The following is a 57,277-nucleotide window of genomic DNA, read 5'->3' on the forward strand; positions in this document are numbered from 1 at the left end:
CCCGTGCGGCGCATCCTTTGGATTCGCATCAAGCCCCATCACCTCGCCGACTTCGAGCGAGAACGGATTGCCCCGGCCGCGATAGCTGATCTGCGTGGCCAGATGCTCCTCGTGACGCCGACGGGCGATCTCGCGCCCCTCTTCCAGCGTCTCGTAATGCTCGCCCCAGTGGTTATCGACGCCATCCGTCGTTTTGTCGCCCGGCGCGGCGTTCTGCTCGATCAGCAGCGACACATCCGCCTGACGATGGTTGTAGTCGTTCAACTGAATCGCTTCGGGCACGCGCTGCGTGATGGTCCTCAAAGACCGAACGGACTCCACACCCGCGCTCTCCAGACTGGAGTGCGATCGTAGAGGCAAAACACGCTGCTTGCGCGCGTACGCATCCAGATCATCGCCAAAGATGATGATGGTGCGATCGCTCTTCTGCTCGAAACGGAACCAGATTCCCGCTTCGGCGCAGAGCCTTTGAATAAAGGAAAACGTGGTCTCGTGAAATTGAGTAACGTACTCGAACCGCTTGTATTTTCCGCGCAGACTCTTGAAATCGAAATCGACGCCCAGGCGATAACCGTAGTGGCGCAACGTATCAGTGATGATCTCGACAACGGATTGCTTTTGGAATAGCCGGCTCTTCCTTACCCTGGCGAGGTCCGCAATTTTCGGAACAAGCGTGACGCGATAGTGCGTCTCATCGGCCGATGATCCAAGGTTCTCGAAGCGCTGAATAATCCCGTGCGTCGAATACTTCAACGGCATCTTGCTGAAGTCTTTCCAGCGCGACCCGAACATTTGTTCCAGATAACCTTGCGCCGGATCAACAGGCTCAATGGAAAACGTCGCCGCCCTGCCTACGACCTGGTCCATCGAAATGTCGGCAAGCGCACTTGTGAATTCGATGCGATATTCATACAGCGCGCTAATGTCTGCGCGGCCATTGAATCGAAGAACCGAGATCGGCGCCGGTTGCGGCTTGAGAGTCAGGCTGTAGGCCTGATTGGGTATCACCATCGACATGCGAAAGAAGCTCCCTGAAGTGGCGCCGTCCGACTGACGGGCACGCTGAGGCGATATGATTCGAACCCCAGCGCACTCCGTTTCGATTGCTTGTCATCTGCAATTCGAATGGGCGCAGGCAATTATTACCCAAAAACCGCCTTCATGGATGTACCTATAACTCGCAGTCCGAAGGTTTTGTGAAGGATTACATAGGATTCAAAAGCTTAGAAAAAACGGAACACACACTTTTCGGATTATTCCGAATACAGAGCACTTCGCTAACAACCAAGCCCTCAACCTCGAAACAACACCGCCGCCCCAGCAAACCCCATCGCCCCACCCTCCTCGATCCGAATGCCTTCATTCCACTTCGCCATCCGCTCGGACCGCGAGAACGACCCGACCTTCAACTGCCCTGCATTCCACCCCGTCGCAAGATGAACGATCGACACATCCTCGGTTTCCCCCGATCTCGCCGACACAATCGACGCATAACCATGCTTCCTGGCCGCCCGAAGCGCCGCGAGCGTCTCCGTCACGGTACCTGCCTGATTGAGCTTGATGAGCGCCGCATTGCAAGCCCCTTTCGCCGCACGATCCTCGATAAGCCCAGCGCGCGTAACGAAAAAGTCATCGCCCACGATCTGCACCTTGCTTCCCGCCGCTCGCGTGAACGCGATCATCCCCGCCTCATCGTCTTCCGATAGCGGGTCTTCGATCGACACAATCGGGTATCGCTCAATCCACCCCAGCAACTTCTCGATCATCGCGTCGGTATCGAGCCGCACATTGTCCAGCCCGAGCGTGTACTGTCCGCCCTTGCCGAATTCCGACGCGGCGATGTCCAGCGCAATGCCCATATCCGTGCCCGGAACGAAACCCGCCGCTTCGATCGATGCGACCAGCACGTCCATCGCCTCCTCGTTGCTGGAGAACGCGGGCCACCATCCGCCTTCGTCCGCCACGCCCTGCGCTGCGCCGCGTTTGCGCATCAGCACGCCGGCGTGCCGATAGACCTCGGCGGTCATTTCGAGCGCCTGCGCGAAACTCGTGGCCGATGTCGCGATCACCATGAAATCCTGCACATCGACGCGCCGTTCCGCATGCGCGCCGCCGCCGAAAATCTGGATTTGCGGAAGCGGCAACGTCACCTCCTCGTCGCCCGCGACGTAACGCCAGAGCGGCAAGCCTCGCTCGTTCGCGGCAGCGTGCAAGGCGGCAAGCGATGTCGCGATCAGCGCGTTGCCGCCGAGCCGCGACTTGTCCGGCGTGCCATCGAGCGCGATGAGCATCGCATCGATCGCCGCCTGTTCCGCGACCTCGTGGCCTCGCAACGCGGGCGCAATCTCGCGCGCGATGCCGGCGATGGCCGTTTTGACGTCCTTGCCATCGAACGCCGTGCCGCCATCGCGGAGTTCCATCGCTTCTCGCGAACCGCGAGACGCACCGGCCGGCGCGATGCCGCGTCCCCGCGCCCCGGTTTCAGTGACGATTTCCACTTCGACAGTCGGCCGTCCGCGCGAATCCCAGATACGCCGCGCTCGCACTTCTTCGATTCGACTCATACGGAAAACTCCCTTTGCCAGAGCGTTGTGATGTCGGAGAGCGTGCTGTCCGGCCGCCCGATCAGTTCGATCGCGGCGGCGCGCACGCGGGCGCGGCGGTCTTCGTCGAGATACTCCACCGGCGATTTGCCGTCCACGCGCGCCAGCAGCAGCGCCGGGAGCAGCGACGCGACGCGGTCGAGCAACGCGTCCGGTTTCGTCCACGCGATATGCGGCACGTAACGCGCGACCAGCTTCGCAAACGACAGCAATAACGCGGCAAGCGCACCCGGCGAGCGCGCCGACTTGAGCAGGAAATGATTGAGGCAGAAGGCCACATCGAAGGCAGGATCGCCGTACCACGCGCATTCCGCATCCAGGATCACCGGCCCCGCCCGTCCCAACAGGATGTTCTTCGGGCTGACATCGCCATGAACGAGCGCTTCTCGCGTGCCCGACGTCCGCTCGATCAGCGAGCGCAGCGCCGCCGCCACTCGCGGATTCTGTCGAGCGGCTTCTTCCAGATACGGTTCGAGACGGATCGCGTGAAAGGTATCGTCATTCGCGAAACGGGCGGCGATGTCCGCGTCGCCTGCCGTCGCCGCATGAATCCGGCCCAGCACGTCGCCCAGTTGCGCCCCGATCTCCGGATCGACGCGGCCATCCATCAACTCGCGTTTCCAGTTCGCGTATGTCGGCGGGAGAAACGCCATGACGAAGCTCTTGGTTTCGTGATCGACGCCGAGCACATCAGGCACATGACCCGGCACGATCCGGCCAGCCGTCCGAAGCCAGCCGATCTCCGCATAGACGCGCTCGACCGGCACGATCCAGTCTTTCGCGACCTTGAGCTTGGGCAGAGCCTGCTTCAGGCAGTAGGTCTCATCGCCGATATCGAGCCGGAAAATATTCGAGGACACGCCGCCGGTTAGCGGCGTGAGCGTCGCGGAGGCGACGTCATCAGCAAGGTGCAGTCGTCGCAGCAGATGCGCGAGTGCGGAAGGATCGCCTGCAAGATCGATGTAGTGGTCCACCCCTGGCGTCCTCGCAGCAGTGATTCGAACGAGCCGTCGTCGGCCAATGGTAGCCGATTCGCCACGGGAAACACGCGAGGCGCATCTTTCTTGCTTACCGATGTTCCAGACAGCCACTCACGCGCGGCCGACGACCAACCGCCATCGCGGGCAATCCCGCCCCGGCCGGGGCTGGCACGGAGGAATGATGCGTCATACCCGAATCACCCCCGGCATTCGCCACGCAATTTCTGCCATCCTGATTGCACTGCTTACCTCATGCGGCGGCAGCAGCGGCGACTCGGGCGGAAGCAGTTCTTCGGCGCCCGCGGGCGGCGTCAAGTTGCAGGTCGTGGCGTTCGGAGACAGTCTGTCGGACGTCGGGACGTATCAGCCGATCGCGGGCGTGGTCGGCGGCGGACGATTCACGACGAATCCCGGACAGGTATGGTCCCAGGACGTCGCGCAGTATTACGGCGACACGCTCACCGCGGCTTTCACGATCGACCTCGGGCACGAACTGAAGGCCCAAAGCGGATTGGGCTACGCACAAGGCGGCGCTACGGTCGCCACGCCGGCCGATCAGAATCAGTTCCTGACGGACGTGATCGGCAATGTCGAGATGCCGGTCACGCAGCAGATTTCGAGCTATCTGGCGTCGCACGGCAGTTTCAATTCGAGCCAGCTCGTGCTCGTCTGGGCCGGTGCCAACGACGTGCTGCGCGCCGGCAGTCCGCCCGCCGCGAACACGACCGTGCAGACCGCGGCAACCACGCTCGCGCAACAAGTCGCGCAGATCGTGCAGAGCGGGGGCGTGCATGTCGTGGTGGTCAACGTACCGAACATCGGACTTTCGCCCGATGGCATCAAGTCGTCGGATGGCGGCGGCAACTTCACCCAACTGTCGCAGCTCTTCAACGCGACGCTGAACTCCGCCCTGCAATCGAACGGTCTGCAGGGCAAGGTCATCGTCGTCGACTCCTACGCCTGGACGACGCAGACCATCGCGAACTTTCAGGCCAATGGCTTCACCGTGTCCAACACGGGTCAGGCATGCGATCCGTCGAAAACACCGCACGACACGTCGCTGCTCTGCTCACGAGCGACTTACGTCTCGTCGAACGCGGACCAGACTTACATGTTCGCCGACGATCTCCATCCGACGACGCGCATGCACGCTCTCTTCGCGCAATACGTCGAGCAGCAGATCGCGGCGAGCGGGCTGGGGCACTGATCGCGACGGCGCCCGTTCGCCTACGCGCCGAAACCGAAAATCCGGCGCGGCGTCTCCCATTGAATCTGTCGACGCACTTGCGCATCGGGCACGATCTGCCCGAAGAGCGTCAGCAGCGGCCCATAATCGAGCCGCTCAGGCGCCCGAAGGAACGGCCAGTCCGAACCCCAGACGCAGTTTTGCGGCCCGAACGCGCGTAGCAGCGCCTGCGCATACGGCCACGCGTCTTCGTACGGATGCGCGCGCGCCGAGTACTTCTGCCAGCCCGACAGCTTGACGCTCGCGCGGCCGCTGTCCGCGAGCCGCAGCAGCGCCTGAAAGCCGGCCTGCGCGATGCCCGCGCCGATGTCGGGCCGCCCGCCGTGGTCGATCACGATCGGCGCCGCCTGCCGCGACAGCCAGGATTCGAGCGCGACCATCTGGTCACCGGTTACCTGAATCTGCGCGACCATCCCGAGGTCCGCAAGCGACGCGAAGAGCGCGCCCGCGCCGAGCACGGCATCGACGCCTTCCATCGCCGGGTTGAACGCGACACCGGCGACGCCCGCGCGATGCAGCGCCGCAAGCTCGTTGCGCGATATGTCGTCATCGACCACGGCGATGCCGCGCAGGCGTCCTTCGTATGTCTCCAGTGCATCGAGCAGGCAGCGGTTGTCGGTCCGGTAGCCGCTCGTCGGACCGACGAGCAGTGCATGCCGCACGCCATACGCATCCATCACCCGGACGAACTGCGCAGCCGTGCCGATTTCCTGCTGCGCCGGCCGATACGGCGTGTCCTCCCGATACGGAAAGCGCGCGGGATCGAACACGTGGCAGTGGCAGTCGATCTTGTCTTCTTCGAATACGCTCATCTCTGTTCCCCATTCAGACCGACACGACGCCGAGCCCGTCGAACACTCGCCGCGCCGCGCCGTACGCAAGCTCAAGCCGCGCGTCGGCGGGCAGCGACGGATACGGCATCTCGACGCTCAGCGCCACATCCGCAGGCAACGCGCGCAGCAGCGCGTCGAGCGGCAGCGCGCCGTCGCCCGGCGGCAGGCGATCGGTGCGCGCTTCACGGATCGCATCGTCGTCGCTGGCGGGAAGCGCGGCGCGCGCATCGCACAGTTGCGCGGAACCGATCCAGCCGGGCGGCATCCTCGCGATATCGTCCGGTGTGCCGCCCGAGCGCGACAGATGCAGCGCGTCGACGAGCACCGCGAGATTCGGATGACCGACCCGCGCGATCATCTCACGAGCTTGCGCGAGCGAGCCGACATGCCGCCAGCGCATGAATTCCAGATCGATGCGCAAGCCGAACGGACGGCCGAGTTCGGCCAGCGCGGCGAGATTGGCGGCAAGCCGGCCCTCGTCCGGATCATCGCCCGATACGTTCACGCAACGCGCGCCGAGCGACGCCGCCGCTTCGAAGAGCGGCGCAAACGAAGCGGGATCGAGCGCCGGCACGACGGGAATGAATTCGACGTCATGTACCGCGATGCCTTCGCCCGCGAGCGCGTCCCGCAATTCATGAAGCGCCGCGGAGCCGGACGCCAGCGGATACGCGACGCCGCCCGGCACCGCCGGATGCATGCGCAGACCGACCGCGTCGAAACCCGCACGCGCGGCGAGACGGACCCACGGCACGGGCGCGATGTCCAGCGCGGTCAGATGCGCGACCGCGAGAGGCCGCGCCGGGAGCGGAGCGGCCTTCAATACGTGGCCCTCCCGCCCGTCAGATCGAAGGTGAAGCCCGTCGTGAAGCTGCACGCGGGACTCGCGATCCAGCTCACCATCGAGCCGACTTCGTCGATCTGCAGGAAGCGGCCCATCGGAATCTTCGCCTTGCTCGCCTCGATGTGCTGTTCCGACATCTCGTTGAACAGCTCCGTCTCGACCATCGCGGGCGCGACGCAGTTGATCAGCACGTTGTCGCGCGCCAGTTCCTTCGCGGCCGACTTCGTGAACGCGATCACGCCCGCTTTCGCAGCGGAGTACGCGGAGATGTACTGCACGCCCTCCTTCCCGGCGATCGACGCGATATTGACGATACGCCCGCCGCCCCTCGCGCGCATATGCGGGATGGCGGCGCGGCAGCAGTAGAACACGCTGTTCAGATCGACGTTGAGCACACGCTGCCACGCATCGACCGGATATTCCCAGCTCGGCGCGACCGGCCCGTTGATGCCCGCGTTGTTGACGAGAATGTCGATATGTCCGAGCGCCGCGACGGTCGCCTCGAACGCGCGTCCGACCGATTCGTGCGATGCGACATCGACCTGCTGCAGATGATCGGCTTCGAAGCCAAGACGCCGCGCATCGCAGCCGGCGACATCGAGGTCCCAGATCGCGACGCGCGCGCCGTCGGCCTTGAGCTTCTGGGCGATGCCGAGGCCGATCCCGCGCGCGGCGCCCGTCACGATGGCGATGCGGCCGTCGAGAGAGTGACTCATTGCAATGATTTCCTTGAGGTCTTCAGATGGAGGAGGAAGCGGAGCCCGCGAATTCGATCCGCTTGATATCGCCGACGACGAACACATACGAGAGCGCGCCGAGCAGCGTCACGGCCGAGATGAAGGCGAGCGCATACACGAACGAGCCTGTCGCGTTGACGATCAGCCCGACCACGAGCGGCGTGACGATGCCGGCCGCATTCGCGAACAGGTTGAAGATGCCGCCGCTCAGGCCCAGCAGGCCCTTCGGCGCGATATCGGAGACGATCATCCAGGCGAGCGCCGACATCCCCTGCGCGAAGTACGCAACGCACAGGATCGCGATCACCACGGTGATCGAATCGACGTAATTCGCCAGCACGATGCTCGATGCGGCGACGAGCCCGGCGATCACCGGCAGCTTGCGCGACCAGTTCAGCGAGATGCCGCGACGCAGCATGGCATCGGAAATCCAGCCGCCCGCGAGCGTCCCGACCGACGCGGCGATGAACGGCAGCACCGCGACCATGCCGACCTTCAGCCACGGCATGTGGCGTTCGGTGACGAGATAGGTCGGAAACCAGGTCAGGAAGAACACGTTGGTCGAATTGCACGCGAACTGGCCGATGCAGATGCCGAGCATGCTGCGGCGGCGCAGGAGCGCGGCGATATCGGACCAGCGAAAACGCGTCGCCTGCTGGCTGCCGTCGACCACGCCGCCGCCGCTCGCGATGTAGTCGAGCTCGGCGCGATTCGCCCGTTTCGACTCGTGCGGTTCGCGAAAGCGCATGAGCCAGATCGCGCCGAACACGATGCCGACCGCGCCGACGATGCCGAACAGCGCACGCCATCCATAGCGATGATCGATCCAGAAAAGCAGCGGGCTCAGAAACGCGAGACCGACATACTCCGCGAACGTGTAGACGCCCGTCGCGCGGGCGCGCTCGCTCTGCGGAAACCATATCGCGACGACGCGGCTGTTGGTCGGAAAGCACGGCGCCTCTGCAATGCCGATCAGGAGCCGCATGATCAAAAGCGAGACGAAGCCCGTCGCGAGTCCTTGCAGACCGGTGAACAGCGACCACAGCGTCAGCGCGAAGAAATAGGTCCAGCGCGTGCCGATGCGGTCGAGCATCACGCCGCCCGGAATCTGCGACGCGGTGTAGGTCCACGAAAATGCGGAGAAGATCACGCCCATCAGCGCCGGCGTCAGACCCAGTTCGTGGCTCATGCCGGGCGCCGCGATCCCGGCGACGCTGCGATCGAGGTAGTTGATCATCGTGCCGATCGCGAGCAGCGCTAGGATGCCGAAGCGCGCGCGGGTGCGCGTCGCGGCCGGCGCCGCCGCGGCGGGTTGCGCGCCGATCGCGCGAGGCGAGTGGGTCTGGTTCATCGTGTCTCCGTCCAATGTTTTCCGGTCTGCGCGCCGCCGTGGCAAAGGCCCGACGCGTCCTGGAAATACTAGAGAGTTGGCCGTGGGCTGTCGTATGCCGAGTTTCGGCTACCCTATAACCTTTGGTTAATCGCCCTCGATGGGCAGCCGGAGAAACGATGCGCTTCAAGCTGCGGCAAATGGAGGTGTTTCGCGCGGTCATGCTGACGGGCTCGATCAATGCCGCGTCGAAGATGCTGTATGTGTCGCAACCGGCTGTCAGCAAGCTCGTCGCGCATACCGAGACCACGCTGGGACTGCGCCTCTTCGAGCGCGCGAAGGGCCGCCTCATTCCGACCGCCGAGGCGCAGGCCCTGTTTCGCGAAGTCGAGCAGGTTTATCAGTCGGCGCTGCGCGTCGATGAATTCGCGCGGGCGCTCGCGCTCGGCCCGGCAAGCCTGTTGCGTATCGCGTGCAGCCCGTCGCTCGCGCCGGCCGTCGTCGCGCCCGCCATCGTCGAACTGAAGCGGCAGTTGCCGGGGCTCAGAGTCGACTGGCATACGACGCTCATGGCCGACATGCCGCTGGAAGTGCTGAGCAAGAGCGTCGAAGTGGCGGTGACCTCGCTGCCGATCGAGCACGAGCATCTCGAAGTCGTGCCGTTCATGCGCGGGCGGATGGTATGCGTGCTGCCGCCGGATCATCCGTTCGCCGCGCGCGAGAGAATCGCGCTCGCGGACCTCAAAGACGAACCGATGATCCTGTTCAGGCGCGACATTCCGTTCGGCACGATGATCGCGCGGGCGTGCCAGCAGGCCGATGTCGAACTGACGTCGGCGGTCGACGTGACACGCGCCGATCAGGCGCTCGCGCTCGTGCGCGGCGGCCTCGGGCTCGCCATCGTCGATGAATACGCGACCGGCGGCATCGACTGCATCGTGCGGCCGCTCGTCGAAGATCTGGAGATGGTATCGACGTTCGTCTATTCGAAGTTCTCGCCGCCCTCGAGAAGCGCGATGGTGCTGATGCAGGCCGTCTGGCGGCGCGCCGATGAACTGGGTCGGCGGATTGGCAACATGCCGGGCGAAACGAGTTGAGCGGCACTCGTTTTGTAGCGCATGAGCATTGTCGATTTACCCGCGACTCGCTCGTCGTCTAGATGGACCGATCGAGTCCGTCGACATGGAGAACATTTATGCGCAAGCTCATCGTTTCGGCTTTCATCAGTCTGGACGGCGTGATTCAGGCCCCCGGCGGCCCGACCGAAGATACCAGCGGCGAATTCCGTCTGGGTGGCTGGATCGTGCCTTATGCCGACGAAGCCATCGGCCAGCACGTGCAGAGCCTGATCGCGCAGCCCTTCGATCTGCTGCTCGGGCGCCGTACTTACGACATCTTCGCGTCGCACTGGCCGCACGTTCCGGCCGATTCGAAGAGCCGCGCCATCGCCGACGTGTTCAACCGTGTCGCCAAGCACGTCGCCACGCATCGGCCCGATGATCTCGACTGGCAGAACAGTCACGCGCTGCAAGGCAGTCTCGCCGACGCGGTGCGCGGGCTTAAACAAGCGAACGGCGCCGATCTGCTGACGTTCGGAAGCGGCGACATGGTGCGCCAACTGCTCGCGGCCGGCCTCGTCGACGAACTTTGTCTTCTGATTTACCCCGTCATGCTGGGACGCGGCAAGCGCCTGTTCAGCGACGACGCGCTGGTGTCCGCTTTCACGCTTGCGCATTCGACGCAGACGCCTGGCGGCGTGATCGTCACGCGCTATATCCGCGACGGCGAAGTGCGCACCGGCGCGTTCGAATAGGGCGCACCGCTAAACCAATCTCGCTTGTGCTTAAATGTGCTTTCGGTTCAGCCACGGAGCACGTCCCGATGACGAGTACCTGGTTGCATAACCTTCCGTTATGGGAAATGACGCTCGTCGTTTTCGGCGTGGTCGGCATCGCGGGAGCGGCGATCCATTTCGTGGCGGGCCGGCTTGCGGCAAGCGCGCATCGGCGGTCGTTCATCGCGCTTTCTCCCGGCCTGCTCTCGCCGATCGGCGTCATCTTCGGCCTGCTCATCGCCTTCACCGCCGCCCAAGTTTGGAACGATACGTCGCAGGCCAACGCCGCGGTCGATACGGAAGCAGGCGCGCTTCGTTCCGTCGTCGTCCTGTCCGCGGTTTTCCCGGAAGACGCGCAAGCGCAACTGCGCAAACTGGTGCGCGAATACATCGAATACACGGCGACGACCGAATGGACTTCGATGGCGCAAGGCGTGGTCACGCTGAAGATCAGCCCGCCCACGCTGAACCAAGCGATGCAGTTCGCGCTCTCGTTGCCGGCGAACACGCCCGGACAACAGACCGCGCAGCATCAGGTCGCGGTGTCTCTCGAACAGGCGCTCGAAGCACGTCGTCAGCGCATTCTGGTGAGCCGCTCCGAAGTCAGCGGCATCAAGTGGCTATGCCTGGGCATTCTCGCCGCCTGCCTCGTCTTCGCGATCGCGCTGATTCATGGCGAAAACCGGCTGACGTCCGCCATCGCGATCGGCTTGTTTTGCGCGTGCCTCGCGACCACCGTGTTGCTGATCCTTTCGCATGATCGGCCATTCTCGGGCGCGATCGCCGTGTCGCCCGAACCGCTGTTGCAGGTCATCCCCGAGGATCGATGATTCCACCGGCATCTTTCGCACGTTCGTTCGATCGACTATTTACTTGACATCTAAACTATCTAAACCTAAATTATCGATGTGAGAAGACAACGGTCGGAGAGCGAGCATGCGCATCGTCTGCATTGGCGGAGGCCCGGCGGGCCTGTATTTCGGGCTTTTGATGAAGCACCGCCACCCTGGCTACGACATCACCGTCGTCGAGCGCAACCGGCCGTATGACACGTTCGGCTGGGGCGTCGTGTTCTCCGACCAGACGCTCGGCAACCTGCGCGCGGCGGACCCGCAAAGCGCCGACGCCATCCTCGATGCGTTCAATCACTGGGACGATATCGAAGTGCATATCGGCGGCCGCACGATCCGCTCGTCGGGTCACGGCTTCTGCGGCATCGGCCGCAAGCGTCTGCTGAACATTCTGCAAGCGCGTTGCGAAGAACTCGACGTGAAGCTCGTGTTCGAAACGCATGTCGTGAACGACGACGACTACGACGCCGACCTCATCATCGCGAGCGACGGCGCGAATAGCGCGGTCCGGCAGAAATACGCATCGACCTATCAGCCCGACATCGATATGCGCGATTGCCGCTTCGTGTGGCTCGGCACGAACAAGTGCTTCGAGGCCTTCACGTTCGCTTTCGAAAAGACCGAATGGGGCTGGTTCCAGGCGCATGCCTATCGTTTCGACGACAACACGTCGACGTTCATCGTCGAAGCGCCCGAGCGCGTATGGCGCGCGGCCGGCCTCGCCGACATGAGCAAGGAAGACGGCATCGCGTTCTGCGAAAAGCTCTTCGCAAAGTACCTCGACGGCCACGCGCTGATGTCGAACGCCACGCACTTGCGCGGCTCGGCGCAATGGATTCGCTTTCCGCGCGTCGTGAATCGCGAATGGGTGCATTGGCGCGATGGCGCGAACGGCAAGCGCACGCCTGTCGTGCTGATGGGCGATGCGGCGCATACCGCGCACTTCTCGATCGGTTCCGGCACGAAGCTCGCGCTCGAAGACGCGATCGAACTCGCGAACAGCATCGACACCGCGTTTGCAAAACAGAACGGCGATCTCGAAGGCGCGCTCGCGCATTACACGCAGGTGCGCAGCGTCGATGTGCTGCGCATTCAGAACGCCGCGCGCAATTCGACGGAATGGTTCGAGCATGTGGACCGTTACGCGGCCTTCGAACCGGAGCAGTTCGCGTATTCGCTGCTCACGCGCTCACAGCGCATCTCGCATGAAAACCTGCGCGAACGCGATGCGCGCTATCTCGCCGCATTCGAAGACTGGCTCGCCGCGCGTGCGGGTATCGAACGCGATGCACAGCAACGTTCCGTGCCACCGATGTTCACGCCGTTCAAGCTGCGCGGCGTCACGCTGAAGAATCGCGTGGTCGTGTCGCCGATGGCGCAGTATTCCGCCGTCGATGGCATCGCGGGCGACTATCACCTGATGCATCTCGGCGCGCGCGCGATGGGCGGCGCCGCGCTCGTGATGACGGAGATGACGTGCGTGTCGCCCGAAGCGCGCATCACGCCGGGATGCCCCGGCATGTATGCGCCGGAGCATCTTGCCGCGTGGACGCGCATCGTCGATTTCGTGCACGCGCAATCGGATGCGAAGATCGGCATGCAGATCGGACATGCGGGCGCGAAGGCATCGACGCGCGTGAGCTGGGAAGGCATCGATCAGCCGCTTGACGATGGCAACTGGCCGCTCGTGTCCGCTTCGCCGCAACAGTATTTGCAAGGCGTGAGCCAATGGTCGCGCGAGGCGTCGCATGAAGAACTGCGCGAGATCGAAGCGCAATTCGTGCGCGCCACCGAGATGGCGGCGCAAGCGGGCTTCGACTGGCTCGAATTGCACTGCGCGCACGGCTATTTCCTGTCGAGCTTCCTCTCGCCGCTCACGAATCAGCGCACCGATCAATACGGCGGCTCGCTCGAAAATCGTCTGCGCTATCCGCTCGAAGTATTCGCCGCGATGCGCGCGGCATGGCCGCAAGACAAGCCGATGTCCGTCCGGATTTCCGCGCACGACTGGGTCGATGGCGGCACGACGCCCGACGATGCAGTCGAGATCGCTCGTGCGTTCAAGGCAGCGGGCGCGGACATGATCGACGTGTCATCGGGACAGGTCAGCAAGCAGGAAAAGCCCGTGTACGGCCGCATGTTCCAGACGCCGTTCGCCGATCGCATCCGCAACGAAGCGGGCATCGCGACGATCGCCGTCGGTGCGATATCGGAAGCGGATCACGTGAACAGCATCATCGCGGCGGGACGCGCGGATCTCTGCGCGGTGGCGCGTCCGCATCTCGCGAATCCATCGTGGACGTTGAACGAAGCCGCGAAGATCGGTTACTTCGATGTCGCGTGGCCGAAGCAGTATGCCGCCGCCAAATCGCAACTCGAACGCAATCTGGAACGCGAACGCGCGCTCGCCGCCGACAACGCGCGCCTCACGCCGCAAGAACGGGCGCAACGCGCCGAAGGAACGGTCTGATCATGACGGCTATCGCTGATAAACACGCGGTCATCACGGGCGGCGGCAGCGGCATCGGTGCATCGTGCGCCCAGGCGCTCGCACGGGCGGGCGCGCGCATCACGCTGATGGGCCGCGATCTCGCGCGCCTCGAAGCACAACGCGACGCGATGCGCGCTCATCGCGATGTCGCGTGCGTGAGCGTCGATGTCACGAACGAAGCCGCCGTCGCAGAAGCGTTCTCTCGCGTCGGTGCCGTCGACATCCTCGTCAACAACGCGGGCCATGCGCATGCCGCGCCCTTCACGCATACCGACGCCGCGCTCTGGCAACGCATGCTCGACGTGAACCTCACGGGCGTGTTTCTCTGCACGCGCGCCGTGCTGCCTTCGATGCTCGAACGCGGCTATGGCCGCATCGTGAATGTCGCGAGCACGGCGGGGCAAGTCGGCTATGCGTATGTCGCCGCGTATTGCGCGGCGAAGCACGGCGTCATCGGTCTCACTCGCGCGCTCGCGCTCGAAGTCGCGACCAAAGGCGTCACCGTCAACGCAGTGTGCCCCGGCTATACCGAAACCGAACTGCTGCGCGCGTCGCTCGATCAGATCATGTCGAAGACCTCGCGCAGCGAACAGGACGCACGCGACGCGCTCGTGCGCCACAACCCGCAGCGCCGCTTCGTGCAGCCGGAAGAAGTCGCCAACGCCGTGCTATGGCTGTGCGCGCCCGGTTCCGACGCGATGAACGGCCAGTCCATTTCCGTATCAGGTGGAGAAGTCACGTGACCCACGCCGCACGCAACAAGAAAGCGACCGCCGCGACGGAGCAGAAAACGCCGCGCAAAGGCATCGAGAAGCCGGCGGACAACGTCGTCGATCTGGAAATGAGCACGGGCGCCGACAGCCACATGGGACTGCGCCTGTGGCTGCGCATGCTCACGACGACGAACCTCGTGCAAGCCGAATTGCGCAAGCGCCTGCGCACGGAGTTCGATACGACCTTGCCGCGCTTCGATCTGATGGCGCAGCTCGAACGTCATCCGGAAGGGCTGAAGATGACCGAGCTTTCGCGCCGCATGATGGTCACCGGCGGCAACGTGACAGGCATCACGGATCAGCTCGAAAAGGAAGGGCTCGTCTCGCGCTATACCGATCCGAACGATCGCCGCTCGACCAGCGTGCGCCTCACGCCGCAAGGCCGCACCGCATTCGACAAGATGGCGACCGCGCACGAGCAATGGGTCGTCGAAATGTTCGGCGGCCTCGAACTGAACGAGAAATCGCAGACGCATCAGCGGCTCGGCAAGCTCAAGCAGCATCTGATGAATACGCTCAAGGACTGAAGGAGACAGCGATGACCTCATCCGCCGCCGACGCGCTTCTCGCCGGCAACCGCACCACGCTCGCGGACTATCGCACGACGCACTTCGGCTGGTCCGTGACCAACGGCGTCGCGACCATCATGCTGAACCGCCCCGAGCGCAAGAACCCGCTGACGTTCGAATCGTATGCGGAGTTGCGCGACCTGTTTCGACAGCTCGCCTATGCGACCGATGTGAAAGCCGTCGTGATTCACGGTGCGGGCGATAACTTCTGTTCCGGCGGCGACGTGCATGAAATCATCGCGCCGCTCATCGATCTGCCGATGCCCGAGTTGCTGCTCTTCACGCGCATGACCGGCGATCTCGTCAAGGCGATGCGTCATTGCCCGCAGCCGGTCGTCGCCGCCGTCGATGGCGTCTGCGCGGGCGCGGGCGCGATCCTCGCGATGGCGTCCGACATGCGTCTTGGCACCGCGCGCAGCAAGCTCGCGTTCCTGTTCGCGCGCGTCGGCCTCGCCGGTTGCGACATGGGCGCGTGCTCGATCCTGCCGCGCATCATCGGCCAGGGACGCGCGTCCGAACTGCTCTTCACGGGCCGCTCCGCGAGCGGCGACGAAGGCTATCAATGGGGCTTCTACAACCGGCTCTGCACGCCCGAAACCCTGCTCGACGAAGCCGCGAAGCTCGCATCCGAACTCGTCGCGGGCCCGACCTTCGCGCATGGCATCACGAAGAAGATGCTGCATCAGGAATGGAGCATGAGCATCGACGAAGCGATCGAATCGGAAGCGCAGGCCCAGGCCATCTGCATGAGCACGCGCGATTTCGAGCGCGCCTATCGCGCATTTGCCGCGAAGACGCGGCCCGTGTTCGAAGGAGACTGAATGAACGCCGATCTGCACGGCGCGCTCGCGTGGCCCTTCTTCGATGAACGGCATCGCGACCTCGCGCGCAATCTCGATGCATGGGCAAGCGCGCATCTGAAGCACGTCGATCACGCCGATACCGACGCGTCCTGCAAGCGCCTCGTGCGCATGCTGGGCGACGCGGGCTGGCTCAGGCATTGCATCGGCGGGACGCAATACGGCGCATCGAACGACACGATCGATACGCGCGCCGTGTGTCTGCTGCGCGAAACGCTCGCGAAGCACGACGGCCTCGCGGACTTCGCCTTCGCGATGCAGGGGCTCGGCTCCGGCGCGATCTCGCTCGCGGGCACCGGCGAGCAGAAGGCGCGCTATCTGCCGCGCGTCGCGAACGGCACGGCGCTGGCTGCGTTCGCGTTGTCCGAGCCGGAAGCAGGTTCGGATGTCGCGGCGATGTCGCTCGATGCGCGCGCCGATGGCGACAGTTACCTGCTGAACGGCGACAAGACCTGGATCTCGAACGGCGGCATCGCGGATTTCTATGTCGTGTTCGCGCGCACCGGCGAAGCGCCGGGCGCTCGCGGCATCAGCGCGTTTATCGTCGATGCGGATACGCCGGGATTGCAGATCGCGGAACGCATCGACGTGATCGCGCCGCATCCGCTCGCGCGCCTGCATTTCGATAACGCACGCGTGCCGCGCAGCCAGATGCTCGGCGCGCCGGGCGAAGGCTTCAAGATCGCGATGCGCACACTCGATATTTTCCGCACGTCCGTTGCGGCCGCGTCTCTGGGCTTTGCACGCCGCGCGATGCAGGAAGGCCTCGATCGCGCCGCGTCGCGCAAGATGTTCGGCCAGACGCTCGGCGATTTTCAACTGACGCAGGCCAAGCTCGCGCAGATGGCGCTGACCATCGACACGAGCGCGCTGCTCGTCTATCGCGCCGCGTGGTTGCGCGATCAGGGCGAAAGCGTCACGCGCGAAGCGGCCATGGCGAAGTGGCACGCGAGCGAAGGCGCGCAACAGGTCATCGACGCCGCCGTGCAGTTGTGGGGCGGCCTCGGCGTGAAACGCGGCATTGCGGTCGAATCGCTGTATCGCGAGATTCGCGCGCTGCGCATCTATGAAGGCGCGACGGAAGTGCAGCAACTGATCGTCGGACGAGACTTGCTGAAAGCGCACGGAGAACGTCAACGATGACACGCACCTTCGACATGCCGATGCGCATCCGCTTCGCGCATTGCGATCCGGCGGGCATCGTCTATTTCCCGCAATACCTCGTGATGACGAACGCGCTCGTCGAGGACTGGTTCAACGACGCGCTCGGCATCGACTATGCGCGGATGATCTCCGCGCGCCGCGTCGGGCTGCCCATCGTCAAGCTCAATTGCGAGTTCTCGCGACCGAGCCGCATGGGTGAGACGGTGACGCTCGCGCTTGCCGTCGATTCCGTCGGGCAGCGCTCGATTCGTATCGATATCGTCTGCCATTGCGAGGGCGAAGTGCGCTTTCGCGCGAAGCAGGTTCTGGTCACGACATCGCTCGACGATGGCCGCTCGATCGACATTCCCGGCGATATTGCCCGCGCCATCGAACACTTCGCGCCGGGCACGAGCCGCGCATTGAACGAGGAGACACGCTCATGAAAAAGACCCTTCTGCCTTCGGGCTGGATCAAGCCGCGCGGCTACGCGAACGGCGTCGCGGTGCGCGGCACGCAGGTGTATATCGCCGGGCAGATCGGCTGGGACGAAGAGGCGCGCTTCGTCAGCCGCGAGTTCGGCGCGCAGGCCGTGCAGGCGCTGCGCAATGTCGTGGCCATTCTGCGCGAAGCGGGCGGCCAGCCCGCGCATCTCGTGCGCATGACGTGGTATGTGACCGACAAGCGCGCCTATCTCGCGGCGGCGAAGGAAATCGGCGCGGCGTTTCGCGAGCTGATCGGCGATTACGACATCGCGATGAGCGCGGTGCAGGTCGTTGCGCTCATCGAAGACGACGCGCTGGTGGAAATCGAAGCAACGGCTGTCATCCCCGACTAAGCGGAGAGCACGATGGAACGGTCAGCACACGTCGATACATTCGCGCGCGATCATCTGCCGCCGCAGGAACAATGGCCGGTGTTCATGCTCGACAACGCGGATGTCGCCTATCCCGCCCGCTTCAATTGCGCGACCGAGTTGCTGGATCGCGCAATCGAACGCGGCTACGGCGATCGTCCCGCGATCTGGTCCGAGCGAAACGGCGAACCGCATGCGACGACTTATCGCGAGTTGCGCGCGCTCGTGAATCGCAGCGCGCATGTGCTCGTCGATGAAATGGGCTTGCGTCCGGGCAACCGCGTGCTGCTGCGCGGGCCGAATACCTTGCAGATGGCGGTCGCGTTCTTCGCGGCGCTGAAGGCGGGTCTCGTCGTCGTGCCGACCATGCCGCTGCTGCGCGCGAAGGAGCTGAAGCAGATCATCGACAAGGCGCATATTTCAGCGGCGCTATGCGATGTGCGCCTGACCGAAGAACTGAAACGCTGCGAGACGAAGGGCGACGAGTTCCATTGCGAAGGACTCGCGCGGGTTCTCATGTTTCACGACGACGCGCCCGGTTCGCTCGAATCGCTCGCGGCGGCGATGCCCGATCAATTCGATGCCTGCGATACCGCCGCCGACGACGTGTGCCTCATCGCGTTCACGAGCGGCACCACGGGCGCGCCGAAGGGCTGCATGCACTTCCATCGCGATGTGCTTGCGATGTGCGATCTCTTCCCCCGACACATCCTTGAACCCACATCGGACGATGTGTTCTGCGGCACGCCGCCGCTCGCGTTCACGTTCGGGCTCGGCGGCCTGCTCTGCTTTCCGCTGCGCGTGGGCGCATCGACGGTATTGCTCGAAAAGCTCTCGCCGGAAACGCTGCTGCGAACCGTCGAACGTTATCGCGCGACGATCATGTTCACCGCACCGACCTTCTACCGGCAGATGGCGCCGCTCATCGCGGGCTTCGACGTGAAGAGCCTGAAAAAGACGGTGTCCGCGGGCGAAGCGCTGCCCGATTCGACACGCACGCTATGGCGCGAAGCGAGCGGCATCGAGATGACCGACGGCATCGGCGGCACGGAGATGATCCATATTTTCATTTCGTCGGCGGGCGCGGACGTGCGCGAGCATGCGATCGGACGCGCGGTGCCGGGCTACGTCGTGCAGGCCGTCGACGATGCAATGCAGCCCGTGCCGCCCAATACGCTCGGCAAGCTCGCGGTGCGCGGCCCGACGGGCTGCCGCTATCTCGCCGACGAGCGTCAGTCGAAGTTCGTGCGCGACGGATGGAATCTGCCCGGCGATTCCGTCATGATCGGTGAAGATGGCTACGTGTTCTATCAGGCGCGCGCCGACGACATGATCGTATCGGCGGGCTACAACATTTCCGGCCCGGAAGTGGAAAGCGTGCTGATGCAGCACGAAGCCGTTGCGGAATGCGGCGTGATCGGCGTGCCCGATGAAACGCGCGGGCAAGTGGTGAAAGCATTCGTCGTGCTCAATCCCGGCTTCACGGGCGACGACGCGCTCGTCGCCGCATTGCAGGACTTCGTGAAGCGCACTGTCGCGCCTTATAAATATCCGCGCGTCGTGGCCTTTCTCACTGCGTTGCCGCGCACCGAAACGGGCAAGCTCAAACGCTTCGCGTTGCGCTCGATGTAGCGGGAAGGAAAGACGTTTGCTTGGTAGAGTACGGGTCATGCCCGCCGCGAGGCGGCTCGCCCACTCTTCCGAGCGAACAAGAAAAATGCTTCTTTCACGACGTTTCCTTGTTGTTTCTCTTTCCGCCGCGCTTGCAATCACCGCGCAAACCGCGTCCGCCGCGAGCAAGACGCTCGTGTTCTGTTCCGAAGGCAGTCCCGCCGGCTTCGATTCCGCGCAGTACACCACGAGCACCGATTTCGATGCGGGCGCTCACGCCGTCTATGACCAGCTCGTCGAATTCAAACGCGGCACGCTCGATCTCGTGCCCGGTCTCGCTGAGAAATGGGACGAAGCGCCGGATGCGAAGACCTTCACGTTTCATCTCCGGCACGGCGTGAAATTTCAATCGACATCGTGGTTCAAGCCCACGCGCGACTTCAACGCGGACGATGTCGTGTTCACGTTCAAGCGCATGATCGATCCGAACGATCCGTTCCAGAAGGCGCATCCGGTCAGCTTTCCGTATCTGACCGATCTCGGCTATGACAAGAACATCGCGTCCGTGGAGAAGCTCGACGACTACACCGTGCGGTTCACGCTCAAGACCGCGGATGTCGTATTCGTGCGCAATATCGCGATGGAATTCGCGTCGATCGTATCGGCGGAATATGCCGCGCAATTGCTGAAGCAGAACAAGCCCGAGGACCTCAATCAAAAGCCCGTGGGCACGGGCGCGTTCGTATTCCGCGACTATCAGAAGGATGCGACGATCCGCTACGACGCGAATCCGACATACTGGAACCGGAAGGACGTGCATATCGACAAGCTCGTCTTTTCGATTACACCGGATGCCGCCGTGCGCCAGCAAAAGCTGTCGAGCGGCGAATGCCAGGTGACGTCGTTTCCGCGCCCCGCCGATATCGGCGCTTCGAAGCAGGACCCGCAGCTCACGGTGCTGTCGGGCGTCGGCTTCAATGTCGCGTACGTGGGCTACAACACGACGCACAAGCCGCTCGACAACGTGAACGTGCGCCGCGCGCTCGACATGGCGATCGACAAGCAGGCGATCATCAAGACTGTCTACGAAGGCGCGGCCACGATGGCGACCAACCCGATGCCGCCATCGCAATGGTCCTATAACAAGGCGTTGAAGGACGCGCCGCGCGATCCCGCGAAGGCGAAGGAACTGCTGAAGGAAGCAGGCTTTCCGAACGGCTTCACCATCACGCTATGGGCGATGCCCGTGCAGCGCGGCTATAACCCGAACGCGCGTCTGATGGCGCAACTGATTCAATCGGACTGGGCGAAGATCGGCGTGAAGGCGAATATCGTCACGTACGAATGGGCCGAGTACAACAAGCGCGCGAAAACGAACGGCGAGCACGACGCGATTCTTTACGGCTGGCTCGGCGATAACGGCGATCCGGACAACTGGCTCGGCACCACGCTCGGTTGCGATGCGGTCCACGGAAGCAACATGGCGAAGTGGTGCAACAAGCAGTTCGACGATCTGCTCGCGAAAGCGCGCCTCGTCACCGATCAGAACGCGCGCACGAAGCTCTATGAAGAAGCGCAAGTGGTCTTCAAGGATCAGGTGCCGTACACGCCGCTCGCGCACGCCAACATCTTCCAGCCGATCTCGAAGCGTGTGCACGGCTATCTGATCAGCCCGCTCGGCGGACATCGCTTCGACGGCATCACGCTCGACTGATCAGCCTCCGCGAAACCACGCATCGATGCTGTCGCGCTCTTCGCGCTTGCCCGACTGCGTCTTGTACGCATCGCCGCCACCGACCGCGCTGGTGGCGGCATCCGGCATATCGTGCGTGTCGTTCTTCGCGTGCGTCATATGAACGGCTGTCGTGCCGTGAGATACCGGCGTGACCTTGCCGGAATCGTCCGCGAATGCGGGCACGGCTGACAGCGCCGCGCTCGCAGCGAGAAGAATGCTGATGGTCTTCGCTCTCATGGCGATCCCCGTGAATGTGTCGATAAAAAGAGGCGCGATCGATCAACACGGTTACCGGAATCGAATCATCATGCCGAAAGCATCGCGCCCGCCTGATCCATTGCATGGCCTGTGCCAATGACGATGGACGCATCGCTCCAACCCGCTCAAAGCCCCGTAAATAAAGGCGTTGCGCCTGACGCTCGATAGCCGTCGAAGCACACGCATGTCGGATGACGGCCAACGCTTGGCGCCACGCCTGTGCGACGCAATCCGACAGCACGAACGCACGTGTGTCGTTTTCTGCCGTGTTCCGGACGCGTGAGCGAAGGCATGCGCGCGCCCCGATCCGCACACTCTGGAAACATCATGCCGAGGGCCGCGTGCCTCATCGGCGGCCTTCTGCGCGACCACACCGCAGTCCTTCGTGTTCGCCTTGAAAATCAGGAGTGAGACAATTGAGCCCCTCGCACGAGCGCAATGCCCGCAGCAAATCGTCACCGCATCTCACGCTGGGCGATATCACCGTCGTCGATCACGCTCTTCTGAAACGTGCCGTGGGCGCGATGGCGCTCGGCAATGCGATGGAATGGTTCGACTTCGGCGTCTATAGCTATATCGCCGTCGTGCTGGGCAAAGTATTTTTTCCGTCGAGCAGTCCTTCCGCGCAATTGATCGCGACCTTCGGCACGTTTGCCGCCGCCTTTCTCGTGCGCCCGATCGGCGGCATGGTGTTCGGCCCGCTCGGCGACCGCATCGGCCGCCAGCGCGTGCTCGCCATGACGATGATCATGATGGCCGCCGGCACGTTCTGCATCGGCCTGATTCCGAGCTATCACTCGATAGGCATTCTCGCGCCCGTGCTCCTGCTCGTCGCGCGTCTCGTGCAGGGTTTCTCCACAGGCGGCGAGTACGGCGGCGCGGCCACGTTCATCGCCGAATTTTCGACCGACGCGCGGCGCGGCTTTTACGGCAGCTTTCTCGAAGTCGGCACGCTCGCGGGCTATATTCTCGGCGCGGGCACGGTTGCGCTGCTGACGGCAACACTTTCGCACGACGCGCTGTTGTCATGGGGCTGGCGCGTGCCGTTCATGATCGCGGGCCCGCTGGGTCTCGTGGGCCTCTACATCCGGATGAAGCTCGAAGAAACGCCGGCGTTCAAGAAGGAAGCCGAGACACGCGAGGCGCATGAACGGTCGCGTCCGAAGCAGCGCTTCACCGAGCTTCTCTCGCAGCAGTTCAGGCCGATGATGCAATGCGTCGGGCTCGTGCTGATCTTCAACGTCACCGACTATATGGCGCTGTCGTACCTGCCGAGCTTTCTGTCGGCGACACTGCATTTCGACGAAACGCACGGGCTCTTTCTCGTGCTGCTCGTGATGGTGCTGATGATCCCGATGACGCTCTTCGCGGGCCATCTCTCCGACCTGATCGGCCGCAAGCCGGTGATGCTCTTCGGCTGCATCGGGCTTTTCGCGCTGTCGATTCCCGCGCTTCTGCTGGTGCGCACGGGCGCGCTGCTGCCGGTGTTCCTCGGCCTGCTGATACTCGGCGCGTTGCTTTCCACCTTCACGGGCGTGATGCCTTCGGCGCTGCCCGCGCTCTTTCCGACGCGCATTCGTTACGGCGCGCTCGCGATCGGCTTCAACGTGTCCGTGTCCCTGTTCGGCGGCACGACGCCGCTCGTCACGGCATGGCTCGTCGATGCGACGGGCAATCTGATGATGCCCGCGTATTACCTGATGGCGGCATCGGTGATCGGCGTGGTGTCCGTGCTCGCGTTGCGCGAGACGGCGCGTCAGCCCTTGCTCGGCTCGGGGCCGTGTGTCGCCACGAAGGCGGAAGCGCTCGCCCTCACGCGCAAGAAGCTGAAGGTCGTTCAATCGGGCAGGCGCGAGCGCGAGGTCGTTCCGCAAAAGAAGCGTGCGTGAACGCCTCCGCATTCATGCCGCAAGCGCATTTCTCAACGCTTCGAGAAACCTGACGTAAGCGGTCGCGCCGGGGTCCGCGTGCCCGACGCTGCGCTCCTGCACCCACGCGGCGCGGCCCTTTTTCGATTGCAGCGTGGCCGTCGCGCTGACCTGTTCGCTGGCCTTTGCGATCATCGCGTCGAGCGTGTCCGTCGCGCTGCCTTGCGATGCGGCCAGCACATCGAGACTCGGCACGAGCGCATCGAGCACGGTCTTGTCGCCGACCTGACTCTTGCCGCGTTCGATGATGCGCGCCGCCACCGCCTGGCCGATCGCGAGCGCTTCGTCGCGGCCGATCGCGTCCTTGTCCTTCACCGTCTTCGCGGCGGCCAGCAGACCACCGCCGACGAGCGCCGCGAACGTCGATGGATTCGCCGTCGAAAATGCCTTGGCGGCGGCCAGCATGATTTCGTTGAGCGTCACTTCTTCGGGCAACGCGCCCAATGCCTTCATGACCGCCGCCGATCCCGACTGCACCGTGATCCCGAGATCGCCATCGCCGAGCGCCGCGTCGAGATCGCGGAGTTCATCGGCATGTGCGGGAAGCGCGCCGAGCGCGCGCGTGAGGATGTCCCGCAGTTCCTTGCTGGTTACGCTCATCGCATGCTCCTTTCAGGACTCGGTGCCGTCGCGGAAGAACGGCGAACGCGCGGGCGCTTCGAGCAGCGCTTCGAGTTCGTCGTCGAGCAGCATGACCGTGATCGACGCGCCGGCCATTTCGAGACTCGTCACGTATTCGCCGACATACGAACGCGCGATCTTCAGCCCTTCGTCGGCGATGAGTTTCGACGAACGTCGATACAGCAGATAGAGCTCTTCGAGCGGCGTCGCGCCCAGGCCATTGACGAGCAGCGCCACGCGCGAACCCTTGGGCGCGGCGAGATCGCCGATGATTTGTCCGGTGAGACGTTCCGCGATGGCATCGGCGGATTCGAGCTTGCCGCGATGCGTGCCCGGCTCGCCGTGAATGCCGATGCCGATCTCCATTTCGCCTTCAGGCAGCGTGAACGTGGGCTTGCCGGCTGCGGGCAGGATCGTGGGCGAGAGGCCGACGCCCATCGTGCGGCAGTTCGCGTTGGCCTTGGCGCAGATGCGCGCGACATCGTCGAGCGAATCGCCGCGTTCGGCGGCTGCGCCTGCGCATTTGAAGGCGAACACCATGCCTGCGACGCCGCGCCGGTCGTCCGCGCGGTCTTTCGGTGCGGAGGCGACATCGTCGGTGAGCACTACCGTTTTTATGTCGATGCCTTCGGCTTCCGCGAGGTCCGCTGCGAGGTCGAAGTTGAGTACGTCGCCGCCGTAGTTGCCATAGACATAGAGGACGCCGGCGCCGCCGTTCACGGCTTTCGTCGCTTCGAAGATTTGTTCCGACGATGGCGACGAGAATACGTTGCCGACCGCTACGCCGCCGCATAGGCCCTCGCCTACGTAGCCGAGGAAGCCCGGCATGTGGCCGGAGCCGCCGCCGGTGATGATGCCTACGCGGCCCGGTTTTGGAGCGTCGGCGCGGACCAGCGCGCGGTGGTCTTCAGTCGCGGGTTTGATCCATTGCGGATGGGCAAGGAGGAGCGATTCGATGATCTCATCGACGAAGGATTCTGGGTGGTTGATGATTTTCTTCATGGTGTTCTGCGGCTCCTGTGTTTTGTTAGTTCGCTTGCGGTTTCGTGGAATCCTGCTTTCGTGTCGGTCTATTAGCACTGCCCCTCCCCGGGGCGGGGGTCACTTTCTTTGCTGCTGCAAAGAAAGTAACCAAAGAAAGCAGCTCGTTTAAGCCCGCGGTCACACGCACGTTGGCCATGCTTGCCAGCCGCCAACGGCACTCGCCTAAGTGTCGCCCTCAAAGAACTTACCGGGCTTGGCTCGCGCACGGTCTGTCGCCTCGTGCCGCTTGCGTCACTGGTTCAGCACCAAATGGCTCCAGCCCGCTACGCGGCCGACCGGTCAATCGGGTGTGCGTGTGCTTCTTTGCTGATGCTTCCATCTTTTCTCGACGGTTTCCCTCGCATACCCAACGGCAGCGCGTAGCGCTGTGCCGAAGCTATTTCGTGCTGAACCAGCGCCCTAACATCACTAGCTTGTCGGACCGTGCGCGAGCCAAGCTCGGTAAGTCCTTCGAGGGCGACACTTAGGCGAGTGCCACTTGCGGCTGGCAAGCATGGTCAAACTACGTGTGACCGCGGGCTTAAACGAGCTGCTTTCTTTGGTTACTTTCTTTGCAGCAGCAAAGAAAGTGACCCCCGCCCCGGGGAGGGGCAGTGCTAATAGACCACCGCGAACACAGGATTCCATAGAAGAAAGAGTTCAAACCTTCCTCCGCTGACTGAGCGCATCGAGCAACACGGCAGCAAAAATAACCCCACCTTGAATGAACTGAGTCCAGAACGGATTCACACCGAGCAGCGAAAGGCCGACGTTGATGACGCCAATAAGCACCACGCCAATGAACGTACCGACAATCGACCCACGCCCCCCCGCCAGCGAAGTCCCCCCAATAACAATAGCCGCGATAACCTGCAACTCGAGCCCATTAGCCGCCGAAGGCAAAGCGGAATTCAGCCGCCCGGCGAGCACGATCCCGGCGATCGCCGCCGTAACGCCCGCAAGCATGTAAGTAAAAAACACCACACGCCTAACAGGAATGCCAGCAAGCCGCGCCGCTTCCTGATTCCCGCCAACGGCAAACACCTGATGCCCGAACGTCGTCTTGCGCAACAACACATGCCCGGCGACGAACACGACCAACATGACGATCATCGGCATCGGCAGACCCGCGACGGTCTTCGCACCGAACATCGTGAACGCGTTCGGGAAATCGAACTTCGTGCGGCCATCGGAAATGGCGAGCGTGAGGCCGCGCGCCATCGCCATCGCGGCCAGCGTGACGATGAAGGGCACGAGCCTGAGCCACGAGATCACGAGCCCGTTGAGCGCGCCCGCGAATGCGCCCACCGCGAGCGCGACGCCCAGCCCCGCAACGCCCAACCCGACCGCGCCCGGACTCGACCCCGCCATGACGGTCGCCGCCACCATGCCGCTCAACGCGACGAGCGAGCCGACCGACAGGTCGATTCCCGATGTGATGATGACGAACGTGCCGCCCACCGCCGCAATGCCCACCACGGACACCTGAACCATGATGTTCGTGAGCGTGCTCGTGGTGAGAAACTCGGGCGATGCGATCGACAACGCAATACAGATGATGACGAGCGCCGCGAACAAAGGCCCGATGCCGCTCCTCAATTGACGGATCACGCGGCGCGACAGCGCCTCCGTATCCGAACGATCGGCTGCCGTGGAGGTCATGCGCCTGCTCCTGTCGTTGCCCACTGAATGACCGTTTCCGAATCCGCCTTGTCGCGCGCGATCTCGGTCACGATGCTGCCGCGATACATCACCAGCACGCGATCCGACATGCCGAGCAACTCCGGCAGCTCCGAACTCACCATCACGACGGCCGCGCCCGCACGGGCCATCGTCACCATGTGCGCGTAGATTTCCGACTTCGCGCCCACGTCGATGCCGCGCGTCGGTTCATCGAGCATGATGACCACCGGACTCGTCGCGGTCGCGCGGCCTAAAATGACCTTCTGTTGATTGCCGCCCGAAAGCGTCCCCGTGATCTGCAACACCGACGACGCACGCACGCCGAAGCGCGCGCTCGCATCCTGCGCGAGCTTGCGCTTCTTCGCGCGGCTCACGAAGCCGCCGCTCGCCAGCGCCTTCAGGCTCGACAACGCAATGTTCTCTTCGATGTTCGCTTCCAGCACGAGCCCTTCGAGCTTGCGATCTTCCGACGTATAAACGAGCCCGTGACGCACGCCCTGCGTCGGCGAATGATTGGCGATCTTCCTGCCCTTCACGAGAAGCTCGCCATCCGTCACCGGCAGCGCGCCGAAGATCGTCTTCAGCAATTCCGTGCGCCCCGCCCCCGCGATGCCCGCAATGCCCACTATCTCGCCCGCGCGCACCGAAAAGCTCGCGTTACGCAGCAGCGGCGCGCTCGCGAGATTGCGCACTTCGAGCACGACCGGACCATAGTCGCGCGGTTCCCACGGATAGAACGATTCGAGATTGCGCGCGACCATCGCCTGCACGAGATCCGCCTCGGTCCATTCGGACATCGGGCGCGCGCCGACGGTCGCGCCATCGCGCATCACGACAGCGGAATCCGCCAGCTCGAACACTTCTTCCAGATGATGCGAGATGAAGATGATGCCCATGCCTTCCGCGCGCAGCCGCCGCACCACCGCGTACAGATTGGCGATGTCATGGCTTTGCAGCGCGGCGGTCGGTTCGTCCATCACGAGGATGCGCGCATCGCGCGCGATCGCCTTCGCCACTTCGACGAGTTGCCGCTTGTTCAACGGCAGATCGCCGAGCCGCATCCACGGCTGCACGTTGTCGAGGCCGACGCGCGCCAGTGCCTCGCGCGCCATCGTGTTGGCGTCGCGCATCCTCACGAAGCCGTTGCGCGAAGGCATGCGGCCGAGGAACAGGTTCTCCGCGACCGTCATGTCGTTGACGAGCGAAAGCTCCTGATAGATGACGGCCACGCCCGCATCGATCGCCGCATGGGTGCCGCGCGCGAGCGGCATGCCGTCGATGTCGATCGTGCCTTCGTCGGGTTCATACGCGCCCGACAGCACCTTCACGAGCGACGACTTGCCCGCGCCGTTCTCGCCGACGATCGCCACCACATGTCCCGCGTGCAGGTCGAGACTCACGCCGCGCAGCGCCTTCACGCCGGGAAAGCTCTTCACGATGCCCTGCATGCGCAACAAAGGCGCTTCGGTTTCCACGTTCATGTCGTGCATTCCGTGTGCATTCCGTATGCGGCCGCGCGTCGCTGGAACGCGCGGCCGCCGGTTGCCCTTACTGCTTCACTTCCTCGGACCACAGGCCGTACTTCTTCACCTCATCCGAATCGATGTTCGATTTGTCGATGAGCATCGTCGGCCATGCGTAGTTCGCGGGCACGTCCTTCTTCGCGTTGTAGTCCGCGATGAACTGCAGCGACTTCGCCGCCATCTGGATCGGGTTCTGCGAGATCGTCGCGTCCTGCTTGCCCGCGCGGATCGCGGAGAGCGCCTGCGCGGTGCCGTCGGCGCCGATCACGAGAATATGCTCCTTGTCGCCGAGCGGCTTGTAACGGCCCGCGTTGTCGATGGCCTTTTCCGCGCCCACGGTGTTGTCGTCGTTCGCGCCGAACACCGCATCGATCTGCGGATATTTCTGCAGGATGCTCGTCATCGCGTTGAGCGACTTCTCCTGATCGAACGCGCCTTCCTGACGCGCGACCACCTTGATGTTCGGATACTTCGCGATCTCTTCGCTGAAGCCCTTTTCGCGGTCCGTCGCGGCCGTCGTGCCGACAAGACCGATCAGATCGACGACGTTGCCCTTCTCCTCGCCATAGCGTTTCTTCAGTTGCTCGGCGATCCACTTCGCGCCCGTCTGGCCGAGCGCGACGTTATCCGACGCGACGAACGACGTGACCTTGCCGCCATCCGAGCCGCGATCCAGCGTGAAGACCGGAATGTTCATCGAGTTGGCTTTTTCGACCGCGGGAATGATCGCCTTCGAATCGATCGGATTGAGCACGAGCGCAGTGACGCCCTGGCTCAGCAGGTTGATCGCATCGTTGACCTGCTGTTGCGCATCGCCGTTCGCGTTGGTCTGCACGAGATCGAAGCCCTGATCCTTCGAGCCGCGCTCGACGCCCGCCTTCAGTCCGACGAAGAACGCGTTGTTCAATGTCGCGATCGAGAAGCCGATCTTGGGCTTGCCGCCCGCTGCGGTCGCGGCCGGCGCGCTCGCCGGAGCGCTTGCCGGTGCGCTCGCGCTCGCCGCCGAACTCGTGCTGCTCGTCGACGACGAGTTGTCGCTTTTCGAGCATCCGCTCAACGCGGCCGCCGCGCATAGCAATACGGCGCCGCTCGATTTGCCGAACGTTCCCCAACTGTCGAATCTTGCCGAACTCCAGGCCATGGCTGTCTCCGTTGTACGAGTTGTTCAATGCGATTTTTCGCTTCGATGAGGCTTCGCTTCCCGCCCACGCGTTTCAGCGATCCTCCGTGTTGCGCCTGCCGTAAGTCTTGAACTTCTCCAGCACTTCATCCATCTGTTCATCGGAAAGCAGGGGCGGCGCGCCGATCTGCAACGCCAACAAATACTGCTTCGCCAGCACTTCCACTTCATGCGCGAGCCACACGGCGCGCGCGAGGTTAGCGCCGAGCGCGATCACGCCGTGATGCGCGAGCAGACACGCGCGGCGATCGTCGAGCGCGTCGAGCGCATGATCGGACAACTGCTGGCTGCCGAAGACCGCATACGGCGCGCAGCGTATCGACTTGCCGCCCGCCGCCGCGACCATGTAATGCAGCGCGGGGATATCGCGTCCATGAATGGCGAGCGCGGTCGCCGCGATCGAATGCGTATGCACGACGGCGTTGATATCGCCGCGTGCGCGCAGGATGTCGCGATGAATGCGCCATTCCGACGACGGCCGCTCCATGCGCAGAAGCTCGGCATCGTCGGCGATGTCGAGCGGCAGCCACACGATCTGCTTCTCGTCGAGCTCGCGCGCGCTCACGCCGCTCGGCGTGATCAGCAAGCCTTCGCGATATCGCGCGCTCACGTTGCCCGACGTGCCCTGATTGATGCCGAGCCGCTCCATCTCCAGCGACGTCGCGACGATCGCGCGGCGCAGCGCGCTTTCATCGGCCGCGATCATGCGGCGTTCCCCTCTGCGGCGAACAGCGTTCTCAGCGAGCGTTCGAACGGCGCATGCACGATGCCGCGCTCCGTGACGAAACCGCTGACGAGCGCATGCGGCGTGACATCGAACGCGGGGTTGCGCGCCTTGATGGCATCGGGCGCGATGCGTCGTCCGGCGAGATGCGTGACTTCTTCGGCATCGCGCTCCTCGATCTCGATGCGTGAACCGCTCGGCGTCTCTAGATCGAGCGTCGATGAAGGACAGGCGACATAGAACGGAATACCGTAGTGATGCGCGGCGATGGCGAGCCCCAGCGTGCCGATCTTGTTGGCGAAGTCGCCATTCGCGGCGACGCGGTCCGTCCCGACGATGACCATATCCACGAGCCCTTGCGACATGATCGACGCGGCGGCGCTGTCCATGATGAGCGTGACATCGACGCCCGCCTGCTGCAATTCGAACGCCGTGAGACGCGCGCCCTGCAGAAGCGGACGCGTTTCATCGGCATAGACCTTGAACGCGATGCCCGCGCGATGCGCCGCATAGATCGGCGCAGTGGCGGTGCCGATGCCGGTCGTCGCGAGCGCGCCCGCATTGCAGTGCGTGAGCACGCCGCATCCTTCGCGAATGAGCGGCATGCCATGCTCGCCGATGCCTTCGCACAGCGCCCGATCTTCTTCGTGTATCCGCTTCGCTTCTTCGACGAGCGCTTCGTAGAGCGTTGCGGCATCGTTGCTATCGACATCGCGTGAATGACGCAGCATGCGCCGCACGCCCCAGCTCAGGTTCACTGCCGTAGGCCGCGCCGTTTCGAGCCAGTTCGCATGACGTTCCAGCTCCGCGCGAAACTGCGCGACGGGCAGCGCGGTCGATCCGCGCATCGCGATGCACAGCCCATACGCCGCCGCGACGCCGATCGCCGGCGCGCCACGCACGCGCAACTCGCGAATGGCGCGCCAAACCGCTTTCTCATCGGCGACGTTCTCCACCACGATCTCATGCGGCAAGCGCGTCTGATCGAGCAGCAACAGATCGCCGTCGCGCCATTCGATCGTCGGCGGAAGCGTCGTGAACAAGGGCTGCGAAGCCATGAGGTCTCCTGTCACATCGTCGCGATGTCGCGCTGAATCTCGCGCGCGAGCGTCGCCACCTGTTCGATATCGCCGAGCGTGGCGCGCTCGACGAGCAGCGCTTCCGCGCAACGCAGACAGCGCACTTCGATATGCGCCCGCGCCTGCGCATCCGGAATGCGCGTGATCTCCGCGACCTTCGCCATGCCGACGATGCGTCGAATCATCTTGCAGCCCGCGAAGCCGAGCGTATCGGCCAAGAGACGCCGCATGAAATGCGCGCGATACGCCGTGAGCGCGCGGCTTTCCGCGTCCGCGCCGATGAAACGCCGCTTGCTGCGGCTCTCGTTGTCGCGCCATAGCTCGACGAATTGCGCGCTGAAGCCGTTCCAGATGCGCACCATCTGTTCGAGCAGCCATTCCTGATACTGGACGGGATCGCGCCCGTCGATACGTCCGTGCCAGTCGCGCGAGAAAAACGCGAGCAGCAGATTCGCGATCACCGCGCCGACATCGAAGCCCATCGGTCCATAGAACGCGAACTCGGGATCGATCACGAAGGTCTCGTCTTCGTTGACCATGATCGAACCGGTATGCAGGTCGCCGTGCAGCAAGGTCTCGGCGTGATTCATGAAGGCCCACTTCATGTCGGCCGCCGCGATGCGCAATGGCTCGTGCGTTCTCAGCCTTTCGATGGCGCTTTTGGGCAACGCGGGACTGTAGACGTTCGACGGATGATCCTCGAACGGAAACGTGAACACGAGGTCCTCGGTGATCTTGCACAGCTCCCAGTTGACCGCCGCGCTCGCCGCGTGCTTCTTGATATCGGGCGCGAGAAAGAGATCGGAGCCGTAGAAAAGCGTGTGCGCGAGATAGGTCGAAAGATGATCCGCGAGACGCGGATACATTGCGCCATCCATCAGACCTTGCCGCAGGATGCGATGCGACGCGAGGTGCTGCATCACCACGAGAAAGCGCTTGCTGTCCGCGTGATAAACCTTCGGCACATGCCGCGGACACAGCGCGCCGAAGCGCCGCAACGCAGCGACTTCGTGCTCCATGCGCTGACACGAAAGCGGCCACGTCTTGCCGACGAGCCGCAGAAACGGCGGCGCCTGCTTGACGACGACGCTGCGCCCGGGCGCCTTCGCATTCGTCACGAAGTACACGTAGTTCAGATTGCCGTCCCCGACTTCGACGACGTCGAGATCGTCGGGATCGCCCAGCAGCGCGCGCACATCGGGCACGTCGCCGAGATAGGCGGCGAGCTCCTGCGCGGTGAAAGCTTCAAACTCCATCGGTATGTCTCCTCCGATGTTCAGCGACGCTTGCGCACCAGATCGAACTTGAAGATGCTCGTGTTGTAGTAGTCGTTGCTATAGCAAAGCGGCTCGCCGCTCTGATCGAAATCCACTTCGTCCAGCAGCAGAAAGAGGCCAAAGCCGTCGCCCAGTTCCGGCAGGTCGCGCGGCGTGAGAATGGTCGGCTGTATCGACGTATGCGTATGCGACAGCCGCCGTCCCGTGCGTGCGAACATGCCGAAGAGCGACTCGCCAAGCTCGCCCTCGGCGGCATCGAACACGTGCTTCGGAATCGTGTCGATGCAATACGCAGCGATGGCGTCGTCCGCGCGCCGCACGCGCTCGATTCTCACGCACGGTTCGCCACGCGCGATGGCGAGCTTTTCCGCGAGACTCTCCGAAGCCGCGACGGTCTCCATCTGAATACGGCTCGTCGACGGCACCGCGCCCACGCTGCGAATCATGTCCGTCACCGACATCAGATCATCGAGCCCGCCGTGCAGCTTCAGCGAAATTTGTCTGATGAAGGTGCCCTTGCCTTGCTGACGCGACAACAAGCCATGCGAGATCATCTGCGCGACGGCTTCGCGCAGGCTGGAACGGCCGACGCCGAGCAGCTCGCAAAGCTCCATTTCAGTGGGAATCTGATCGCCGGGCTTGAGCTTGCGCTCGCGGATCATGGTGAGAAGCGACTCCTGAATCTTGTCGCTCATCGATCGCTCGACGCTCAGGCGCATGAGGGTCTCTGGGATGGCAGTCCCTGAAATATACATCAGACGTCTGATGTTTCTGTAAGGACTTTCCCGAAGCGTTTAATGCTTTATATGAGGGCTTTTCTTTATGCGGGTGCAGCACGAATGCGCCCGTCGCGCGCTTCGCGACGGGCTTTGCAGTGCACTATTTTTTCGTCTTTACGCGAGCGTGGCGGCGTCGATAAAAGGCGTGATGTTTTTCATCGCGCGCTCGACGTAGATATCTTTTTCGCCGACAGGCGCGACGTAATGCATCGCACTGCGCGCCGCCTCGATGCCTTCGAGCCGCGCGATCACCCACGCCGCCAGATACTGGGATGCGAGGCATCCGCCCGCCGTCGCAACGTTGCCATTCGCGACGAAGGGTTGATCGAGCGTGCGCACGCCCGCTTCCTCGACCCAGGGCTTCGTCGTCACGTCCGTGCAGGCGGGCACGTCCTGAAGCAGGCCGAGTTTCGCGAGAATGAGCGTGCCCGAGCATTGCGCACCCAGCAACTGGCGCGAGGGATCGAGCCTGATGCGCGCCATCAGCGACGCATCGGCGGCGACCTGGCGCGTCAGCCTGCCACTGCCGACGATCACGGCATCGGCGTTCGCGGCGTCGTCGAGCGTGGCTTGCGCCTTCAGCACGACGCCGTTCATCGAACGCACTTCTTCCGATGGCGACGCGATCGACACCTTCCAGTCCGGCTTTTTCACGCGATTGAGAATGCCGAGCGCGATCAGCGAATCCAGTTCGTTGAAGCCCTCGAAGGTGAGAATGGCGATATGCATGTTGTGCTCCTTTCAGCGCATGTGTTGCATGTGTCCATGCTACGGCCCAGAATGAATACAATCAAAAAATTGTCATGAATACATGCCGAAACCGCCGCGCTACAAACAGATCGTCGATCGATTCGTCGAGGACATTCGGTCCGGTCGTCTGAAAGCAGGCACACGCCTGCCGACGCATCGTGAGCTTGCCGCGCGCGAGGGACTCGGCATCGTGACCGCGACGCGCGTCTACGCCGAGTTGAACGCGATGGGTCTCGTCAGCGGCGAAACGGGACGCGGCACCTTCGTGAAGGAAACGACGCTCGCGCGTGAGCTTGGCATCGATCAGGTCGCCATCGCCGCGGACACGGTCGATCTGAACTTCAACTATCCCGCGCTGGCCGGTCAGGCGGAGTTGTTGCGCAATGCGTTGCGGCAGTTGTCATCGGCGGGCGATCTCGAAGCGCTGTTGCGTTACCAGCCGCACGGCGGACGCGCGCGCGACCGGGCGACGGTCTCGCGTCATCTCGCCCGCCGTGGGCTCGATGTGGACGCGGATCGCGTCATGCTCGTCGATGGCGCGCAACACGGCCTCGCCACGACCGTGATGGCGCTGCTCAAGCCCGGCGACGTGGTCGCCGTCGATAGCCTTACCTATCCCGGATTCAAGCTGCTGGCCGAGGCGCATCGGCTCGAACTCGCGCCGCTGCCGGCGTCGGGCGCGGGCCCCGATCCCGACGCGCTCGATGCGCTATGCAAGCGACGACGCGTGCGCGCCATCTACACGATGCCGACGCTGCACAATCCGCTCGGCTGGGTGATGACGGCGACGCGGCGCAGGCAACTGGCATCGCTTGCGCGCAGGCATGGCTTCTTCATCATCGAAGATGCCGCCTACGCCTTTCTCGCCGACGACGCTCCGCCGCCGCTTGCCGCGATCGCGCCCGAACTCACGGTGTACGTCTCGGGATTTTCGAAGAACGTGGCGACGGGTTTGCGTGTCGGCTATGTGGTCGCGCCGCTCGAATGGGTGCCGAAGATCGAGCGCGCGATCAGAGTGACGACGTGGAACACGCCCGGCGTGATGACGGCGATCGCGTGCGGCTGGCTCGAAGATGGCACGGTCGACAGGCTCGAAGCGGAGAAGCGCGCGGATGCATCGGCGCGGCAGGTTATCGCGGCGAGCGCGTTGGGACGGCTGAAGCGCGTCGCGCATCCCGCTTCGTATTTCGTATGGCTGCCGATGCCCGGGGAAGTACGCGCGGACCGCATCGCGGCGGCGCTGATGGAAGAGCGCATTTCGGTGTCGCTGGCCGAGCCGTTCTGTACCGCGATACAGGTGCCGCACGCGTTGCGCCTGGCGCTGGGATCGGTGGATGCGGGAACGTTGAGGGAAGCGTTGGGGAAGGTCAGAGAGATTGTCGAAACGCACATCGATATATGAACGCTCACGCCGCGCTTTGCAGCATGTCCAGAAACGCCCGCACTTTCGCGCTCAGCAAACGCCGCGAACTGTAGAGCGCCCAGATTTCGACGGGCGGTCCCGCATCCAGACCGAGCGCGACGAGCCGTCCCGAGGCGATCTCCGGTTCGACCAGCAAGCCCGGCAACAACGCCGCGCCCGCGCCTTCGAGCACCGCCTCGCGCGCCATCAGCAACGACGACAGGCGCAGCACCGGTTCGGGCGTGATCGTGCGCTCGCGGCCGTCGTCGCCCTGAATCCGCCATGCCGCGCTGTCCGCACGCGCGAGCACGACGGCAGGCAAGGAAGATGCGCTTTCATCGATCGTGAAGCCGCGCGCCGCGACCAGCACGCGCCGGTCGGTCGCAATGCGGCGTCCCACGAGAAGCTCGTCGGCATCGGGATTGATGCGGATGACGAGGTCGTAGCCGTCCTGCACCGGATCCGCGACACGATCTTCGGAGACGATCTCCAGCTCGACCTGCGGATACGCCGACGCGAAACGCGACGCGATGCGCGGCAACACGACGTGCGCGAACACGATCGGCGCACTCACGCGCAGGCGTCCGCGTGGCACGGGCGCGCGCGAGCGAATCGCTTCGGCCGCGTCGTCGATGTCGGCGAGCAGGCCGCGCGTGCGTTCGTGCAGCGCGCGGCCTTCCTCGGTCAGCCGCAGCATGCGCGAGCCGCGCTCGATGAGCCGCACGCCGAGACTTTGCTCCAGCTCCGCGACGCGCCGCGAGAGCGTGGCTTTCGGTCGGCCCGTGTTGCGCGCGGCGGGTCCGAAACCGCCGTGGAGCGCGACGGCGTTGAAATCGGCGAGTGCGGTGAGGTCCATTTTTCGTTCCATCGATGAGACGAACCGTCTCGAATCATGGTCTTTCGGCTCGCGAGCGGAACGTCTATCGTAGGTGCTGTACTCAACGTATCCAAGGAGATCGACATGACTATTCTCGTGACGGGCAGCACAGGCGTGATCGGCACACAGGTTCTCGACCATTTGAAGGACAGCGGCGCGAACGTGCGCGCGTTGACGCGTTCGCCGGAGCGCGCGAACTTTGCAGCGGGCGTGACGCCGGTCAAGGGCGATCTGAGCGAAATCGGCACCTTGCGCGAAGCGATGAAGGACATCGACACGCTCTTTCTGCTCGCGCCCAACGCCGCCGACGAGCTGACTCAGGCGCTGCAAGCGATGAGCATCGCGCGCGAGGCGGGCGTGAAGGGCATCGTGTATCTGTCGGTGTTCAAGGGGGATGTCTACACGGACGTGCCGCACTTCACCAGCAAGCACACTGTCGAGCGCATGATCGAGCATTGCGATCTGCCCGCGACGATCCTGCGCCCCGCGTACTTCATGCAGAACGACATCCGCCTGAAAGATGCGCTGCTGCATCACGGCGTGTATGGCATGCCGATCGGCGCCAAAGGCATTTCGATGGTGGATGTGCGCGATATCGGGGATGCCGCCGCGCGCGAACTGCTGCGCCGCGAACGCAGCGACGCGCCCTTGCCGCGCGAAACCTATGAACTCGCCGGCCCCGACGCGCTGACGGCCGACAGCATCACGGCAATCTGGCGCGACGCGCTGCAACGCGAGATCCGCTACGGCGGCGACGATCTCGACGCCCTCGAAGCGCGCATGAAAGGCGCGGGCCCGGAATGGCTCGCCTACGACATGCGTCTCATGATGCAGCGCTATCAGCAGGACGGAGCCGTGGCGTCGTCACAGGAAATCGCGCGCCTGACTTCGCTGCTCGGCCGTCCGCCGCGCGCATATCGCGATTTCGCCGCCGATGCCGCACGCGAATGGATCGCGCAATGACTCGACGTTAAAGCGGATTAAAAATACCGGGCTCGATAAAACAACGCCGAAGTTACCGAAGCCCGGCTTGACACGTGAAATTCATACTCACGATATTAATCTGTACGACCGGCGCATATTTACCGCACACGCCGTCAGCCCCAACGGCGGCGGCCTTGTCCGCGCATCCGGCAAAATCCACCTTCAAAAATCCCCGAAATGGCAAACGATTGCCGCTATATTTATGCTTCAATTGACGCGATTATCCGTCTTGCAAACCCCGATGCCTCCGCGATTCATCGTCGCGATCCATCGATTGGAAATGGCCCATGCGGAGTCAATACGAGGCGTCGAGCCCGGAAAATAATATCAAGGCGGAACATGAGCGTCTGGCGCATTTCCAGCGATGGTTCGCCACATTTGCGAGCCTCGCCCACGCGCGGCTACCGCTGCCCGCCTATCTGCAAAAAGTCACCGACACGCTGAGAGAAGTCGCGGGCGTCGGGTCCGCCGTGGTGGAGTGGATCGAGGGCGAATCGCTCGTCTATCGCGCGGCGAGCGGCGCGGCGGCGGCGCACATCGGCGTGCGGCTGCCTACTGCCGGCAGCCTGTCGGGACTTTGCATCACGCGCCAGCAGGCGCTCATCTGCCGCAATTCGGCGACCGACCATCGCGTCGACCGCGCCGCGTGCGAGGCGGTCGGCGCCGTGTCGATGGTCGTCGCGCCCGTCGTCTACGAAGGCCGCTCGGTCGCGGTGCTGAAGCTCATTTCCGGCGAAGTCGATCATTTCGGGCAAGCCGACATCAGCATTCTCGATGCGTTTTGCGCGTGCATCGCGGAGACCATCGCGCGCGAGGACATCGCGCAGGAAAACCGCAAGCTCTTGAAGGAAAACGCCAGCGTGTCGGCGGATCTCTCCGTCGAGTCGTCGCTGCGCATCGAGTACGAGAAAAAGCTCGCCGACGCCATGCGCCGCCGTCAGACCGTGCTCGACAACGCGCATGTCGCGTTCGTGTCGATGGACGAGGCGGGAATGGTCGTCGACTGGAACGAGGCCGCCGTGCTGCTCTTCGGCTGGAAGCGCGAAGAAGTGGCGGGCCGCGAACTCGCGTCGCATATCATGCCGGAGCGCTTTCGCGACGCGCATCGCGCCGGTCTCACGCGCTATCTCGCGACGGGCGAGGCGCGCATGATCAACCGGCGTTTCGAGCTGCCCGCGCTGCGCCGCGACGGCAGCGAGTTCGCCGCCGAGCTGACGATCAGCGAAGTCTGGTACGAAGGCCAGCGCCAGTTCGCGTGCTTCGTGCACGACGTCACCGACCGGCACGTCGCGACCGAGGCGAACGAGCGCCTGCGCCTGCTTATCGACTCGGTGAGCGACTATGCGATCTGCATGGTCGACCAGAACGGCTACGTGCGCTCGTGGAACGACGGCGCGCGCGCGATCTACGGCTTCACGGCGGCCGAAGCGATCGGCCGGCACTTCGCGCTCTTCTACACCTCCGACGAGCACGGCCGCGACCGTCCCGGCGACGACCTCGCGCTCGCCGCCCGACGCGGCCGCGTCGAGCACGAAGACTGGCACGTGCGCAAGGACGGCTCCGAGTTCTGGGCGCACGTCATGCTGAGCGCGCTGCCCGGCGGCAACGGCGGCGAGCAGAGCTTCGTCAAGATCACGCGCGACATGACCGCGCGGCGGCGTCTCGAAGAACTGGAAGCGTCGAGCCGGCGCATGAACGAGTTTCTCGCGCTGCTCGGCCACGAACTGCGCAATCCGCTCGCGCCGATCCGCAACGCGGTGAGCATTCTCAAACTCAAGGCGTGCGACGACGCCGAGGTGACCCGTAGCCGCCAGATCGTCGATCGTCAGCTCGCGCATCTGACGAGGCTCGTCGACGATCTGCTCGAAGCCGGGCGCGTCAGCTCGGGCAAGATTCGCCTGACGACCGCGACCGTCGATATCGCCGATGTCGTGCATCTGAGCGTCGAGGCGAGCCAGCCGCTCTGCGACGAGCGCGCGCAACGCATCGACGTGAAGGCGAACGGCCAGCGGCTTTTCGTCAACGGCGATCCGACGCGGCTCGTGCAGGCGCTCAACAACCTGCTCAACAACGCGTCGAAGTTCAGCCCGCCGAACTCGACGATCACGCTCGAAGTCGGCCCGCGCGGCGGCTCGGTGCTGGTGCGCGTGACCGACGAGGGCCGCGGTATTTCCTCCGAAGCGCTCGGCACCGTGTTCGATCTCTTCGTGCAGGAGCATCCGCCGGGCGCGCATCCGGACGAAGGCGGTCTCGGCATCGGCCTCACGCTCGTGCGCGCGATCGCGGAACTGCACGGCGGCCATGTCGAGGCGAAGAGCGGCGGCGCGGGACGAGGCAGCGCGTTTTCGCTCTGGCTGCCGCTCGCCGAGCCGCCCGCGAACGGCGCGCCGGCTGGCGGAACACCGTCCGTCGTGGCGAGCCGTCAGCTAGACGTGCTCGTCGTCGATGACAACCGCGATTCCGCCGACAGCATGACGCTGCTCGTGGATATGCTCGGCCACCACGCGCGCGCCGCCTACGACGGGCCGGGCGCGCTCGATTCATTCGAAGCGCATCGCCCGCAGGTCGTGCTGCTCGATCTGTCGATGCCCGGCATGACGGGCTTCGACGTGATCCGCCGTATGCGTGACGATGGCAATCGAGTGATCGTCGCGGCGATGACCGGCCTCGGTTCCGACGAAGACATCGCCCGCACGCGCGCCGCCGGTTTCGATGCGCATCTCGTCAAGCCGGTCGATCTTCCGGAACTGGAGCGCGTGCTGGCGCTGGCGGCGCGCGTCTGACGATTTCGGGCGCGCCGGGAGCCGCACGCACGCGCGCGGGCGTTTTCGCGAGTCGATAAGGCACCTTCAGCACCGGCCAGAACGCGCCGTTCGCGTCGCGGGCGGCGGAGAGGACATCGGCGAGAAAGTCGCTGTCTTCGAGCAGCTCGTCCACGCGCATCACCGGCACGGCTTGCGCGATGCTTCGGGCCGCCGCGATTTTCGGCTGCGTGATGCAGCGCGCGCGTTCGGCGTCGGTGATGTCGGCTTCTGTCCAGATATGGCCGTCGAGGCAGGCGAGCGTCTGTCCGCGCGACGCGCCTTTGCCCGCCGCAAACAACGCGCACCACGCGGCGACGTCCTGCATCGAAATTTCGATGAAGGTGCCCGCGTCATCCGACGGCATTGCGAGCCGCGCGACGATCGCGAAAAGCGCGGCCTGTCCGCCGAGAATGTCCGCGGCCGATGCGCCGGTCTTCACCGGCGCGCCGTCGCTTTTCGTGAGGTCCATGAGGCCGCCCATCGCCTGAATGACGGTATCGAACGCCGGCCGCGACGGATACGCCGACGCGATGCCGAAGCCCGATATCGAGCAATACACGAGGCGCGGATTGATCGCGCCGAGCGTCTCGCGCGTGAAGCCGAGCTTCGCGAGCGCGCCGGGACGCAGATTTTCGACGAGCACGTCGGCGTCTTCGAGCAGCGTGCGCAGATGGGCGCGATCGGCTTCGTGCTTGAGATCGAGCGCGATCGTCTGCTTGTCGGTGTTGTTGAGCGCGAAGAAATAGCTGGTGCCGCCCTGCCCCGGCGTCCACGAACGCGCGACCTCGCCGTCGGGCGGCTCGATTTTCACGACCTCGGCGCCGAGCGCCGCGAGATGCTTGCCGACGAGCGGCGCCGTCGTGTACTGCCCGATCTCGATCACCCTGACGCCCGCGAGCGGCGCTGTGTTGCCGTCGCGCGTGCGTGTTTCCGGCTTCGCGACGGCGGGCGTGTCGCTCAATGCGGACGTTTCGAAGATCGAGACCTGCCGATAGGTTTGCCCATCGATGCCGTTCGCTTCGATCGAGCGCGCGGCCTGCGCATGACGCATGCGGAAATTCGCCTCGTCGTGCAGATCCGCGATGCCGACGATCGGCCCCGCCGCCACGCCGATGCGCTCGCAAATGCGCGTGCAGTCTTCCGTGGCGAGCGTCGTCGTCCAGGTTTCGATGAGCGCGTCGAGTTCATCGACATGACCGACGCGCCCGGCGAGTGTCGTGAAGCGCGCATCGTCGAGTGCGGGCACGCGCGCTTCCTGCCGCAGCTTGCGCCATTGCTCCTCGGTGCTCGTGCAGATGAGAATCCAGCCGTCTCGCGTGCGATATGCGTTCCACGGCGCGCACGCCGGATGACGATTGCCCACGCGTGCCGCGCTGCGCCCGGCGAACGCGGCGGGAAGGAAGGTCGTGAGCGCGCTCGCGGCGCAACCCATCAGCGTGACGTCGATGTTCTGCACGATGCCGCGCAGGCGCTTCACGCGCACCGCCGACGCGATGGCCGCCGCCGCATAAAGCGCCGCCGATATCTCCGTCAGCGCAATGCCGATGCGCGCGGGCGCGCCGTGCGCGAAACCTGTCGTGTCCATGAGGCCGCTCATCGCCTGGATTTGCGCGTCGGTCCACGGCGTGCCGGCGCGCGAGTCTTGCGGGCCTGTCGCGGTGATATCGCACACGATATGCATGCCCGATGCTTTCCAGTCGGCCGCATGATCGACATCCGACGATACGACGATCACGTCGTAATCCACCGAATTCGCCGCTTCGAAATCCACCGAAGCGCCTGCCCGTTCGAGCAGCGTCGCGCACAGCTTTACCGCATCGCGCCCGCCGCAAGCCAGTACCCGCAAATCTTCCAGCATCATCGTCTCCTTCTCCGTATCTCCACGGCTGGCGCGTCTGCGCCCGCGTTGCTAACATCGTTCGATGCGAACCCTTCCGTCACTCAATGCGCTGCGCGCCTTCGAAGTCTGCGGGCGGTTGCTCAGCGTCCAGCTCGCCGCCGACGAGCTGAACGTCACGCCCGCCGCCGTCAGCCGCCAGATCAAGCTTCTCGAAGACCAGCTCGGCGTGCTGCTCTTCGAGCGCGGACATCGCGCGATCACATTGACGCCGATGGGCTCGCGCTATCTCGCCGACGTGATCCGCAGCTTCGACACCTTGCGCACCGCGACCGTCAATCTCACCGAGGCGAGGAAGCGCCGCACACTGAAGATCCGCGCTTACACGACCTTCTCGATGAACTGGCTGCTGCCGCGTCTCTCGACGTTCCATCGCGACCATCCGGATATCGAAGTGAGCCTGACGACGTCGCTGCAACCGGTCGACTTCAACACCGAGGACGTCGATGCGGCGATTCGTCTGTCGCACGCGCCTTCGTCCGATCTCGGGTTCGACCGGCTCGTGCCGAATGAACTCGTGCCGGTGTGCAGCCCTTCGTTTCTGAGCGCGCATCCCGATCTCAACGATGCGACGCCCGGTTCTCTTCGCCACGTTCCGTTGCTGCATTCGCTCGCGCGCCGCGAAGACTGGGCGAAGTGGCTCGATGCCGCCGGCGTTCATGGCGTGAATCCGCTCGGCGGGCTTAGTTACGAAAGCTCGATCCTCGCGTATTTCGCGGCGACGCAAGGGCACGGCATCGCGATGGCGCAACGTGTGCTCGTTGCGGATCAGTTGAGCGCGGGCTCGCTCGTTATGCCTTTTTCTTTCGTGCTTGATCTTGGGGCTTTTACTTACTACCTCATCTATCCGCCTGCGCATCTTTCTAGTCCTGAGTTTGCGGCGTTTCGTACTTGGTTGCTTTCTACGGGGGAAGCTTCGTCGTGATGGGTTAGGGGTTGGTCGTTCGGTTTTTCGGTCGGGCTTCTATGGAATCCTGATTTCATGTCGGTCTATTAGCTCTGCCCCTCCCCGGGGCGGGGGTCACTTTCTTTGCTGCTGCAAAGAAAGTAACCAAAGAAACAGCTATCCCCAGCCTAAGCACTTCACACCGGCCGCGGCACAGGCAATTGGCCTAATGGCCCGGCTATAGCGAGTGCCCTCGAAGGTCTCGCGGGGCTTGGACCGCGCACGGTCTGACTCATCGCACCACACAGAAAACTGGTTCAGCACCAAATAGCTCCGGCCCGCTTCGCGGCCGACCGGTCCATCGGGTTTGCATGCGCTTCTTTGCTGATGCTTCCATCTTTTCTCGACGGTTTCCCTCGCATACCCAACGGCAGCGCGTAGCGCTGTGCCGAAGCTATTTCGTGCTGAACCAGCGCGCTATAACTTCTAGCGCGGCAGACCGTGCGCGAGCCAAGCCCGACTGGGCCTTCGAGGGCGACACTTAGGCGAGTGCCACCGCGGGCTGGCAAGCATGGCCAAACTACGTGTGACCGCGGGCGGTGAGAAGCTGCTTTCTTTGGTTACTTTCTTTGCAGCAGCAAAGAAAGTGACCCCCGCCCCGGGGAGGGGCAGTGCTAATAGACCGACACGAAAGCAGGATTCCACGAAAGCCCCCGCAAAAAGCCAAACTACCGCCCCCTATACCGAGGCTTACGCTTCTCGGCAAACGCCTTGCGCCCTTCCACACGATCTTCCGACTCCCTCATCGCGCCCCAGGCGAGTTCAGTGAACTCAAGTGCCTGCGCTAAAGGCACATTCGCACTAGTCTCGATAACCTTCTTGATCATCTGCACCGCGAGCGGTCCATTCGATGCGATCGTGCGCGCGAGTTCCAGCGCATCGTCCATCAAAGCTTCCGGCTCGCAGATATCCGATATCAATCCAACGCGATGCGCATACTCCGCATCAACCTTGGCACCGGTAAAGAGCATCTTCATCGCGATAGCCGACGGCACCGCGCGCTGCAACGCCTGAATGCCGCACACGGCGGGAATGCTCGCGACGACCGCTTCGGGCAAGCCAAAAACCGCACTCCTCGACGCGATACGCAAATCGCACTGCAACGCGAGCTCCAGCCCGCCGCCCAGGCAATAACCGTTGATCGCGCCGATGATCGGCTTGAAGATACGCAACGAACTCAGCTCCATCAGCCGCACATAGATGCCTTCGGCGCCCGCACGATCGATCGACTTCACGAACGACGATCCGAACGATGTCGACGGCGGCAGCGTACGCTTCAAATCCGCGCCCACGCAGAACGACTTCGCGCCCGCGCCGGTGATGACGATCACGCGAACATCATCGTCGTCGCGGGCATCGGCAAGACGCGCGCGCAGTTCGGCGAGCGTGTCGATATCGAGCGCATTGAGCGCTTCAGGCCGGTCGAGCGTCACGACAGCGACGTGATCGGAGACGGTGTAGCGAATGGTCATGATGTCCTCCTCGACTCAAACGCTCGGCGACGACAGCGAGCGCCCGCCGCACACATAGAGCGTCTGCCCGGTGATGTACGACGCCTCGCGCCGCGCGAAAAAGCGCACCGCCTCCGCGATATCCTCCGGCGTGCCAATACGCTGCACCGGCACCGACTTCTTCAGCTTCTCTTGCAACGCCGCGTCGAAAGCCTGAAAGAGCGGCGTATCGACGATGCCCGGCGCGACCGCATTCACCGTGATGCCGTCCTTCGCCCATTCGAGCGCGAGACTGCGCGTGAGACTCACCACGCCGCCCTTCGCCGCCGAATAGTTCGCCTGCCCCACGCCGCCGAGCCACGCACGCGACGAGATGTTCACGATGCGCCCGTGCTTCGCCGCGCTCATGTGCGCAAGCACCGCGCGGCAACAGAGGAATTGCGACTTGAGATTCACGTCGATGACCGCGTCCCAGTCGTCGTCGCTCATGCGCGTGATGCGCTTGTCGCGCACGATGCCCGCATTGTTCACGAGCACGTCGATGCGCCCGTAACGCTCGATCACCGCATCGACCGAGCCGTTCACCGACTCGCTCTTCGTCACATCGACGGGCAGCGCGATCACTTCCGCGCCGGATGCGGCGAGCATCGTCGAGGCTTCGTCGAGCGCGGCGCGATCGAGATCGAAAAGCGCGATGCGCTTGCCGTCGCGTGCCAGCGTCCGAGCGATACCAAAGCCGATGCCCTTCGCGCCGCCCGTGACGATCGCGACTTCCTGTGATGAAGCATTCATTGCTGTCTCCTTGAACGAATGCCCCGATGCTAGGCCGCTCCATGCCGCGCCTCAAACGACATTTTTTGCGCCGTCGATTGAGTTTTCGTGCGCGCGTTTTCGATTGAGAAGAAGTCAATCGAGCACGCAAAAAATGTCGTTTGAGCGCGCGAAAAGCCAAACCTACGATGCGTCCATCACAAACACACACGGAGACGCATCATGGACACCACGCTTCCCAACGTAGCCGAGCCGGCCGCAACGCCGCTCACCGGCGCACAGCGAAAAGCGATCGTCGCGGCGACGCTCGGCACCATCGTCGAGTTCACGGACTGGATCATCTATGCGACGTTCGCGTCGCTGTTCTCGCGGCAGTTCTTTCCGGCGAACAACGCGAGCATCGCGCTGCTCGCGGCCTTCGCCGTGTTCGCGGTCGGCTTCGTGATGCGGCCCATCGGCGGCGCGCTGCTCGGCGCGTATGCCGACCGTCGCGGCCGCAAGAACGGCCTCGCGCTGTCCGTCGCGCTGATGGCGGGCAGTTCGCTCGTCATCGCGGCGTGTCCCGGCTATGCGTCCATCGGCATCGCGGCGCCGCTCGTGCTCGTCGCCGCACGGCTCGTGCAGGGTTTCGCGGCCGGCGGCGAGTTCGGTTCGGCATCGACCTTTCTGATGGAATCCGCATCGCCCGCGCGGCGCGGTTTCGCGGGATCGTGGCAACACTTCGCGGTGAACGGCGGCGTGCTCGTGGCGGCGTCGATCGGTGCGCTGCTCACATCGATGATCGATGCGCCCGCGATGGCCGCGTGGGGCTGGCGCATCGCGTTCACGATCGCCGGACTGATGGGCTTCGTCGCGTTGTGGTTTCGCCTGGCCGTTTCCGAAACCGATGCGTTCAAGAAGAACGTCTCGTCGCGTCAGCACACGCGTCATCCGGTCGCGACGATCCTGCGCGAGCATCGGCGCGCCGCGTTGCGCGTGATCGGGATCGCGATGGCGGGCAATCTCTGCGTCTATCTCTGGCTCGTGATGTTCCCGACGCTCGCCCACATGCGCGGCCTGCCGCTGCGCGATGCGTTCAGCGCGAGCGTCGTCTCGATCGTCGTGTCGCTCGTCGCGATTCCGCTGCTCGGCATGTTGTCCGACCGCATCGGCCGCAAGCCGGTGCTGATCGCGTTCGCCGCAGGCTCCGCGCTCTTCGCGTATCCCGCGCTGCACTTTCTCACCAATGACTACTGGAGCGCGACGGTCATCGTCACCATCGGCATGTTGCTGTCGTCCGGATTCGCCGCGACCTGCGCGACCGTGATGGCCGAGCAGTTCCCCGCGCATGTCCGGGCGACGGGCGTCGCGCTGCCTTACGCGGTCTCGGCCGCGCTCTTCGGCGGCACGCTGCCCACCATCGTCACGGCGATGAACAGCGCCGGTCTCTCGCAATACCTCTGGATCTACGTGGCCGTCGTGTGCGCGGCGAGCTGCATCGTCTATGCGCGCATGCCGGAAACGCGCGGCAAGACGCTGGATTAAGGCTTTCTTTTATCTAATGCAATGGAGACAACCATGCGCAAAGTAGTGATCGGCGGCGTCGGCATGACGCCCTTCGGCAAGTTTCTCGAACGCAATCTGAAGTCGCTCGCGGAAGAAGCAGTGTCGCTCGCGTTGAAGGACGCGCATGTCGGCGTGAACGATGTCGACCGCGTGTTCTTCGGCAACGCGGCGGCGGGCGTCGTCACGGGACAGGAAATGATTCGCGCGCAGTCGTCGCTGCGCAACACCGGGCTCGACGGCAAACCGATGTTCAACGTCGAGAACGCCTGCGCGTCCGGCAGCTCGGCGCTGAATCTCGCGTGGCTCGCGGTGGCGTCGGGGCAGGCGGAGACGGCGCTCGTCGTCGGCGTCGAAAAGCTGTCGCACGAAGACAAGGCGGTTTCGTTCGGCGCGTTCGCGAAGGCCGTCGATCTCGAAGAGCCGCTGCCCGAAGGCGTCACGACCGGAACCGGCTCGCTCTTCATGGACCTGTACGCCGCGAAAGCGCGCAAGTGGATGGAAAAGACCGGCGCCGAGGCGAGCGACTTCGCACGCGTCGTCGTGAAGAGCCGTCATGCGGGCTCGCTGAACCCGCATGCGCAGTTCCGCAAGGAAACGAGCGTCGAGGAAGTGCTGACGAGCCGCATGGTCAGCGATCCGCTGACGCTCTTCATGTGCTCGTCGATCGGCGATGGCGGCGCGGCCGTGTTCATCTGCTCCGAGGAATTCGCCGCGAAGCACGACATTCGCCCGGTGTACATTCGCGCGAGCTCGATCGTGTCGGCGAAAGCGGACGGCTCCGGCGAGCTCGTCGCGGTGCGTGCGGCACGCGCAGCGTATGAGGAAGCGGGCATCGGACCGGAAGACGTGGACGTCGTCGAATTGCACGATGCCTCCGCGCCCGCCGAACTCATCCACTACGAGAACCTCGGTCTGTGCGCACCCGGCGATGCGCCGAAGCTGATCCGTTCCGGCGATACCGGCATCGGCGGAAGGATTTCGGTGAATCCGAGCGGCGGCCTGCTCTCGCGCGGTCATCCGGTCGGCGCGACGGGCGTCGCGCAGATCGTCGAACTCACCGAGCAGTTGCGCGGCCGGGCCGGCGCGCGGCAACGTCCGAATGCGAAGGTCGCGCTCGCGGAGAACAACGGCGGTCAGCTCGCGGGCGATTCGGCCGTCGCGCTGGTCACGATTCTTTCGACGTAAGCTCGGCGCATTCCACCGTCACATTCCCCCGCTCCTCGAAGCGCGCGAGCACCGGCGCTTCGGCCAATGTATCGGTGACGAGCGTCCAGTCGCGCTCCAGCGGCGTCCAGTGCTGCTGGTTCGCGCGTTCGAGTTTGTTCGACGTGACCAGCACGAACACGCTCGCCGCCTGGCCCGCGATGCACTCCTTCAAAAACGCCTGCTCCGCTGTCGCCTCGCACAGTCCGCGTCCTGCGACGACGCCGTCCGCGCCGAGAAACGCCTTGTCGAACGTCACGCGCGTGAGCGCCACCTGCGCGATGGGCCCGAGCGTGCTCATGCTCGATGGCCGCACGTCGCCGCCGATCAGCGTCACGCGCACGTCCGCCGACGCGAGCACATTGACCGCGAGCAGATTGTTCGTCACGACGTGCACTTCCGAGCGGCCGGCGAGCGCGCGAGCGAGCGCCGCGTTGGTCGTGCCGCCGTCGAGGAAGATCGTGTCGCCGTCCTGCACGTGACGCGCCGCCGCGCGCGCGATCGCTTCCTTTTGCTCGCGAAAGCTCTCGCGCCGCGTATCGAGCGATTCTTCCGGCTCGTGCATGCCCACCGATGCCGCGCCGCCATACGTGCGCACGATGCGCCGCTCGTCGGCGAGCGCGCGCAGGTCGCGGCGCACCGTCGCCTCCGACATGCCGAAGTGATCGCACAGCGCGGCGACATCGTTCATGCCGGAGAGCACGGCCCTGAGCATGGCTTCGCGGCGTTTCTCGACTTTCATCCTGTTCCCTGAGTTCTTTTCGGTTCTGACGGCGCCGCACAGTGTAGCGAACCGGCCGGGTCCGTCCGATGCTTGCGATTACTCTGAGCGTATCGCGATCGATTTGATCGGTTCGATCAGGATAAACACGCACGACGACCGGTTTGCGCAAAACGGACCGGAGGGCTACACTCCGAATTGCCCGGTTCAATCACTTTATGATCGAACCGGGCAGAAACCACTCTGGAGACATGTATGGCTCAGATTCATATCAAGCGCGCCGTCGAGCGCGTGCCCGGCGGCATGATGATCGTTCCGCTTCTGATCGGCTCGCTGATCGCGACGTTCGCGCCGAACATGCCGAAGTTCTTCGGTTCGTTCACGAACGCGCTCTTCACCGGATCGCTGCCGATTCTCGCGGTGTTCTATGTCTGCATGGGCGCAAGCATCGACGTGAAGGCGACGCCCTATCTCCTCAGGAAAGGCGGCGCGCTGTTCGCGACGAAGGTCGGCACGGCGATCGTCGCGGGCATCGTGCTCGGTCATTTCCTCGGCGAGCAGCCGGTCACGTCGGGCCTGTTCGCGGGCATCTCGACGCTGGCTGTCGTCGCCGCGATGAACGACACCAACGGCGGGCTCTACATGGCGCTGATGGGCCAGTACGGCCGCTCGGAAGACGTGGGCGCATACACGATCATGTCGCTCGAATCCGGCCCGTTCCTGACGATGGTCACGCTCGGCGTCGCGGGCCTCTCGGCGTTTCCTTGGCCGACGCTCGTCGGCAGCATTCTGCCGCTCGCGGTCGGCATGCTGCTCGGCAATCTCGATCGCGAGATGCGAGAGTTTCTCGGCCGCGCCGTCCCGGTGATGATTCCGTTCTTCGCGCTGGCGCTCGGCGCGAGCCTCGATCTGCACAAGGTCTGGCAAGCCGGTCTGCTCGGCATCGGCCTGGGCTTCGCGGTCGTCGTCGTGACGGGCATTCCGCTCTATTTCGCGGATCGTCTGACGGGCGGCACGGGCGTGGCGGGCGCGGCAGCGGCGAACACGGCGGGTAACGCGGCCGCCGTTCCGGCGCTGATCGCGGCGGCCAATCCGGTTTATGCCGACGCGGCCAAGTCCGCGACGCTGCTCGTCGCGGCATGCGTGGTCGTGACGGCGATCGTGTCGCCGATCCTTACCGCCTCGATCGCAAAACGCGTGAACGCGCGGCTCGATGCGCGTTCGTCGTCGAAGACACGCGAGGCCACGCAATGAAGAGCTTGCTGATCGTCGCCGACGATCTGTCGGGCGCGGCCGATTGCGCGATCCCCTTCGCGGCGGCCGGCCTGCAAACCGTCGTCTCGCTCGATGCGGATGCATCGCACGCGAACGCGACGGTCATCGCCGCCGACACCGACACGCGCCGCCTCACGCCCGCCGACGCCGCGAAGCGCACGGCGAGCGCATGGCAGACGCTGCGCGCGCCGGGCCGGCGTCTCTACAAGAAGATCGATTCGACCTTGCGCGGCAACTGGACCGCCGAAGTCGCGGCGTTGACGCGCATCGCCGGACCGGCGATCGTCACGCCCGCGTTTCCCGCGACGGGCCGCACGGTGCGCGATGGCCGCGTGTTCGTGCGCGGCGTGCCGCTCGAAGACACCGAAACGTGGCAACTCGAAAACGCCGGGCAGAACGCGGGACTGCGCGGGATGCTCGACATGGTGGGCCTGCGCGTCGCGCACGTGTCGCTCGATGCGTTTCGCGCCGCGCCGCAGGATGTCGCCGCGATGGTCGCGTCGGCGGCGGCATCGGCGCATGGCATCGACGCGATCATCGTCGATGCCGAAACCGGCGACGATCTCGCCGCGCTCGCACGCGTGACCGCATCGATCGACGCGCCGTTTTTCTGGGTCGGCTCGGGCGGGCTCGCGCGCGAACTGGCCGCGTTGCCCGATCTCTTCGATGCCGATACTTCCCCCCATCCGGCAAGCTTGATTGACCCCGCGCAAGGCCCGATCCTCGCGCTCGTCGGCAGCCTCTCCGCGATCTCCGAGCGTCAATGCGCGCTGCTGTGCGCCGAAGCCGGCGTGCGCGAAATGATCGTGCCGCCCGCCGTGTTGCGCGATGGCGCGCGTCATCCGCAATGGCTCGCGTGGCATGAACGGATCGGCGATTCGGTGCGCGACAGGCAAGACGCGATCGTGCGCATCGGCCGCGACGACGCGTTCGATCCCGCGGAAGGCGCGCTGCTGTCGAACGCGCTCGCGGCGCTCGTCGCGCCTCACTTCGACGCGCTCGGCGGACTGATCGCGACCGGCGGCGAAACCGCCCGCGCGATCCTCGCCGCCGCGAACGTCGGCAGCCTCGAACTCGTGCGCGAAATCGAAGCGGGTGTCGCGCTCGGCCGGCCATCGGGCGGCAAAGGGCCCTCGATCGTCACGAAAGCGGGCGCGTTCGGCAGCGAGCACGCACTGCTCGGCGCTTACCTTCATTTGCGCGGCGCGGATATTCCCATCGCGCGCCAGCACACGACATCACCAGACGAAAGATCATGAACAACACTCTCCCCGTTATCGGCATCACGATGGGCGACGCGAGCGGCGTAGGCCCGGAAGTCGTCGTCAAGAGCCTCGCGCACGATGCCGTTTATCAGCAGTGCCGTCCGCTCGTGATCGGCGATGCGCGCCGTCTCGAGCGCGCCAACGAACTCGTCGGCGGCAAGGCGAAGGTGCGGCGCATCGCGGATGCGACCGAAGCGCGTTATGAGCCGGGCGTGATCGATTGCATCGATCTCGGCCTGATTCCCGACGATCTGCCCTTCGGCGAATTGTCCGCCGTCGCGGGCGATGCTGCGTATCAGTACATCGCGCGCGCGGTCGAATTGGCGCAGGCGCATCAGATCGACGCGATCTGCACCGCGCCGCTCAACAAGGAAGCGCTGCACGCGGGCGGGCACAAGTTTCCCGGCCACACGGAGATGCTCGCGCATCTGACGGGCGTAGACGAAGTGTCGATGATGCTCGTCGCGCCGCAGTTGCGCGTGATTCATGTGACGACGCACATCGGCATCATCGATGCGATCCGCAAGATCGAGCCGGGCCTCGTGCAGCGCACGATCGAACGCGGCAACGCGACGCTCGTGAAGGCGGGCATCGAGAAGCCGCGCATCGGCGTGTGCGGGATCAATCCGCATGCGGGCGAGAACGGGCTGTTCGGCTACGGCGAGGAAGAGGAAAAGATCATTCCGGCCGTGAAAATCCTGCAGGAACGCGGGCTCGATGTGACCGGCCCGCTGCCCGCCGATACGCTCTTCTATCGCGCGGGACGTGGCGACTTCGATCTGGTCGTCGCGATGTATCACGATCAGGGGCACGGTCCCGTGAAGGTGCTCGGCCTCGAAGCGGGCGTGAACGTGACGGTCGGGCTCGATGTGATCCGCACGTCGGTCGATCACGGCACGGCGTTCGATATCGCGGGCAAGGGCATCGCCGATGAAGGCAGCATGCTCGAAGCGCTGCGTCAGGGCGCGGAGCTGGCGACGCGGCGCCATTGAATGCGGTTGGCGCGATAATGGGTGCTCCACACGAAGCACGCGCGCCGACCGACCATGACTTCCTCTCTCGATACGCTGCACGACATATGGCGCATCGCCGGCTTGCCCGACGATGCGCTTTCTTTCATCGACCTTCCGGGTCGCGATCCGGTTTTTCCTTCCAGCTTTGCGATCGGCGCCGCGGCGCAGGCGACCATCGGCGCGGCGGCGCTCGCGGCTTGCGAGCTCGGCGCGCTGCGTGGCGTTGAGCGGCAGCGCGTGTCTGTCGACATGACGCATGCGGCGGTCGAATGCACCGGAGCGTTCACGGTCGATGGCAAGGAGCCGGAGACGTGGGGACGCTTTTCCGGGCTCTATCGATGCGCCGATGGCTACGTGCGCATCCATGCGAACTTCGAGCATCATCAGGATGGCGCGCTGCGTCTGCTCGGGCTCGATCCGCAAACCGCGACGCGCGAGGATGCCGAGCGCGCGTTGCTCGCGTGGCGCGGTCGCGATTTCGAAAACGCGGCGGCGGAGCGCGGACTCGTCGTCACGATGCTGCGCACGTTCGACGAATGGGATGCGACGCCGCAGGCGCAAGCCATCGCCGCGCAGCCGTTGATGACCATCACGCGCATCGGCGATGCGCCGCCGCTCGCATTGCCGCCCTTGTCCGCCGATGCGCGTCCGCTCGACGGCCTTCGCGTGCTCGATTTCACGCGCATTCTCGCCGGGCCGGTCGGCGGTCGGGCGCTTGCCGCGTTCGGCGCGGACGTGATGCTCGTGAACGGGCCGCATCTGCCGAATATTCCCGCGATTGCGGATACGAGCCGGGGCAAACGCTCGGCGTTGCTCGATCTTCGCTCGCCTTCGGATCGCGACACGCTCTGGCGCTTGATCGACGATGCGCATGTGTTCGCGCAGGGGTATCGGCCGGGCGGGATCGCGTCGCTGGGTTTCGGGCCGCAAGAGGTGGCGGAGCGCAGGCCGGGGATCGTCTATACGTCGCTGACCGCGTATGGCACCGACGGTCCGTGGGCCGAACGGCGCGGCTTCGATTCGCTCGTTCAAACCGCGATGGGATTCAACGCAGCCGAAGGCGAAGCGGCGGGCGAAAGCAAGCCGCGTCCATTGCCGATGCAGATGCTCGACATGGCGAGCGGCTTTCTGATGGCGTTCGGCGCGGCCGCCGCGCTATGGAAGCAGCAGCGCGAAGGCGGAAGCTGGCATGTTCAGATATCGCTCGCGCAGACGGGGCATTGGCTGCGCGGACTGGGACGCCTCGAGGATGGACTGAAAGCGGCGAAGCCGGATTTCGCGCCGTATGTCGGGCGGTATGAATCCGGCTTCGGCGAATTGATGGCCGTGCGGCCGAGCGCGCAACTGGCGCGCACGCCTGCGGGCTATGCGCGCGATTCGGAGCAACCGGGGACATCGGCGGCGCGGTGGTGACGAGGGCTCGCTAACGCGCGATCCTCACCCCGCGCGCGACATCGCCTGAGCAAGCTCCTCATTTCCGCGCGCCTGCAAAGTATCGGCGGCATTGATGCGATCGCGCGTCTCCTTGTTCTGGCTCAGCTTCGATTTGCCCACGATCGACGTCACGGCAATCTCGATGCCCACGATGTTGCGCAGCATGCCGTCGATGAACTCGGGCTCCGAGTCGCCCATCTTCCACGGCTTCGGCTCGCTCGCCTCATGCCGGCGCGTCAGACGCGCGACGAGTCCGCGCACGAACGGCTCGTCGTTGCGCACGGTGAGCACGCCATGCGCATGCACGACTTCGTAGTTCCAGGTCGGCACCTGCCGATGCGCCTCATGTTTGCTCGGATACCAGTTCGGCGAGATATAACCCTCCGCGCCGCGAAAAATCACCATGACCGGCGTGCCGGTCGGGCACCGCTGCCAGATATCGTTGGCGCGCGCGACATGCGCCGTGAGCAGTCCGTGCGTGCCTCGGTCGGGATCGAACTCGAACGGAATGTGATTGGCGTCCAGACCGGCGTCGTCATGCGTGACGAGTATTCCGAGCGCATGCGCGCGAATGATCCGATGAAGTTCTTCGGGACGAGTCTCTGCGAAGTGCGGCGGGATATACATCGTGAATGCTCGGCAAAGGTGATGGAACTTCGTCACTATCGCTCGAAACAGGCACAATAAGAAGATCCAGTTTCGGTTGTTTTACATGGTCCAGTTGAACAGAGTCGGCACGGGACAACGCATCTACGATCTGCTGCGCGCGCAGATAGCCGACGGCACGCTGCCCGCGGGCGCATCCGCGCCATCGACGCGCGCGCTGGCCGCCGATCTGGGCGTCTCGCGCACAACCGTCACCGCTGCCTACGAACAGCTCGCCGCCGAAGGCTTCCTCGTCACATCGGCGGGCCGCGTCGCGCGTGTCGCCACGCCGCCGGTGCCGCTCGCGCCGCCCGGCCCGGCGCGCGTTGCCCGCACCGCGCCTGCGTTATCCGCGTACGGCGAGCGCGTTTCGACACTGCCCATGCCCGTCCTTCATCAGACGAAGCAGGGCAGCGTCAACTTCCTCTACGGCGCGGTGTCCTCGCGCGACTTTCCTTCGCTGATCTGGAAGCGGGCGTATCAGGCCGAGCTTCTGCATCAGCCGGACAGCCTCTACTACGTCGCGCCCGAAGGCGATGCTTCGCTGCGGCGCGCGTTGCAGGCGTATCTGGGCCGTGCGCGTGGGCTCGTCTGCGACAGCGAGCAGATCGTCGTGGTGAACGGCACGCAGCAGGCGCTCGATCTATGCGCGCGCGTCCTGCTCGATCCCGGCGATACGTTCGCGTTCGAAGACCCCGGCTATCTGATCGCGCGCCATTGCTTCGAAGCGTCGGGCGGCGTGCCGCTGCCCGTTGCCGTCGACGAACATGGTCTCGACACGCGCCGTCTCCCCGCCGATGGCCGCGCGCGGCTCGCTTACGTGACGCCCTCGCATCAGTTTCCGCTGGGCGGCGTGTTGCCGGTCGGACGCCGGCTCGAATTGCTCGAATGGGCGCAACGGCACGATGCCTGGATCATCGAGGACGACTACGACGGCGAGTTCCGTTACGGGCAGCGCCCGATCGATGCGTTGCAATCGATCGATTCGAATGGCCGCGTGATCTACATCGGCACATTCTCCAAGGCGCTTTCGCCGCATCTCCGGCTCGGCTACATGATCCTGCCGCACGATCTCGTGCCCGTGTTTCGTCAGGCCAAGAGGCTGAGCGACCGGCATTCCGCGGTCATCGATCAGCGCGTGCTCGCATCGCTGATCGAGGGCGGCGCGTATGAACGTCACGTGCGGCGCGTTCGACGCGAATACGAACGGCGTCGCGCGGCGTTGCTCGATGCCATCGCGCATCTTCTGCCGCCAAGCGCGCAGGTGACCGGCACCGCCGCCGGGCTGCATGTCACGCTGTGGCTGCCGTTTCTCGATTCGAAGGATGAGGCCGCGCTCGTCGCCGCCGCGCATGCGAAGGGCGTGGGCGTCTATCCGGTATCGCAGCTTTATGCCGCGCCGACCGCCGATGCGCGGACCCGGCCCGCAGGTCTGATCCTCGGCTATGCGAGCGTGCCGGTCGATAAGATCCGCGAGGGAATTCAGATTCTCGCCGGCGTGATCGGCCAGTCGAAGCGTTGAGCCGACGCTTTCGCTTTGTATTCCGAATCCGCGCGTCCTATGCTGATTCTCGGTAAATAACGAAGGGAACAAGACCATGCGCGCGCGAATCCTGGCTGTCCCGTTGTTGATCGCATCCAGCCTTCTCGCCGCGAGTTGCGGCGGCGGTTCGTCGGACGATCCCATCGATCAGGTGATGAAGAAGCCGCGCTACACCAGCGCGAACTCGCAATGGTCGATGGTCGTGATGGACGCCACCACCGGGGAAACGCTCGCCGCGCTGCAGCCCGACACGCTCTCGTTCACCGGCTCCGTGCGCAAGCTCTACTCGGTGGGAAGCGCGCTCAATATCATCGGCGCGGATCATCGCTTCGAAACGCCGGTCTATCGCAACGGCACGCTCGACGCATCGGGCAAGCTCACGGGCGATCTCATCCTGAAGGCTTCCGGCGATCTCACCTTCGGCGGGCGGCAGAAACCGGACGGCACCATCGATTTCACCGACTTCGATCACAACGAGGCGCGCGCCTTCGACGGCGCGATCCTGACGCCGGAAGATCCGCTGACGGCCATCAACCAGCTCGCGCAACAGGTCAGGGCAGCGGGCATCACGTCGGTCAGCGGCGATGTCATCGTCGATGACAGGCTTTTCGATGCGTTTCGCGTGCCCAACGGCAACGTGCTCATCTCGCCGATTCTCGTGAACGAAAACGTGATCGACGTGACGCTCGCGCCGACATCGGCCGGGCAGCCCGGTCAGCTCGACTGGCGTCCGCGCACGAGCGCGATGACCATGCAGGGCGCGACGCTCACGACGGCGGCCAATAGCGCGGCGGACATCGTCACCTCGGGCGATGCGCTCGACGATGGACCGCTCAGTTGTCTCGCCGCGCCCGGCTGTCACGGCACGATCTCGGGCGCGGCGAGCCTCGCCACGCCCGCGACGATCCCGATGGGCTACACCTCGCCGCTCGTCGGCAACAATCTGTATGTGAGCAACCTGCGTGTGGAAGATCCGCCGTCGTTCGCGCGCACCGCCTTCATCGACGCATTGACGCGCGCGGGCGTCAGCGTCTCGACGCCCGCCGTTCAGCCGAATGACCGAAGCAGGCTGCCATCGGCGCAAAGCTATTCGAGCGCGACGCAGGTGGCGAGCTTCACCTCGCTGCCCTACTCCGAAATCGCCAAGCTGATACTCAAGGTAAGCCTGAACACCGGCGCCAATCTGAGCCTGATGTATCAAGGTCTGGCGCAAGGCGCGCGCACGGTCGATGCCGCGCTCGTCACCGAGCGCCGGTATCTGACGGGCACGCTCGGGATCGACGGCGCGGGCTTCGACTTTCCGACGAACGGCAGCGGCTCGCCCGACAGCCGTGCGAGCGCGCGCACGACCGCGACGCTGCTCACCGTGATGAGCCGCCT

Annotated in this window: 51 protein-coding genes (1 of these 51 cut by a window edge); 27 read left to right on the top strand and 24 right to left on the bottom strand. The window is 64.4% G+C overall.

The genetic code is table 11. From position 1 onward, the window contains the following. The 3 genes from IAG25_RS31710 to IAG25_RS31720 all read right to left on the bottom strand — a co-directional run. Nucleotides 1-1,017, bottom strand: a 1,017-nt coding sequence (locus IAG25_RS31710; RefSeq protein ID WP_187608375.1) for a type VI secretion system Vgr family protein, incomplete at its 3' end; no start/stop codon positions are given. A gap of 275 nt (nt 1,018-1,292) precedes the next feature. Further along, the gene (gene eno, locus IAG25_RS31715; protein ID WP_187608376.1) at nt 1,293-2,564 is read right to left on the bottom strand and encodes a phosphopyruvate hydratase; all 1,272 of its coding nucleotides are present in this window, start codon (nt 2,562-2,564) and stop codon (nt 1,293-1,295) included. Then, nucleotides 2,561-3,577, bottom strand: coding sequence for a phosphotransferase (locus IAG25_RS31720; protein WP_187608377.1), 1,017 nt, complete (start codon nt 3,575-3,577; stop codon nt 2,561-2,563). The genes eno and IAG25_RS31720 overlap by 4 nt, the downstream gene beginning before the upstream one ends. Before the next feature lie 187 nt (nt 3,578-3,764). Between IAG25_RS31720 and IAG25_RS31725 the strand changes: the two genes are divergently transcribed. Beyond that, nucleotides 3,765-4,790, top strand: coding sequence for an SGNH/GDSL hydrolase family protein (locus IAG25_RS31725; protein ID WP_187608498.1), 1,026 nt, complete (start codon nt 3,765-3,767; stop codon nt 4,788-4,790). A 20-nt stretch (nt 4,791-4,810) separates the two neighbouring features. Here IAG25_RS31725 and IAG25_RS31730 read toward each other — a convergent pair whose 3' ends face one another. From IAG25_RS31730 to IAG25_RS31745, 4 genes are read right to left on the bottom strand one after another with little or no spacing between them, the layout of a single operon-like run. Then, complete coding sequence (locus tag IAG25_RS31730) at nt 4,811-5,641, bottom strand: amidohydrolase family protein (RefSeq protein WP_187608378.1); 831 nt, start codon at nt 5,639-5,641, stop codon at nt 4,811-4,813. A gap of 13 nt (nt 5,642-5,654) precedes the next feature. Then, complete coding sequence (locus tag IAG25_RS31735; protein ID WP_187608379.1) at nt 5,655-6,485, bottom strand: sugar phosphate isomerase/epimerase family protein; 831 nt, start codon at nt 6,483-6,485, stop codon at nt 5,655-5,657. Beyond that, nucleotides 6,482-7,222 carry an SDR family NAD(P)-dependent oxidoreductase gene (locus IAG25_RS31740; RefSeq protein WP_187608380.1) on the bottom strand — a complete coding sequence of 247 codons (741 nt, stop codon included), beginning with the start codon at nt 7,220-7,222 and terminating at the stop codon, nt 6,482-6,484. Before IAG25_RS31740 ends, IAG25_RS31735 begins: the two co-directional genes overlap by 4 nt. Nucleotides 7,223-7,244: 22 nt before the next feature. Next, the gene (locus IAG25_RS31745) at nt 7,245-8,594 is read right to left on the bottom strand and encodes an MFS transporter (RefSeq protein WP_222946742.1); all 1,350 of its coding nucleotides are present in this window, start codon (nt 8,592-8,594) and stop codon (nt 7,245-7,247) included. Between the two features lie 158 nt (nt 8,595-8,752). On the opposite strand from IAG25_RS31745, the gene IAG25_RS31750 reads away from it, so the two are divergent. The 12 genes from IAG25_RS31750 to IAG25_RS31805 all read left to right on the top strand — a co-directional run bounded on the left by IAG25_RS31750 (nt 8,753) and on the right by IAG25_RS31805 (nt 21,275). Beyond that, nucleotides 8,753-9,670 carry a LysR family transcriptional regulator gene (locus IAG25_RS31750; protein ID WP_035502042.1) on the top strand — a complete coding sequence of 306 codons (918 nt, stop codon included), beginning with the start codon at nt 8,753-8,755 and terminating at the stop codon, nt 9,668-9,670. A gap of 98 nt (nt 9,671-9,768) precedes the next feature. After that, nucleotides 9,769-10,386 carry a dihydrofolate reductase family protein gene (locus IAG25_RS31755; RefSeq protein WP_187608381.1) on the top strand — a complete coding sequence of 206 codons (618 nt, stop codon included), beginning with the start codon at nt 9,769-9,771 and terminating at the stop codon, nt 10,384-10,386. Between the two features lie 68 nt (nt 10,387-10,454). Continuing rightward, a complete protein-coding gene (locus IAG25_RS31760) occupies nt 10,455-11,237 on the top strand; it encodes a bestrophin-like domain (protein ID WP_187608382.1) in 783 nt (260 codons plus the stop codon). A 106-nt stretch (nt 11,238-11,343) separates the two neighbouring features. Further along, nucleotides 11,344-13,728, top strand: coding sequence for a bifunctional salicylyl-CoA 5-hydroxylase/oxidoreductase (locus IAG25_RS31765; RefSeq protein ID WP_187608383.1), 2,385 nt, complete (start codon nt 11,344-11,346; stop codon nt 13,726-13,728). Between the two features lie 2 nt (nt 13,729-13,730). Next, entirely contained in the window at nt 13,731-14,492 is a 762-nt protein-coding gene (locus tag IAG25_RS31770; protein ID WP_187608384.1) for an SDR family NAD(P)-dependent oxidoreductase, read from the top strand. After that, nucleotides 14,489-15,049 (top strand): MarR family winged helix-turn-helix transcriptional regulator, encoded by a 561-nt coding sequence (locus tag IAG25_RS31775; RefSeq protein ID WP_187608385.1) that lies wholly within the window; start codon nt 14,489-14,491, stop codon nt 15,047-15,049. The genes IAG25_RS31770 and IAG25_RS31775 overlap by 4 nt, the downstream gene beginning before the upstream one ends. Nucleotides 15,050-15,060: 11 nt before the next feature. Further along, the gene (locus IAG25_RS31780; protein WP_187608386.1) at nt 15,061-15,912 is read left to right on the top strand and encodes an enoyl-CoA hydratase family protein; all 852 of its coding nucleotides are present in this window, start codon (nt 15,061-15,063) and stop codon (nt 15,910-15,912) included. Continuing rightward, on the top strand, nt 15,913-17,094 hold the full coding sequence (locus tag IAG25_RS31785; RefSeq protein ID WP_187608387.1) for an acyl-CoA dehydrogenase family protein: 1,182 nt from the start codon (nt 15,913-15,915) through the stop codon (nt 17,092-17,094). Next, the gene (locus tag IAG25_RS31790; RefSeq protein WP_187608388.1) at nt 17,091-17,540 is read left to right on the top strand and encodes an acyl-CoA thioesterase; all 450 of its coding nucleotides are present in this window, start codon (nt 17,091-17,093) and stop codon (nt 17,538-17,540) included. The genes IAG25_RS31785 and IAG25_RS31790 overlap by 4 nt, the downstream gene beginning before the upstream one ends. Next, nucleotides 17,537-17,932, top strand: a complete 396-nt coding sequence (locus IAG25_RS31795; protein WP_187608389.1) for a RidA family protein — start codon at nt 17,537-17,539, stop codon at nt 17,930-17,932. Before IAG25_RS31790 ends, IAG25_RS31795 begins: the two co-directional genes overlap by 4 nt. Nucleotides 17,933-17,944: 12 nt before the next feature. Next, a complete protein-coding gene (locus IAG25_RS31800) occupies nt 17,945-19,582 on the top strand; it encodes an AMP-binding protein (protein ID WP_187608390.1) in 1,638 nt (545 codons plus the stop codon). Nucleotides 19,583-19,667: 85 nt separating this feature from the next. Beyond that, nucleotides 19,668-21,275, top strand: coding sequence for an ABC transporter substrate-binding protein (locus tag IAG25_RS31805; RefSeq protein ID WP_187608391.1), 1,608 nt, complete (start codon nt 19,668-19,670; stop codon nt 21,273-21,275). On the opposite strand, the gene IAG25_RS31810 is transcribed toward IAG25_RS31805, so the two are convergent. After that, nucleotides 21,276-21,533, bottom strand: a complete 258-nt coding sequence (locus IAG25_RS31810; protein ID WP_187608392.1) for a hypothetical protein — start codon at nt 21,531-21,533, stop codon at nt 21,276-21,278. It abuts the gene before it with no gap. A 437-nt stretch (nt 21,534-21,970) separates the two neighbouring features. Between IAG25_RS31810 and proP the strand changes: the two genes are divergently transcribed. Then, on the top strand, nt 21,971-23,443 hold the full coding sequence (proP, locus tag IAG25_RS31815) for a glycine betaine/L-proline transporter ProP (protein WP_187608393.1): 1,473 nt from the start codon (nt 21,971-21,973) through the stop codon (nt 23,441-23,443). A gap of 12 nt (nt 23,444-23,455) precedes the next feature. On the opposite strand, the gene IAG25_RS31820 is transcribed toward proP, so the two are convergent. From IAG25_RS31820 to IAG25_RS31865, 10 genes are all read right to left on the bottom strand, one after another. After that, a complete protein-coding gene (locus tag IAG25_RS31820) occupies nt 23,456-24,082 on the bottom strand; it encodes a DAK2 domain-containing protein (protein WP_187608394.1) in 627 nt (208 codons plus the stop codon). A gap of 12 nt (nt 24,083-24,094) precedes the next feature. Next, nucleotides 24,095-25,105: a dihydroxyacetone kinase subunit DhaK gene (locus IAG25_RS31825; protein WP_187608395.1), complete on the bottom strand. Its 1,011-nt coding sequence runs from the start codon at nt 25,103-25,105 to the stop codon at nt 24,095-24,097. A 681-nt stretch (nt 25,106-25,786) separates the two neighbouring features. Then, entirely contained in the window at nt 25,787-26,788 is a 1,002-nt protein-coding gene (locus tag IAG25_RS31830) for an ABC transporter permease (protein ID WP_035502068.1), read from the bottom strand. Beyond that, nucleotides 26,785-28,299 (bottom strand): sugar ABC transporter ATP-binding protein, encoded by a 1,515-nt coding sequence (locus tag IAG25_RS31835; RefSeq protein WP_187608396.1) that lies wholly within the window; start codon nt 28,297-28,299, stop codon nt 26,785-26,787. The genes IAG25_RS31830 and IAG25_RS31835 overlap by 4 nt, the downstream gene beginning before the upstream one ends. Nucleotides 28,300-28,357: 58 nt before the next feature. Beyond that, entirely contained in the window at nt 28,358-29,473 is a 1,116-nt protein-coding gene (locus IAG25_RS31840) for a sugar ABC transporter substrate-binding protein (protein ID WP_187608397.1), read from the bottom strand. A 73-nt stretch (nt 29,474-29,546) separates the two neighbouring features. Next, on the bottom strand, nt 29,547-30,218 hold the full coding sequence (locus IAG25_RS31845) for an L-fuculose-phosphate aldolase (RefSeq protein WP_187608398.1): 672 nt from the start codon (nt 30,216-30,218) through the stop codon (nt 29,547-29,549). Then, on the bottom strand, nt 30,215-31,294 hold the full coding sequence (gene mtnA, locus IAG25_RS31850; RefSeq protein ID WP_187608399.1) for an S-methyl-5-thioribose-1-phosphate isomerase: 1,080 nt from the start codon (nt 31,292-31,294) through the stop codon (nt 30,215-30,217). Before mtnA ends, IAG25_RS31845 begins: the two co-directional genes overlap by 4 nt. Nucleotides 31,295-31,305: 11 nt before the next feature. Continuing rightward, nucleotides 31,306-32,571 (bottom strand): S-methyl-5-thioribose kinase, encoded by a 1,266-nt coding sequence (gene mtnK, locus IAG25_RS31855; RefSeq protein WP_187608400.1) that lies wholly within the window; start codon nt 32,569-32,571, stop codon nt 31,306-31,308. A 20-nt stretch (nt 32,572-32,591) separates the two neighbouring features. Beyond that, nucleotides 32,592-33,287 (bottom strand): GntR family transcriptional regulator, encoded by a 696-nt coding sequence (locus IAG25_RS31860; RefSeq protein WP_255504091.1) that lies wholly within the window; start codon nt 33,285-33,287, stop codon nt 32,592-32,594. A 198-nt stretch (nt 33,288-33,485) separates the two neighbouring features. Beyond that, the gene (locus tag IAG25_RS31865; RefSeq protein ID WP_187608402.1) at nt 33,486-34,100 is read right to left on the bottom strand and encodes a DJ-1/PfpI family protein; all 615 of its coding nucleotides are present in this window, start codon (nt 34,098-34,100) and stop codon (nt 33,486-33,488) included. A gap of 82 nt (nt 34,101-34,182) precedes the next feature. Here IAG25_RS31865 and IAG25_RS31870 point away from each other — a divergent pair, with 82 nt between their 5' ends. Then, nucleotides 34,183-35,523 carry an aminotransferase-like domain-containing protein gene (locus tag IAG25_RS31870; protein WP_187608403.1) on the top strand — a complete coding sequence of 447 codons (1,341 nt, stop codon included), beginning with the start codon at nt 34,183-34,185 and terminating at the stop codon, nt 35,521-35,523. A 4-nt stretch (nt 35,524-35,527) separates the two neighbouring features. Here the strand turns inward: IAG25_RS31870 and IAG25_RS31875 are convergent, their stop codons facing one another. Beyond that, on the bottom strand, nt 35,528-36,379 hold the full coding sequence (locus IAG25_RS31875) for a LysR family transcriptional regulator (protein ID WP_187608404.1): 852 nt from the start codon (nt 36,377-36,379) through the stop codon (nt 35,528-35,530). Nucleotides 36,380-36,484: 105 nt separating this feature from the next. Between IAG25_RS31875 and IAG25_RS31880 the strand changes: the two genes are divergently transcribed. From IAG25_RS31880 to IAG25_RS31890, 3 genes are read left to right on the top strand one after another with little or no spacing between them, the layout of a single operon-like run. After that, the gene (locus tag IAG25_RS31880; protein WP_187608405.1) at nt 36,485-37,363 is read left to right on the top strand and encodes an SDR family oxidoreductase; all 879 of its coding nucleotides are present in this window, start codon (nt 36,485-36,487) and stop codon (nt 37,361-37,363) included. Then, nucleotides 37,335-37,709: a hypothetical protein gene (locus IAG25_RS31885; RefSeq protein WP_187608406.1), complete on the top strand. Its 375-nt coding sequence runs from the start codon at nt 37,335-37,337 to the stop codon at nt 37,707-37,709. Before IAG25_RS31880 ends, IAG25_RS31885 begins: the two co-directional genes overlap by 29 nt. Continuing rightward, nucleotides 37,672-40,167 (top strand): hybrid sensor histidine kinase/response regulator, encoded by a 2,496-nt coding sequence (locus IAG25_RS31890; protein WP_187608407.1) that lies wholly within the window; start codon nt 37,672-37,674, stop codon nt 40,165-40,167. Before IAG25_RS31885 ends, IAG25_RS31890 begins: the two co-directional genes overlap by 38 nt. Here IAG25_RS31890 and IAG25_RS31895 read toward each other — a convergent pair. Then, on the bottom strand, nt 40,109-42,049 hold the full coding sequence (locus IAG25_RS31895; RefSeq protein WP_255504093.1) for a CaiB/BaiF CoA-transferase family protein: 1,941 nt from the start codon (nt 42,047-42,049) through the stop codon (nt 40,109-40,111). The two genes, IAG25_RS31890 and IAG25_RS31895, sit on opposite strands and share 59 nt — an antisense overlap. Nucleotides 42,050-42,110: 61 nt before the next feature. On the opposite strand from IAG25_RS31895, the gene IAG25_RS31900 reads away from it, so the two are divergent. Then, entirely contained in the window at nt 42,111-43,010 is a 900-nt protein-coding gene (locus IAG25_RS31900; RefSeq protein WP_187608408.1) for a LysR substrate-binding domain-containing protein, read from the top strand. A 689-nt stretch (nt 43,011-43,699) separates the two neighbouring features. Here the strand turns inward: IAG25_RS31900 and IAG25_RS31905 are convergent. After that, nucleotides 43,700-44,503, bottom strand: coding sequence for an enoyl-CoA hydratase/isomerase family protein (locus tag IAG25_RS31905; protein ID WP_187608409.1), 804 nt, complete (start codon nt 44,501-44,503; stop codon nt 43,700-43,702). A 15-nt stretch (nt 44,504-44,518) separates the two neighbouring features. Next, nucleotides 44,519-45,274, bottom strand: coding sequence for an SDR family NAD(P)-dependent oxidoreductase (locus tag IAG25_RS31910; RefSeq protein ID WP_187608410.1), 756 nt, complete (start codon nt 45,272-45,274; stop codon nt 44,519-44,521). Nucleotides 45,275-45,475: 201 nt separating this feature from the next. On the opposite strand from IAG25_RS31910, the gene IAG25_RS31915 reads away from it, so the two are divergent. Beyond that, nucleotides 45,476-46,777 carry an MFS transporter gene (locus IAG25_RS31915; protein ID WP_187608411.1) on the top strand — a complete coding sequence of 434 codons (1,302 nt, stop codon included), beginning with the start codon at nt 45,476-45,478 and terminating at the stop codon, nt 46,775-46,777. Between the two features lie 33 nt (nt 46,778-46,810). Next, the gene (locus IAG25_RS31920) at nt 46,811-47,983 is read left to right on the top strand and encodes a thiolase family protein (protein ID WP_187608412.1); all 1,173 of its coding nucleotides are present in this window, start codon (nt 46,811-46,813) and stop codon (nt 47,981-47,983) included. Here IAG25_RS31920 and IAG25_RS31925 read toward each other — a convergent pair. Next, the gene (locus IAG25_RS31925; protein WP_187608413.1) at nt 47,964-48,743 is read right to left on the bottom strand and encodes a DeoR/GlpR family DNA-binding transcription regulator; all 780 of its coding nucleotides are present in this window, start codon (nt 48,741-48,743) and stop codon (nt 47,964-47,966) included. The two genes, IAG25_RS31920 and IAG25_RS31925, sit on opposite strands and share 20 nt — an antisense overlap. Before the next feature lie 234 nt (nt 48,744-48,977). Between IAG25_RS31925 and IAG25_RS31930 the strand changes: the two genes are divergently transcribed. From IAG25_RS31930 to IAG25_RS31945, 4 genes are read left to right on the top strand one after another with little or no spacing between them, the layout of a single operon-like run. Next, nucleotides 48,978-49,976, top strand: a complete 999-nt coding sequence (locus tag IAG25_RS31930) for a 2-keto-3-deoxygluconate permease (RefSeq protein WP_187608414.1) — start codon at nt 48,978-48,980, stop codon at nt 49,974-49,976. Then, complete coding sequence (locus tag IAG25_RS31935) at nt 49,973-51,256, top strand: four-carbon acid sugar kinase family protein (RefSeq protein WP_187608415.1); 1,284 nt, start codon at nt 49,973-49,975, stop codon at nt 51,254-51,256. Before IAG25_RS31930 ends, IAG25_RS31935 begins: the two co-directional genes overlap by 4 nt. Continuing rightward, a complete protein-coding gene (gene pdxA / locus IAG25_RS31940; RefSeq protein ID WP_187608416.1) occupies nt 51,253-52,254 on the top strand; it encodes a 4-hydroxythreonine-4-phosphate dehydrogenase PdxA in 1,002 nt (333 codons plus the stop codon). The genes IAG25_RS31935 and pdxA overlap by 4 nt, the downstream gene beginning before the upstream one ends. Nucleotides 52,255-52,308: 54 nt before the next feature. Beyond that, nucleotides 52,309-53,688, top strand: a complete 1,380-nt coding sequence (locus IAG25_RS31945) for a CoA transferase (RefSeq protein WP_187608417.1) — start codon at nt 52,309-52,311, stop codon at nt 53,686-53,688. A gap of 24 nt (nt 53,689-53,712) precedes the next feature. On the opposite strand, the gene IAG25_RS31950 is transcribed toward IAG25_RS31945, so the two are convergent. Then, on the bottom strand, nt 53,713-54,336 hold the full coding sequence (locus IAG25_RS31950; protein ID WP_187608418.1) for an FMN-binding negative transcriptional regulator: 624 nt from the start codon (nt 54,334-54,336) through the stop codon (nt 53,713-53,715). A gap of 85 nt (nt 54,337-54,421) precedes the next feature. Here IAG25_RS31950 and pdxR point away from each other — a divergent pair, with 85 nt between their 5' ends. After that, a complete protein-coding gene (pdxR, locus tag IAG25_RS31955; RefSeq protein WP_187608419.1) occupies nt 54,422-55,876 on the top strand; it encodes a MocR-like pyridoxine biosynthesis transcription factor PdxR in 1,455 nt (484 codons plus the stop codon). A 76-nt stretch (nt 55,877-55,952) separates the two neighbouring features. After that, a protein-coding gene (locus IAG25_RS31960) for a D-alanyl-D-alanine carboxypeptidase/D-alanyl-D-alanine-endopeptidase (protein WP_187608420.1) crosses the window boundary here: on the top strand, nt 55,953-57,277 show its 5' portion. It continues 298 nt past the right edge of the window; only the first 1,325 of its 1,623 coding nucleotides appear in the window; it begins with the start codon at nt 55,953-55,955; its stop codon lies beyond the right edge, outside the window.

This window comes from Caballeronia sp. EK (genome assembly GCF_014384845.1).
Taxonomy (GTDB): domain Bacteria; phylum Pseudomonadota; class Gammaproteobacteria; order Burkholderiales; family Burkholderiaceae; genus Caballeronia; species Caballeronia jiangsuensis.

Bases quoted from the DNA above. Each gene is read 5' to 3' on its own strand.
- eno (WP_187608376.1), bottom strand. From the start codon at position 2,564: ATGAGTCGAATCGAAGAAGTGCGAGCGCGGCGTATCTGGGATTCGCGC.
- IAG25_RS31725 (WP_187608498.1), top strand. From the start codon at position 3,765: ATGCGTCATACCCGAATCACCCCCGGCATTCGCCACGCAATTTCTGCC.
- IAG25_RS31730 (WP_187608378.1), bottom strand. From the start codon at position 5,641: ATGAGCGTATTCGAAGAAGACAAGATCGACTGCCACTGCCACGTGTTC.
- IAG25_RS31740 (WP_187608380.1), bottom strand. From the start codon at position 7,222: ATGAGTCACTCTCTCGACGGCCGCATCGCCATCGTGACGGGCGCCGCG.
- IAG25_RS31745 (WP_222946742.1), bottom strand. From the start codon at position 8,594: ATGAACCAGACCCACTCGCCTCGCGCGATCGGCGCGCAACCCGCCGCG.
- IAG25_RS31750 (WP_035502042.1), top strand. From the start codon at position 8,753: ATGCGCTTCAAGCTGCGGCAAATGGAGGTGTTTCGCGCGGTCATGCTG.
- IAG25_RS31755 (WP_187608381.1), top strand. From the start codon at position 9,769: ATGCGCAAGCTCATCGTTTCGGCTTTCATCAGTCTGGACGGCGTGATT.
- IAG25_RS31760 (WP_187608382.1), top strand. From the start codon at position 10,455: ATGACGAGTACCTGGTTGCATAACCTTCCGTTATGGGAAATGACGCTC.
- IAG25_RS31765 (WP_187608383.1), top strand. From the start codon at position 11,344: ATGCGCATCGTCTGCATTGGCGGAGGCCCGGCGGGCCTGTATTTCGGG.
- IAG25_RS31770 (WP_187608384.1), top strand. From the start codon at position 13,731: ATGACGGCTATCGCTGATAAACACGCGGTCATCACGGGCGGCGGCAGC.
- IAG25_RS31780 (WP_187608386.1), top strand. From the start codon at position 15,061: ATGACCTCATCCGCCGCCGACGCGCTTCTCGCCGGCAACCGCACCACG.
- IAG25_RS31785 (WP_187608387.1), top strand. From the start codon at position 15,913: ATGAACGCCGATCTGCACGGCGCGCTCGCGTGGCCCTTCTTCGATGAA.
- IAG25_RS31790 (WP_187608388.1), top strand. From the start codon at position 17,091: ATGACACGCACCTTCGACATGCCGATGCGCATCCGCTTCGCGCATTGC.
- IAG25_RS31795 (WP_187608389.1), top strand. From the start codon at position 17,537: ATGAAAAAGACCCTTCTGCCTTCGGGCTGGATCAAGCCGCGCGGCTAC.
- IAG25_RS31800 (WP_187608390.1), top strand. From the start codon at position 17,945: ATGGAACGGTCAGCACACGTCGATACATTCGCGCGCGATCATCTGCCG.
- IAG25_RS31805 (WP_187608391.1), top strand. From the start codon at position 19,668: ATGCTTCTTTCACGACGTTTCCTTGTTGTTTCTCTTTCCGCCGCGCTT.
- IAG25_RS31810 (WP_187608392.1), bottom strand. From the start codon at position 21,533: ATGAGAGCGAAGACCATCAGCATTCTTCTCGCTGCGAGCGCGGCGCTG.
- IAG25_RS31820 (WP_187608394.1), bottom strand. From the start codon at position 24,082: ATGAGCGTAACCAGCAAGGAACTGCGGGACATCCTCACGCGCGCGCTC.
- IAG25_RS31825 (WP_187608395.1), bottom strand. From the start codon at position 25,105: ATGAAGAAAATCATCAACCACCCAGAATCCTTCGTCGATGAGATCATC.
- IAG25_RS31830 (WP_035502068.1), bottom strand. From the start codon at position 26,788: ATGACCTCCACGGCAGCCGATCGTTCGGATACGGAGGCGCTGTCGCGC.
- IAG25_RS31835 (WP_187608396.1), bottom strand. From the start codon at position 28,299: ATGCACGACATGAACGTGGAAACCGAAGCGCCTTTGTTGCGCATGCAG.
- IAG25_RS31840 (WP_187608397.1), bottom strand. From the start codon at position 29,473: ATGGCCTGGAGTTCGGCAAGATTCGACAGTTGGGGAACGTTCGGCAAA.
- IAG25_RS31845 (WP_187608398.1), bottom strand. From the start codon at position 30,218: ATGATCGCGGCCGATGAAAGCGCGCTGCGCCGCGCGATCGTCGCGACG.
- mtnA (WP_187608399.1), bottom strand. From the start codon at position 31,294: ATGGCTTCGCAGCCCTTGTTCACGACGCTTCCGCCGACGATCGAATGG.
- mtnK (WP_187608400.1), bottom strand. From the start codon at position 32,571: ATGGAGTTTGAAGCTTTCACCGCGCAGGAGCTCGCCGCCTATCTCGGC.
- IAG25_RS31860 (WP_255504091.1), bottom strand. From the start codon at position 33,287: ATGAGCGACAAGATTCAGGAGTCGCTTCTCACCATGATCCGCGAGCGC.
- IAG25_RS31865 (WP_187608402.1), bottom strand. From the start codon at position 34,100: ATGCATATCGCCATTCTCACCTTCGAGGGCTTCAACGAACTGGATTCG.
- IAG25_RS31870 (WP_187608403.1), top strand. From the start codon at position 34,183: ATGCCGAAACCGCCGCGCTACAAACAGATCGTCGATCGATTCGTCGAG.
- IAG25_RS31875 (WP_187608404.1), bottom strand. From the start codon at position 36,379: ATGGACCTCACCGCACTCGCCGATTTCAACGCCGTCGCGCTCCACGGC.
- IAG25_RS31880 (WP_187608405.1), top strand. From the start codon at position 36,485: ATGACTATTCTCGTGACGGGCAGCACAGGCGTGATCGGCACACAGGTT.
- IAG25_RS31885 (WP_187608406.1), top strand. From the start codon at position 37,335: ATGCCGCACGCGAATGGATCGCGCAATGACTCGACGTTAAAGCGGATT.
- IAG25_RS31890 (WP_187608407.1), top strand. From the start codon at position 37,672: ATGCGGAGTCAATACGAGGCGTCGAGCCCGGAAAATAATATCAAGGCG.
- IAG25_RS31895 (WP_255504093.1), bottom strand. From the start codon at position 42,049: ATGATGCTGGAAGATTTGCGGGTACTGGCTTGCGGCGGGCGCGATGCG.
- IAG25_RS31900 (WP_187608408.1), top strand. From the start codon at position 42,111: ATGCGAACCCTTCCGTCACTCAATGCGCTGCGCGCCTTCGAAGTCTGC.
- IAG25_RS31905 (WP_187608409.1), bottom strand. From the start codon at position 44,503: ATGACCATTCGCTACACCGTCTCCGATCACGTCGCTGTCGTGACGCTC.
- IAG25_RS31910 (WP_187608410.1), bottom strand. From the start codon at position 45,274: ATGAATGCTTCATCACAGGAAGTCGCGATCGTCACGGGCGGCGCGAAG.
- IAG25_RS31915 (WP_187608411.1), top strand. From the start codon at position 45,476: ATGGACACCACGCTTCCCAACGTAGCCGAGCCGGCCGCAACGCCGCTC.
- IAG25_RS31920 (WP_187608412.1), top strand. From the start codon at position 46,811: ATGCGCAAAGTAGTGATCGGCGGCGTCGGCATGACGCCCTTCGGCAAG.
- IAG25_RS31925 (WP_187608413.1), bottom strand. From the start codon at position 48,743: ATGAAAGTCGAGAAACGCCGCGAAGCCATGCTCAGGGCCGTGCTCTCC.
- IAG25_RS31930 (WP_187608414.1), top strand. From the start codon at position 48,978: ATGGCTCAGATTCATATCAAGCGCGCCGTCGAGCGCGTGCCCGGCGGC.
- IAG25_RS31935 (WP_187608415.1), top strand. From the start codon at position 49,973: ATGAAGAGCTTGCTGATCGTCGCCGACGATCTGTCGGGCGCGGCCGAT.
- pdxA (WP_187608416.1), top strand. From the start codon at position 51,253: ATGAACAACACTCTCCCCGTTATCGGCATCACGATGGGCGACGCGAGC.
- IAG25_RS31945 (WP_187608417.1), top strand. From the start codon at position 52,309: ATGACTTCCTCTCTCGATACGCTGCACGACATATGGCGCATCGCCGGC.
- IAG25_RS31950 (WP_187608418.1), bottom strand. From the start codon at position 54,336: ATGTATATCCCGCCGCACTTCGCAGAGACTCGTCCCGAAGAACTTCAT.
- pdxR (WP_187608419.1), top strand. From the start codon at position 54,422: ATGGTCCAGTTGAACAGAGTCGGCACGGGACAACGCATCTACGATCTG.